General features: G+C 73.7%; 53 protein-coding genes, 1 tRNA gene and 1 riboswitch (2 of these 55 only partly in view). Of the genes, 15 read left to right on the top strand and 39 right to left on the bottom strand.

Annotated elements, in window-relative coordinates:
* A protein-coding gene (locus ACZ7RU_RS26735) for an MBL fold metallo-hydrolase (RefSeq protein ID WP_470343502.1) crosses the window boundary here: on the bottom strand, window positions 1-114 show its 5' end (the start). It extends 633 nt beyond the left edge of the window; 114 of the gene's 747 nt are visible here — the first part of the coding sequence; it begins with the start codon at window positions 112-114; its stop codon lies off the left edge, out of view.
* A gap of 244 nt (window positions 115-358) precedes the next feature.
* Window positions 359-550: a MarR family transcriptional regulator gene (locus tag ACZ7RU_RS26730; RefSeq protein WP_470343501.1), complete on the bottom strand. Its 192-nt coding sequence runs from the start codon at window positions 548-550 to the stop codon at window positions 359-361.
* Between the two features lie 231 nt (window positions 551-781).
* On the opposite strand from ACZ7RU_RS26730, the gene ACZ7RU_RS26725 reads away from it, so the two are divergent.
* Window positions 782-1,237 carry a type II toxin-antitoxin system PemK/MazF family toxin gene (locus tag ACZ7RU_RS26725; RefSeq protein ID WP_470343500.1) on the top strand — a complete coding sequence of 152 codons (456 nt, stop codon included), beginning with the start codon at window positions 782-784 and terminating at the stop codon, window positions 1,235-1,237.
* Window positions 1,238-1,278: 41 nt separating this feature from the next.
* On the opposite strand, the gene ACZ7RU_RS26720 is transcribed toward ACZ7RU_RS26725, so the two are convergent.
* The 7 genes from ACZ7RU_RS26720 to clpS form a co-directional block, all read right to left on the bottom strand.
* Entirely contained in the window at window positions 1,279-2,247 is a 969-nt protein-coding gene (locus ACZ7RU_RS26720; protein ID WP_470343499.1) for a PLP-dependent cysteine synthase family protein, read from the bottom strand.
* A gap of 76 nt (window positions 2,248-2,323) precedes the next feature.
* Window positions 2,324-2,602 (bottom strand): MoaD/ThiS family protein, encoded by a 279-nt coding sequence (locus tag ACZ7RU_RS26715; protein ID WP_030242903.1) that lies wholly within the window; start codon window positions 2,600-2,602, stop codon window positions 2,324-2,326.
* Window positions 2,603-2,716: 114 nt separating this feature from the next.
* Entirely contained in the window at window positions 2,717-2,836 is a 120-nt protein-coding gene (locus ACZ7RU_RS26710) for a putative leader peptide (RefSeq protein ID WP_310593142.1), read from the bottom strand.
* A gap of 139 nt (window positions 2,837-2,975) precedes the next feature.
* Complete coding sequence (locus tag ACZ7RU_RS26705; RefSeq protein ID WP_470343498.1) at window positions 2,976-3,407, bottom strand: M67 family metallopeptidase; 432 nt, start codon at window positions 3,405-3,407, stop codon at window positions 2,976-2,978.
* Between the two features lie 55 nt (window positions 3,408-3,462).
* The gene (locus ACZ7RU_RS26700) at window positions 3,463-4,893 is read right to left on the bottom strand and encodes an amino acid permease (RefSeq protein WP_470343637.1); all 1,431 of its coding nucleotides are present in this window, start codon (window positions 4,891-4,893) and stop codon (window positions 3,463-3,465) included.
* Window positions 4,894-5,116: 223 nt separating this feature from the next.
* Window positions 5,117-5,689: a DUF2017 domain-containing protein gene (locus tag ACZ7RU_RS26695; RefSeq protein WP_470343497.1), complete on the bottom strand. Its 573-nt coding sequence runs from the start codon at window positions 5,687-5,689 to the stop codon at window positions 5,117-5,119.
* A 110-nt stretch (window positions 5,690-5,799) separates the two neighbouring features.
* Window positions 5,800-6,093 carry an ATP-dependent Clp protease adapter ClpS gene (gene clpS / locus ACZ7RU_RS26690; RefSeq protein ID WP_470343496.1) on the bottom strand — a complete coding sequence of 98 codons (294 nt, stop codon included), beginning with the start codon at window positions 6,091-6,093 and terminating at the stop codon, window positions 5,800-5,802.
* A gap of 139 nt (window positions 6,094-6,232) precedes the next feature.
* Here clpS and ACZ7RU_RS26685 point away from each other — a divergent pair, with 139 nt between their 5' ends.
* Both ACZ7RU_RS26685 and ACZ7RU_RS26680 read left to right on the top strand, forming a co-directional pair.
* A complete protein-coding gene (locus ACZ7RU_RS26685; protein ID WP_470343495.1) occupies window positions 6,233-7,567 on the top strand; it encodes a nicotinate phosphoribosyltransferase in 1,335 nt (444 codons plus the stop codon).
* A 268-nt stretch (window positions 7,568-7,835) separates the two neighbouring features.
* Window positions 7,836-8,426 carry an isochorismatase family protein gene (locus ACZ7RU_RS26680; RefSeq protein WP_470343494.1) on the top strand — a complete coding sequence of 197 codons (591 nt, stop codon included), beginning with the start codon at window positions 7,836-7,838 and terminating at the stop codon, window positions 8,424-8,426.
* A 79-nt stretch (window positions 8,427-8,505) separates the two neighbouring features.
* On the opposite strand, the gene ACZ7RU_RS26675 is transcribed toward ACZ7RU_RS26680, so the two are convergent.
* Window positions 8,506-9,525: a hypothetical protein gene (locus tag ACZ7RU_RS26675; RefSeq protein ID WP_470343493.1), complete on the bottom strand. Its 1,020-nt coding sequence runs from the start codon at window positions 9,523-9,525 to the stop codon at window positions 8,506-8,508.
* 256 nt (window positions 9,526-9,781) lie between these two features.
* Here ACZ7RU_RS26675 and ACZ7RU_RS26670 point away from each other — a divergent pair, with 256 nt between their 5' ends.
* Window positions 9,782-10,393 carry a hypothetical protein gene (locus ACZ7RU_RS26670; protein WP_470343492.1) on the top strand — a complete coding sequence of 204 codons (612 nt, stop codon included), beginning with the start codon at window positions 9,782-9,784 and terminating at the stop codon, window positions 10,391-10,393.
* Between the two features lie 607 nt (window positions 10,394-11,000).
* Window positions 11,001-11,441, top strand: coding sequence for a SigE family RNA polymerase sigma factor (locus tag ACZ7RU_RS26665; RefSeq protein WP_470343491.1), 441 nt, complete (start codon window positions 11,001-11,003; stop codon window positions 11,439-11,441).
* 60 nt (window positions 11,442-11,501) lie between these two features.
* Here the strand turns inward: ACZ7RU_RS26665 and ACZ7RU_RS26660 are convergent, their stop codons facing one another.
* Window positions 11,502-12,080 (bottom strand): DinB family protein, encoded by a 579-nt coding sequence (locus ACZ7RU_RS26660; protein ID WP_470343490.1) that lies wholly within the window; start codon window positions 12,078-12,080, stop codon window positions 11,502-11,504.
* Between the two features lie 226 nt (window positions 12,081-12,306).
* On the opposite strand from ACZ7RU_RS26660, the gene ACZ7RU_RS26655 reads away from it, so the two are divergent.
* On the top strand, window positions 12,307-12,906 hold the full coding sequence (locus ACZ7RU_RS26655) for a GNAT family N-acetyltransferase (RefSeq protein ID WP_470343489.1): 600 nt from the start codon (window positions 12,307-12,309) through the stop codon (window positions 12,904-12,906).
* On the opposite strand, the gene mycP is transcribed toward ACZ7RU_RS26655, so the two are convergent.
* The 4 genes from mycP to ACZ7RU_RS26635 form a co-directional block, all read right to left on the bottom strand.
* Window positions 12,900-14,171, bottom strand: a complete 1,272-nt coding sequence (gene mycP, locus ACZ7RU_RS26650) for a type VII secretion-associated serine protease mycosin (RefSeq protein WP_470343488.1) — start codon at window positions 14,169-14,171, stop codon at window positions 12,900-12,902. The two genes, ACZ7RU_RS26655 and mycP, sit on opposite strands and share 7 nt — an antisense overlap.
* An 87-nt stretch (window positions 14,172-14,258) precedes the next feature.
* A complete protein-coding gene (locus ACZ7RU_RS26645) occupies window positions 14,259-15,689 on the bottom strand; it encodes a WXG100 family type VII secretion target (protein WP_470343487.1) in 1,431 nt (476 codons plus the stop codon).
* 38 nt (window positions 15,690-15,727) lie between these two features.
* Complete coding sequence (locus ACZ7RU_RS26640) at window positions 15,728-16,177, bottom strand: hypothetical protein (RefSeq protein ID WP_470343486.1); 450 nt, start codon at window positions 16,175-16,177, stop codon at window positions 15,728-15,730.
* A gap of 97 nt (window positions 16,178-16,274) precedes the next feature.
* Entirely contained in the window at window positions 16,275-16,988 is a 714-nt protein-coding gene (locus tag ACZ7RU_RS26635) for an endonuclease V (RefSeq protein ID WP_470343485.1), read from the bottom strand.
* Between the two features lie 226 nt (window positions 16,989-17,214).
* On the opposite strand from ACZ7RU_RS26635, the gene ACZ7RU_RS26630 reads away from it, so the two are divergent.
* On the top strand, window positions 17,215-17,481 hold the full coding sequence (locus ACZ7RU_RS26630) for a hypothetical protein (RefSeq protein WP_470343484.1): 267 nt from the start codon (window positions 17,215-17,217) through the stop codon (window positions 17,479-17,481).
* 36 nt (window positions 17,482-17,517) lie between these two features.
* Here the strand turns inward: ACZ7RU_RS26630 and ACZ7RU_RS26625 are convergent, their stop codons facing one another.
* A complete protein-coding gene (locus ACZ7RU_RS26625) occupies window positions 17,518-18,267 on the bottom strand; it encodes an RDD family protein (protein WP_470343483.1) in 750 nt (249 codons plus the stop codon).
* 85 nt (window positions 18,268-18,352) lie between these two features.
* Window positions 18,353-19,909 (bottom strand): RDD family protein, encoded by a 1,557-nt coding sequence (locus ACZ7RU_RS26620; protein ID WP_470343482.1) that lies wholly within the window; start codon window positions 19,907-19,909, stop codon window positions 18,353-18,355.
* A 405-nt stretch (window positions 19,910-20,314) separates the two neighbouring features.
* Here ACZ7RU_RS26620 and ACZ7RU_RS26615 point away from each other — a divergent pair, with 405 nt between their 5' ends.
* Window positions 20,315-20,731 carry an SsgA family sporulation/cell division regulator gene (locus ACZ7RU_RS26615; RefSeq protein WP_097237712.1) on the top strand — a complete coding sequence of 139 codons (417 nt, stop codon included), beginning with the start codon at window positions 20,315-20,317 and terminating at the stop codon, window positions 20,729-20,731.
* Window positions 20,732-20,895: 164 nt separating this feature from the next.
* Here ACZ7RU_RS26615 and ACZ7RU_RS26610 read toward each other — a convergent pair whose 3' ends face one another.
* From ACZ7RU_RS26610 to ACZ7RU_RS26595, 4 genes are all read right to left on the bottom strand, one after another.
* The gene (locus tag ACZ7RU_RS26610) at window positions 20,896-22,296 is read right to left on the bottom strand and encodes a glycosyltransferase 87 family protein (RefSeq protein ID WP_470343481.1); all 1,401 of its coding nucleotides are present in this window, start codon (window positions 22,294-22,296) and stop codon (window positions 20,896-20,898) included.
* A 212-nt stretch (window positions 22,297-22,508) separates the two neighbouring features.
* Window positions 22,509-24,098, bottom strand: a complete 1,590-nt coding sequence (locus ACZ7RU_RS26605; RefSeq protein WP_470343480.1) for a glycoside hydrolase family 18 protein — start codon at window positions 24,096-24,098, stop codon at window positions 22,509-22,511.
* 279 nt (window positions 24,099-24,377) lie between these two features.
* The gene (locus ACZ7RU_RS26600; RefSeq protein ID WP_470343479.1) at window positions 24,378-25,886 is read right to left on the bottom strand and encodes a sensor histidine kinase; all 1,509 of its coding nucleotides are present in this window, start codon (window positions 25,884-25,886) and stop codon (window positions 24,378-24,380) included.
* A complete protein-coding gene (locus tag ACZ7RU_RS26595) occupies window positions 25,883-26,587 on the bottom strand; it encodes a response regulator transcription factor (RefSeq protein WP_470343478.1) in 705 nt (234 codons plus the stop codon). Before ACZ7RU_RS26595 ends, ACZ7RU_RS26600 begins: the two co-directional genes overlap by 4 nt.
* Window positions 26,588-26,721: 134 nt before the next feature.
* Between ACZ7RU_RS26595 and ACZ7RU_RS26590 the strand changes: the two genes are divergently transcribed.
* Entirely contained in the window at window positions 26,722-27,276 is a 555-nt protein-coding gene (locus ACZ7RU_RS26590; RefSeq protein ID WP_470343477.1) for a hypothetical protein, read from the top strand.
* A 32-nt stretch (window positions 27,277-27,308) separates the two neighbouring features.
* On the opposite strand, the gene ACZ7RU_RS26585 is transcribed toward ACZ7RU_RS26590, so the two are convergent.
* Window positions 27,309-27,851 carry a VOC family protein gene (locus tag ACZ7RU_RS26585; RefSeq protein ID WP_470343476.1) on the bottom strand — a complete coding sequence of 181 codons (543 nt, stop codon included), beginning with the start codon at window positions 27,849-27,851 and terminating at the stop codon, window positions 27,309-27,311.
* A gap of 203 nt (window positions 27,852-28,054) precedes the next feature.
* Here ACZ7RU_RS26585 and ACZ7RU_RS26580 point away from each other — a divergent pair, with 203 nt between their 5' ends.
* Together ACZ7RU_RS26580 and ACZ7RU_RS26575 are read left to right on the top strand one after the other, a co-directional pair.
* Window positions 28,055-28,612: an Lrp/AsnC family transcriptional regulator gene (locus ACZ7RU_RS26580; RefSeq protein ID WP_470343475.1), complete on the top strand. Its 558-nt coding sequence runs from the start codon at window positions 28,055-28,057 to the stop codon at window positions 28,610-28,612.
* Between the two features lie 153 nt (window positions 28,613-28,765).
* Window positions 28,766-29,536, top strand: a complete 771-nt coding sequence (locus ACZ7RU_RS26575; protein ID WP_470343474.1) for an IclR family transcriptional regulator — start codon at window positions 28,766-28,768, stop codon at window positions 29,534-29,536.
* 46 nt (window positions 29,537-29,582) lie between these two features.
* On the opposite strand, the gene ACZ7RU_RS26570 is transcribed toward ACZ7RU_RS26575, so the two are convergent.
* The 3 genes from ACZ7RU_RS26570 to ACZ7RU_RS26560 form a co-directional block, all read right to left on the bottom strand.
* A complete protein-coding gene (locus tag ACZ7RU_RS26570) occupies window positions 29,583-30,389 on the bottom strand; it encodes a S16 family serine protease (RefSeq protein ID WP_470343473.1) in 807 nt (268 codons plus the stop codon).
* Window positions 30,390-30,427: 38 nt separating this feature from the next.
* Complete coding sequence (locus tag ACZ7RU_RS26565) at window positions 30,428-31,078, bottom strand: IclR family transcriptional regulator (protein ID WP_387756885.1); 651 nt, start codon at window positions 31,076-31,078, stop codon at window positions 30,428-30,430.
* A 413-nt stretch (window positions 31,079-31,491) separates the two neighbouring features.
* Complete coding sequence (locus tag ACZ7RU_RS26560) at window positions 31,492-33,324, bottom strand: DEAD/DEAH box helicase (protein WP_470343636.1); 1,833 nt, start codon at window positions 33,322-33,324, stop codon at window positions 31,492-31,494.
* A 311-nt stretch (window positions 33,325-33,635) separates the two neighbouring features.
* On the opposite strand from ACZ7RU_RS26560, the gene ACZ7RU_RS26555 reads away from it, so the two are divergent.
* Window positions 33,636-34,061, top strand: a complete 426-nt coding sequence (locus ACZ7RU_RS26555; protein ID WP_470343472.1) for an SsgA family sporulation/cell division regulator — start codon at window positions 33,636-33,638, stop codon at window positions 34,059-34,061.
* Window positions 34,062-34,165: 104 nt separating this feature from the next.
* Here the strand turns inward: ACZ7RU_RS26555 and ACZ7RU_RS26550 are convergent, their stop codons facing one another.
* The 3 genes from ACZ7RU_RS26550 to ACZ7RU_RS26540 are packed head-to-tail and all read right to left on the bottom strand — an operon-like array spanning window position 34,166 to window position 38,705.
* Window positions 34,166-36,775: a bifunctional lysylphosphatidylglycerol flippase/synthetase MprF gene (locus ACZ7RU_RS26550; RefSeq protein WP_470343471.1), complete on the bottom strand. Its 2,610-nt coding sequence runs from the start codon at window positions 36,773-36,775 to the stop codon at window positions 34,166-34,168.
* Complete coding sequence (locus ACZ7RU_RS26545) at window positions 36,742-38,067, bottom strand: alpha/beta hydrolase (RefSeq protein ID WP_470343470.1); 1,326 nt, start codon at window positions 38,065-38,067, stop codon at window positions 36,742-36,744. Before ACZ7RU_RS26545 ends, ACZ7RU_RS26550 begins: the two co-directional genes overlap by 34 nt.
* Window positions 38,064-38,705, bottom strand: coding sequence for a class F sortase (locus ACZ7RU_RS26540; protein ID WP_387756881.1), 642 nt, complete (start codon window positions 38,703-38,705; stop codon window positions 38,064-38,066). Before ACZ7RU_RS26540 ends, ACZ7RU_RS26545 begins: the two co-directional genes overlap by 4 nt.
* 403 nt (window positions 38,706-39,108) lie before the next feature.
* Between ACZ7RU_RS26540 and ACZ7RU_RS26535 the strand changes: the two genes are divergently transcribed.
* A complete protein-coding gene (locus tag ACZ7RU_RS26535; RefSeq protein ID WP_470343469.1) occupies window positions 39,109-40,404 on the top strand; it encodes a polysaccharide deacetylase family protein in 1,296 nt (431 codons plus the stop codon).
* 3 nt (window positions 40,405-40,407) lie between these two features.
* On the opposite strand, the gene ACZ7RU_RS26530 is transcribed toward ACZ7RU_RS26535, so the two are convergent.
* Window positions 40,408-41,847, bottom strand: coding sequence for an MFS transporter (locus tag ACZ7RU_RS26530; protein WP_470343468.1), 1,440 nt, complete (start codon window positions 41,845-41,847; stop codon window positions 40,408-40,410).
* A gap of 104 nt (window positions 41,848-41,951) precedes the next feature.
* Window positions 41,952-42,266, bottom strand: coding sequence for a DMT family transporter (locus ACZ7RU_RS26525; protein WP_470343467.1), 315 nt, complete (start codon window positions 42,264-42,266; stop codon window positions 41,952-41,954).
* A 44-nt stretch (window positions 42,267-42,310) separates the two neighbouring features.
* A riboswitch (guanidine-III (ykkC-III) riboswitch) is annotated at window positions 42,311-42,377 on the bottom strand.
* 85 nt (window positions 42,378-42,462) lie between these two features.
* On the opposite strand from ACZ7RU_RS26525, the gene ACZ7RU_RS26520 reads away from it, so the two are divergent.
* Window positions 42,463-42,534: transfer RNA gene (locus ACZ7RU_RS26520), tRNA-Cys, on the top strand.
* 85 nt (window positions 42,535-42,619) lie between these two features.
* On the opposite strand, the gene ACZ7RU_RS26515 is transcribed toward ACZ7RU_RS26520, so the two are convergent.
* The 6 genes from ACZ7RU_RS26515 to ACZ7RU_RS26490 all read right to left on the bottom strand — a co-directional run bounded on the left by ACZ7RU_RS26515 (window position 42,620) and on the right by ACZ7RU_RS26490 (window position 50,036).
* Window positions 42,620-44,947, bottom strand: coding sequence for a xanthine dehydrogenase family protein molybdopterin-binding subunit (locus ACZ7RU_RS26515; protein ID WP_470343466.1), 2,328 nt, complete (start codon window positions 44,945-44,947; stop codon window positions 42,620-42,622).
* Entirely contained in the window at window positions 44,944-46,212 is a 1,269-nt protein-coding gene (locus ACZ7RU_RS26510) for a (2Fe-2S)-binding protein (RefSeq protein WP_470343465.1), read from the bottom strand. The genes ACZ7RU_RS26515 and ACZ7RU_RS26510 overlap by 4 nt, the downstream gene beginning before the upstream one ends.
* Window positions 46,209-47,075, bottom strand: a complete 867-nt coding sequence (locus ACZ7RU_RS26505; protein WP_470343635.1) for an FAD binding domain-containing protein — start codon at window positions 47,073-47,075, stop codon at window positions 46,209-46,211. Before ACZ7RU_RS26505 ends, ACZ7RU_RS26510 begins: the two co-directional genes overlap by 4 nt.
* A gap of 311 nt (window positions 47,076-47,386) precedes the next feature.
* Window positions 47,387-48,997 (bottom strand): beta-N-acetylhexosaminidase, encoded by a 1,611-nt coding sequence (locus ACZ7RU_RS26500; RefSeq protein ID WP_470343464.1) that lies wholly within the window; start codon window positions 48,995-48,997, stop codon window positions 47,387-47,389.
* 112 nt (window positions 48,998-49,109) lie between these two features.
* Window positions 49,110-49,388 carry a DUF3039 domain-containing protein gene (locus tag ACZ7RU_RS26495; RefSeq protein WP_470343463.1) on the bottom strand — a complete coding sequence of 93 codons (279 nt, stop codon included), beginning with the start codon at window positions 49,386-49,388 and terminating at the stop codon, window positions 49,110-49,112.
* A 63-nt stretch (window positions 49,389-49,451) separates the two neighbouring features.
* Window positions 49,452-50,036, bottom strand: coding sequence for a YqgE/AlgH family protein (locus ACZ7RU_RS26490; RefSeq protein ID WP_470343462.1), 585 nt, complete (start codon window positions 50,034-50,036; stop codon window positions 49,452-49,454).
* A gap of 305 nt (window positions 50,037-50,341) precedes the next feature.
* Between ACZ7RU_RS26490 and murA the strand changes: the two genes are divergently transcribed.
* Complete coding sequence (gene murA / locus ACZ7RU_RS26485; RefSeq protein WP_470343461.1) at window positions 50,342-51,682, top strand: UDP-N-acetylglucosamine 1-carboxyvinyltransferase; 1,341 nt, start codon at window positions 50,342-50,344, stop codon at window positions 51,680-51,682.
* Between the two features lie 72 nt (window positions 51,683-51,754).
* On the opposite strand, the gene ACZ7RU_RS26480 is transcribed toward murA, so the two are convergent.
* The 3 genes from ACZ7RU_RS26480 to ACZ7RU_RS26470 all read right to left on the bottom strand — a co-directional run.
* Window positions 51,755-52,039 (bottom strand): HU family DNA-binding protein, encoded by a 285-nt coding sequence (locus ACZ7RU_RS26480; protein WP_030242980.1) that lies wholly within the window; start codon window positions 52,037-52,039, stop codon window positions 51,755-51,757.
* Between the two features lie 508 nt (window positions 52,040-52,547).
* Window positions 52,548-54,020, bottom strand: coding sequence for an NAD-dependent malic enzyme (locus ACZ7RU_RS26475; protein ID WP_470343460.1), 1,473 nt, complete (start codon window positions 54,018-54,020; stop codon window positions 52,548-52,550).
* A gap of 349 nt (window positions 54,021-54,369) precedes the next feature.
* Window positions 54,370-54,616, bottom strand: partial view of a HelD family protein gene (locus tag ACZ7RU_RS26470; protein ID WP_470343459.1) — the 3' portion only. It continues 2,057 nt past the right edge of the window; the window shows 247 of its 2,304 coding nt (coding positions 2,058-2,304); its start codon lies beyond the right edge, outside the window; it ends in the stop codon at window positions 54,370-54,372.

The following is a 54,616-nucleotide window of genomic DNA, read 5'->3' as shown; positions in this document are numbered from 1 at the left end:
TCCGTTGCCGAGGTCGAGGACGACCCGGTAGCCGTCGGCCTCGACCAGGTAGCTGGAGCAGGGCGAGTCGGCGGACGGGAAGCTCCCTGAGCACCCCACCACGGTCAGTTTCATCCGAGCCCCTCCGCCCCGAAACATCCTGGCTGCTGCTGGAAAACGGCATCGCCGTCCTCCACCGGTACCGGCGGAAAACAGCATGGAAAACGGCAGGCCGGGCCCGGTGGACCGGCCGGTGGCACCGCGTTGGTGTGTCGAGGGTAAGGGCGGAGCGGCCCTTTGCCCCCGTCCCCGTGCCGGGCTGTGGGCGGAATCACCAGAACGCCCGGGGCGGCGGCGCGGGCGGTTGACGGGCCGGGGATCAGCGGCGCCGGGGCCGGTTGCGGGCCCAGGTGCGGATGGTGAAGGGGTACCAGCGCGGGTGTCCGCTGCCGTCGACGACGTCCGGGTCGGGCAGCAGCCGGTGCCGGCGGTAGCTGCGGACGGTCTCGCGCCGGACGTTGATGTGGCGGGCGATCTCGGCGTAGGACCACAGCTCGGGGCCAGGGGTCACGGGGGCACCTCCGGGGGGACGGGGGCGGACGTTCGTGACGCAGCCTTGCCGGGGACGGCCGGGGTTCCGGGTGCGGAACGGGCCGTGTGGCGGTTCCGTGACGAACCGGGAGCAATGCGCGGACAAAGGACCGGTCGGCGCGGCCTGCGCCGGGCTGCGAGGGGCCGCGTTCACCCCCGGCGCGGCCGGCGCGGTGGTGGCGTTCACCCCCGGCCCGGTACGGTTCGCCGCATGAACGGCATGACCGCCACCTGGCTCGTCCTGGCGCTGCTGGGCGTCGCGCTGCTGGCCGCCGCCGCGGCGGCGCTGGTCCGGCGCACCCGTCCGGCCCCGCGCCCGGCCGGGCCGACCGGTCCGCGGCCGCGGACCGGGGCCGCCCCGCAGCCGCGGGAGATCTGGTGGGCGGAGGTGCCGTTCGAGGACGGGCCGGGCTCCAAGGACCGCCCGTGCCTGGTGCTGCGGGTGCACGGCCGGACCGCCACCGTCGCGAAGATCACCAGCAGGCACCGCGCCGAGCGCCCGGGGGTGCTGCCGCTGCCGCCCGGGTCGGTGGGCGACCGGCAGGGCCGGACCAGCTGGCTGGAGACGGACGAGCTGCGCGAGGTGCCGCTGTCCGCCTTCCGCCGCCGCTCCGGCACGGTGGACGGGCAGGTCTGGGCGCGGGCCCGGCGGGCGATGCAGCGCTGACGGGCGTCAGGGCGGAGCCGTCGCCACAGCGCTGAGAGGCCTCACGCCCAGAGCTGGCCTTGCAGCGCCTCGACCGCGGCCTCGGTGGACTCGGCGGTGTAGATGCCGGTGGACAGGTACTTCCAGCCGCCGTCGGCGACCACGAAGACGATGTCCGCGCGCTCCCCGGCGGCCGCCGCCTTGCGGCCGACGCCGATCGCCGCGTGCAGGATGGCGCCGGTCGAGACGCCCGCGAAGATGCCCTCGTGCCGGAGGAGTTCGCGGGTGCGGCGGACGGCGTCCGCGGAGCCGACCGAGAAGCGGGTGGTGAGCACCTCGGCGTCGTACAGCTCGGGGACGAAGCCCTCGTCCAGGTTGCGCAGCCCGTACACCAGGTCGTCGTAGCGCGGCTCGGCGGCGACGATCCTCACGCCGGGGACCTTCTCGCGCAGGTAGCGGCCGACGCCCATCAGGGTGCCGGTGGTGCCGAGGCCGGCCACGAAGTGGGTGACGGTCGGCAGGTCGGCGAGGATCTCGGGGCCGGTGCCGGTGTAGTGGGCGCCCGCGTTGTCGGGGTTGCCGTACTGGTAGAGCATCACCCAGTCGGGGTGCTCGGCGGCGATCTCCTTGGCGATCCGGACGGCGGTGTTGGAGCCGCCGGCGGCCGGGGAGGGGATGATCTCGGCGCCCCACATGCGGAGCAGCTCGCGCCGCTCCTCGCTGGTGTTCTCGGGCATCACGCAGACCATCCGGTAGCCCTTGAGCTTGGCGGCCATGGCCAGCGAGATGCCGGTGTTGCCGCTGGTGGGCTCCAGGATGGTGCAGCCGGGGGTGAGCCGGCCGGCGGCCTCGGCGCGCTCGATCATGTGCAGGGCCGGGCGGTCCTTGATCGAACCGGTGGGGTTGCGGTCCTCCAGCTTGGCCCAGAGGCTCACCAGGCCCTCGGCGTTGCCGGGGACGGCGGCGGACAGCCGCGGCAGGCGGACCAGCGGGGTGTTGCCGACGGCTTCGAGCGGGCTGTCGTAACGCAAGGGAGGCCTCCGGCCGGAGCGGTGAGGGTGGCGGGGCCGGCTCCCCCGCCGCTGTGGTGGCGGGGGAGCCGGGAGGTCAGCGGGCGCCGCCGGCCACGGCGGGCAGGATGGTGACGCTGTCGCCGTCGGCGAGGGCGGTGGAGATGCCCTCCAGGAAGCGGACGTCCTCGTCGTTCAGGTAGACGTTGACGAAACGACGCAGCTCGCCGCCCTCGACCAGGCGGGCGGCGATGCCCGGGTGGCGGGCGTCGAGGTCGGTGAAGAGTTCCCCGAGGTTGCTGCCGTTGCCCTCGACGGCCTTGGCGCCGTCGGTGTAGGTGCGGAGGATGGTCGGGATGCGGACCTCGATGGCCATGAGTGCGCTCCTGGGCGAGTCGTGAAGTGGGTGGGCCGCAGCGGACGCGGCAGGGCGGGCGCCCCGGGGCTCGGCGTCGCCGGGGCGGCGGGCCCGGGTGTGGTGAGGCGGCTCTCAGCGCGAGCGCGCGGGCGTGCCGGGACAGATCGCACCGGCGTGCCGGCACAGGTCGATGTGCAGGCGCGCCACGAGGCGGGTGCCCGGGGCCTGGGTGCTCACATCGACGGAACGCATGGACTCATCGTATAGATTCCCGGCCCCGCTTAGACATGCCCGTCTCGGGATCCGGATGTTCGCGTTCCCAGGGCTGAGACGACGGCGGCCCGGCGACCCCTCGCACGGGGTCGGCGGGCCGCGTCCGCGGGTGTGCCGGTCAGGCCGGGTAGTCCTCGACGACCTGCACGTCTTCCTCTGTGATCTCGCCGTCCACGATGCGGAACGAGCGGAACTGGTACGGGTCCTCCTCGCCGTTGCCGTCGGCGGTGGAGACCAGGACGTAGTGGGCGAACGGCTCGGAGGCGTAGCTCACGTCGGTGCGCGAGGGGTAGGCCTCGGTGGCGGTGTGCGAGTGGTAGACGATCACGGGCTCCTCGTCCCGGTCGTCCATCTCGCGGTAGAGCTTGAGCAGGTCGCCCGAGTCGAACTCGTAGAAGGTGGGCGAGCGGGCGGCGTTGAGCATCGGGACGAACCGCTCGGGACGTCCGCTGCCGGCCGGTCCGGCGACCACGCCGCAGGCCTCGTCCGGGTGGTCGGCGCGGGCGTGGGCCACGATCCGGTCGCGGAGTTCTCGGGTGATGGTCAGCATGCGGGCCAGGATAGCCACGCCCCGGCGCGAATCCGCCGGGGCGTCCGAGTGCCGGTCAGCGGGCGTCCACGTTCCCGTCGCCGGCGGGCACCGCGGCCGGGGCGGCGCCGTGGACGGCCTGCGGGGCGCGGCGCTTGAGCACCTGGTAGCCGACCACCAGCAGCAGGGCCCAGCCCGGGAAGACGAACAGCGAGATCCGGTTGTCCCGGTCCAGGCCGATCAGCACCACGACCAGGGCGAGGAAGGCGAGCGCGGCCCAGCTGACCCAGGCGCCGCCGGGCGCCTTGAAGGTGGGCGCCGGCAGGCGGCCGGCCCGCCAGGCCCGGCGGTAGCGGATCTGGGAGATCAGGATCATCGCCCAGGTCCACAGGCCGCAGACCGTGGCGACCGAGGTGATGTACTCGAACGCCCGTGCCGGGACGAGGTAGTTGAGCACCACGCCGACGCCCATCAGCAGGCTGGAGACGGTGATCGCGAAGGCCGGGGTGCGGCGGGCGTTGAGCCGGGTGAGCCGGCCCGGGGCCTGGCCGCTCAGCGCGAGGTCGCGCAGCATGCGGCCGGTGGAGTACATACCGGAGTTGCAGGAGGAGAGCGCCGCGGTGAGCACCACGAAGTTGATGATGCCGGCCGCCGCCGGGATGCCGATCTTGCCGAAGGCGGCGACGAACGGGCTGACGCCGGGCTGGAACTCGGTCCACGGCACGAGCGAGAGGATGACCACCAGGGCGCCGATGTAGAACAGCGCGATCCGCCAGGGCAGGGTGTTGATGGCGCGCGGCAGGGTCTTCTCGGGGTTCTCGCTCTCGCCCGCGGTGACGCCGACGAGTTCGACGCCCAGGTAGGCGAACATGACGATCTGAAGGGTCATCACGGTGGAGCCGATGCCCTTCGGGAAGAAGCCGCCGTCCTGCCACAGGTGGCCGATCGACGCGGTGTCACCGGCCTTGCTGAAGCCCAGGGTCAGCACTCCGACGCCGATCAGGATCATGCCGATGATGGCGGTGACCTTCACCATGGAGAACCAGAACTCGATCTCGCCGAACAGCTTCACCGAGATCAGGTTGGCCGCGTAGAGCAGGACCAGGAAGGTCAGCGCACTGAGCCACTGCGGTATGTCGGGCGCCCAGAACCGCACGTAGACGGCGGCGGCGGTGGTCTCCGCCATGCCGGTGACGACCCAGAACAGCCAGTACGTCCAGCCGGTCACGTAACCGGCGAAGGGGCCGAGGAACTCCCGGGCGTACTCGGCGAAACTGCCGGAGACCGCGCGGTAGGTGAGCAGTTCGCCGAGCGCCCGCATGATCACGAAGATCACCAGGCCGGCGACGGCGTAGGAGAGGATCAGGCTCGGGCCGGAGCGGGAGATCGCGGTGCCCGCGCCGAGGAACAGGCCGGTGCCGATCGCGCCGCCGATCGCGATCATCTGGATCTGGCGGCTGCCGAGCCCGCGCTCGTAGCCCTCCGCGTTCTGCGGGCTGTCGACCATTTCGTCGTACAACTTCTCGGCCAATGCGCACCGTCCTGGTCGGTCTCGGGGGTGGAGAAGTCGTACCACGCGAAGTTCGGATAGCGGTGTCCATCTGAGCGTTATTTGAGCATAGCCTGATATGGTTTGTCCGATTTTCACGAGAAATGCCCCGGCCAATCGTCCACATTCTGGACGAAACGGCCGGGGCCTGCCCGGAATCGGGCACGATCCTCCCCCGAGGTCAGTCCGCCATGGCCTCCAGCAGCGACTCCTGCAGGGCACCCAGCCACAGGTACGCCATCACCAGTGGCTTGCGCTCGTCGCCGTCCGGCAGGTCGTAGAGGCCGTCCTCGTCGTCCTCGGTGACCTCCAGTCGGACACCGACGGCCAGCCGCAGGTCGTTCAGCGCACCCAGCCAGCGCAGGCAGTCGGGCGGGGCCAGCTTGAGCACCCCGCCGTCGCCGAGGCCGTCCAGCGCCCGGACGACGAACAGCGCGTCGTCCCGCTTGCGGGCCCTCAGGTCCAGCTCGGTGAAGCGGCGGAACTCGCCCGACGCGACCCTGGACTCCTCGTCCCCCGGCTTCTCCGGGTCGCCGTAGGCGTCCGGGAAGAACCGGGCCAGCACCGGGTCGGCGGGCGCCTCGGTCGGGCCCTCGGCGAACAGCGCGGCCAGCGGGTCGTCGCCCTCCGCGCCCGGGCCGGGGCCGATCAGCTCCAGCAACTGCACTTCCAGCGAGCGCAGGATGGAGGCCTCCCACTCGTCCAGCGCGATCGCCGCGCCACCACCGCCGGTGCTCTCGAACAACCCAGCCATCTGTATCGGTCAGCCCGTCTTCGTCGTCGTCGGTCGTACGGCCGGAGGCCCGGCACCGGTCGCACCGGCACCGGTCGGCTCCCGGCCAGCCGGTGTCGGTCGGCCCGGCGTCAGTCGTGCTGCAGCGTCGCCCAGAGGCCGAAGCCGTGCATCGCCTGGACGTCGCGCTCCATCTCCTCGCGGGAGCCGCTGGAGACCACCGCCCGACCCTTGGTGTGGACGTCCATCATCAGCTTCCGGGCCTTGTCCTTCGGATAGCCGAAGTAGGCCTGGAAGACGTACTGGACGTAGCTCATCAGGTTGACCGGGTCGTTGTGCACGATGGTCACCCAGGGCGTGTCCGGCTCGGTCACCGGCACCCCCTCGACCTCCGGGCGCTCGATCTCCACGGGCGCGACGCTCACCCCGGTCCTCCTCGCTGCACAGTCGTCCGTAACCCCTCACGCCCCATGCTGCCATCCGGGGGACACCCGGGCGATTCCGGCCCGGCGCGCTCGACGAGAAATCGTCACTCTGACGCTAAGTGGTAGTAGCATCATCCGTATGGACGCCACTTCCGTGCGAGCGGCCGGCTCGACCGCGCTGCTCACCGACCGCTACGAGCTCACCATGCTGCAGGCCGCCCTGCGCAGCGGGGCCGCGCACCGCCGCTCCGTCTTCGAGGTGTTCACCCGCCGCCTGCCCAGTGGCCGCCGCTACGGCGTCATGGCCGGCACCGGCCGGGTGCTGGACGCCGTCGAGAACTTCCGCTTCGGCACCGCCCAGCTGGACTGGCTCGCCGACCAGGACGTGGTCGACGAGGAAACCCTGCGGTTCCTCGCCGACTACCGCTTCCGCGGCGACATCCACGGCTACCCCGAGGGCGAGGTCTACTTCCCCGGCTCGCCGCTGCTCACCGTCGAGGGCAGCTTCGCCGAGGCGGTGATCCTGGAGACGGTGATCCTCTCGATCCTCAACCACGACTCGGCCATCGCGGCCGCCGCCTCCCGGATGACCGCCGCCGCCGGAGGCCGCCCCGTGATCGAGATGGGCGCCCGACGGGCCCACGAGCAGGCCGCCGTCGCCGCCGCCCGGGCGGCCTACGTGGCCGGCTTCGCCGCCACCTCCGACCTGGAGGCCGGCTTCACCCACGGCATCCCGACCACCGGCACCGCCGCCCACGCCTTCACCCTGGTGCACGACAGCGAGCGGGACGCCTTCAAGGCGCAGATCGCCTCCATGGGCAAGGGCACCACGCTGCTGGTCGACACCTTCGACCTGCGCGAGGCCGTGCGCACCGCGGTCGAGGTGGCCGGCCCCGAACTGGGCGCCGTCCGGATCGACTCCGGCGACCTCACCCTGCTGGCCCACCGGGTCCGCCGCCAACTGGACGACCTCGGCGCCGACCGGACCAGGATCATCGTCACCTCGGACCTGGACGAGTACGCGATCGCCGCCCTGGCCGCCGCCCCGGTGGACGGCTACGGCGTCGGCACCAGCCTGGTCACCGGCAGCGGGCACCCGACCTGCGCGATGGTCTACAAGCTCGTCGCCCGGGCCGAGACCGACGGCGGGCCGATGGTGCCGGTGGCCAAGCGCGCGGCCGGCGGCAAGACCAGCACCGGCGGCCGCAAGTGGGCGGCCCGCCGGCCCGACGCCGACGGCGTGGCCGAGGCCGAGGTGGTCGGCACCGGGCCCGTCCCGGACGAACTGCGGCCGCACCTGGTGCAGGTGCCGCTGGTGCTGGGCGGCGAGACCGTCGGCCGGGAGCCGCTGAGCGCCGCCCGCGACCGGCACGTGCGCGCCCGCGCCGCGCTGCCGCTGTCGGCCACCCAGCTCTCCAAGGGCGACCCGGTGCTGCCGACCGAACTGGTCCTGCCCGCCGGGCAGACCCACTGACCGGAGCCCGGGGCCGGTCCGCCGGACCGGCCCCGGGGGCCCGTCTTCGCGCTCCCGTCGTCCGCCCCGCGGGCGCGGGTCCGAAGAAGGGTCCCGGGGCTTCCGCCCCCGCGCGCCACTCCCTAGAGTCAGCCGTAGAGTTCCCCGAGTTCCCCCGGAGCTCCCCGAGAACCCCCCGCGCCCGGCACGGCCGGGCCGCGTACTCCCGAGGGCTCCCCCCACCGGGGCGCCGCCTCCCGCGGGCCCCCGAGATCCGAGGATGCGAGCCATGCACCGGGCACTGATCGTCGTCGACGTGCAGAACGACTTCTGCGAGGGCGGCAGCCTGGCCGTCGCCGGCGGCGCCGAGGTGGCCGCCGCCATCACCGACCTGATCGCCGAGGCCACCCCCGGCTACCAGCACGTCCTCGCCACCCGTGACCACCACATCGATCCGGGCGACCACTTCTCCGCCGAGCCGGACTACGTCGACAGCTGGCCGCCGCACTGCGTGGCCGGCACCGAGGGCGTGGGCTTCCACCCCAACTTCGCGCCGGCCGTCATCTCCGGCGCGGTCGAGGCGGTCTTCGACAAGGGCGCCCACTCGGCGGCGTACAGCGGCTTCGAGGGGCTGGACGAGAACAACCGCGGTCCGGTGGAGTGGCTGAGCGAGCGGCAGGTCGACGAGGTCGACGTGGTCGGCATCGCCACCGACCACTGCGTCCGGGCGACCGCGCTGGACGCGGCCCGGGCGGGCTTCACCACCCGCGTGCTGCTGGACCTCACCGCCGGGGTCGCCCCGGAGACCACCGCCGCCGCGCTGGCGGAGCTGCGGGCGGCCGGGGTCGAGCTGGTCGGCACCCCGGTGGTCCGTTCGTAGCGGACGCCGGATCCCGGATGCCGGATCCCGGATGCCGGATGCCGGATGACGTGGGTTCGGGTGGCCGCGCGTCGGCCGCTCAGACCACCAGCAGTTGCACCACGTCCGTCCCGCCGGCCCGGTACGCCTCGCGCAGTTCGCCGCCGACCGCGTCCGGGTCGGCGGCCAACCGGGCCCCGGAGACGTACACCACGCGGATGCCCAGGTACTCCATCCGGTGCTGGCCGCCGCGCACCCAGGCGGCCTCCCCCTCGCTCACGCAGCGCAGCTCCGAGTCCACCTCCACCGCGACGCCCCGCTCCGGCCAGTAGAGGTCCGGGACGGCGATGTACGTGCCGCCGCGCATCCGCAGCTCGGGGGCGTTCAGCGGGGTCGGCAGCAGCCACTCGTCCGCCAGGCGGCCGAGCCGCTCCAGCACCAAGTCCCGCTCGTCGGCCAGGAGTTCGTCCAACGCCGCGCGCACCCGGGGCTCGCCGGTCAGCCCGGCGTCGGCCAGCTCGACCACCAACTCCCTTGCCGTGCAGCGGTTCCCGGGCCGGGCGACGGCCTCCCGCAGCACCTCGCGCACCGGCGCCGATTCACCCGCCGCCAAATCACCCGGCACCGCGGTCCACTCGACCAGCGCGTCGGCGACCGCCCGGGCCACCGGCGCACAGGCCAGGCCGTGCACCGAGCGGGCCTCCAACTCCCGTTCGGTGCGCCGGATCCGCACCTCGCCGACGTCCTTCAACCGGCGCTGGCGGGGCACCAGGACGTCCACCCCGGTCACCGCGGGCAGCCGGGGCGCGACGGCGAAGCCGTACAGCGCCAGCGCGGCCGCGCCGGTGATCACCGCGCCCTCCCGGCGGCCCTCCTCGCGGCCGTTCTGCGCGGCGTACAGCAGCGCGGCCCACATCCGCTGCTCCGGGGTGGGACCGGCGGACTGCAACAGGTAGACCCGGGGCAGCATCCGCTGCCAGGGACCGCCCCGGCGGCAGTGCTCGGTGATGATCCGGGCCGGCACGCCCCGGGCGCGCAACTGGCTCGCGGTGACGACGTTCTGCTGACGCTTCGCCAGCTCCTCCAGGGACGGCGGCGGCGTCGGAATCCGGTAGCTCATGCCGCCACCATCCCCAACCGCCCGGACCCGCGACCAGGAGCCTGACGCACTGTTACCCAACCGTCGCGAAACCGGGATCAGCTCGCACTAAAGTCCTCATACCCTCACTCATTTGGAGTAATTGACGCTCATCGGGTTGTCATATGTGATCGAAAACGATCGCCCACCTGGGCGCCTGACCCAGCGTGACCAAGGGCATACGGCGAGGGACCCCCAAGGCGTCAATCCCGCCCCGTGGATTGCCTAGGCTTACGTCATGTCACGTGACGAGACCGCCGGCCTCCGCGCGGCCCAGCTCCGCCTCGGCCGTCTGCCCGGATACGTCCGCCGCCCCGACCCCGCCCGTCGCAGCGGCGAGAAGGGCCATACGTACAAGAAGGGCTGGGAGGTCCGCTTCACCGCCCGCAGTGAGGCCGAGATAGCAGAGATCCGCGACCTCGTGGTCGCCGCCGGGTTCGCCCCGGCCAGGCCCTTCTTCAAGGGCCACCAGCTCATCCAGCCCGTCTACGGCATGGCCGCCGTACAGGCCTACCTGGCCGCTAGACAGGCCGCCGAGGAACACGCCGCCCGGGCCGCGCTCGGCCGCCGCCGACGCGACTCGGGGCGGCCCGCCGGGGGGCACCCCGGCGGCGGGCACGCTTCCGGTGGGCACACCGGCGGCGGGCACACCGGCGCGGGGCATGCCGCGGGAGCGGCGCACCGGTGCGACCGCGAGGAGGCCGCCGCCGGAGCGGCCACGGCGGCGGCCGCCGCGGCAGCCGCCGCGCAGGCGGCCCGGCGACGGGCCGTCGAGGCCTTCCCGACCCAGGTGGAGCGGGACACCGCCGCCGACCGGATCTCCCCCCGGGAGGCCCGGACGACCTCCTGAACGGGCGGCGGCCGCTCCGCCCGCCCTCCCGCCCCGGCCGGTCCCGTCCAGACCGCCGGGGCGCGGTCAACGCACCCGGCCCACCGCGCCGGCGGCGCACCCCGTCGCACACCCCTCGTGCGCGCCTCTCCCGCACGCCTTCCACGCACACCTCCCGCGCTCGGCGGCAGCCACGCGTACGGGCGTCACCGCGGTGATGCCCGTGCCCCCGTCCGTGGTGATCTTCGCAACGATCGTGAGTGCGGTTGTGCGGGTGGTTGTGCGGGCGCAGGTTCGCGCCCTGAGCGTGGACGCCAGCCTCCTCAGGGCCTACGGTGGCACATCAACTGCCTTGCAGTCACAGCCGCCCTACACCCTCTGACCAGCTTCGACACGCTCGCACCTACGATCCCCACGCCACTGCGCAGTTCTGCCCGGCCGGCCGTCGCCGGCCTCCCGCCCAGCCGTCCCGCCGCCACGCCGCACCCGGTCGCCACCGGAACCGGCCTGGCGGCGGCGGGTTCCGGGCATTCCATCGGATTGGTCACCCAGCGCACCGAGGGCCTACCGTAGAGTGAGCACAGATGATCGACCGTCAGAAATCCATCTCCCTTTCCGAGAAGCCGAGATGACCAATCGTCACGAGAGTTCCGCCGGGCCTCCCCCGGGGCCCGGCGAGCCGGCGGACGTACCACTGGAGTTCACCGCGTTCTGCGAACTCCACCGCCCCCGGTACCTCAGCTACGCGCGCGTGTGGCTGACCGAGCACAGTGCCGCGGCCACCGCCGTCCAACAGGCCTTCGCGGAAATCGCGGTGCGCTGGCGGGAGTTGATGGGCAGCTCCAACCCGACCGCGCACGCCTGGGAGATCCTGCGCGGCACCGTCGCGCACCACACCCGCCAGGTGACCCCCGACCCGGACCGGCACCCGGCCGACGACGACCTGGCGATCCTGCACTACGTCGTCGGCCTCGCCGCCCCCGAGATCGCCGACGTCATCGGCACCGACGCCGCCAGCGTGGCCGGGCGGCTGCGCCGCACCATGCTGCGCGAGGCCTCCGGCTGGTGACCCCGCGCCCCCGCCGGGCCCGAACCGGGTGCCCCCCGGGCCGGACGCCCCGAACCGGCCTCAGACCCGCTCGCCCGTCACGTCGAACAGATGGTGCACCGGGTCGTGGATCAGGTACCGGGAGAACGACTCGACCGTGAACCGCGCCCCGTCACTGCGCTTCCCGGTCCGCCCCCACTGCTCACCGGCCACCCGCTCGAAGGCCGCCGCCAGCCTCTCCGCGGCCTCCGCCAGCTCCCCGGCCACCACCCGCGGGTCCTGCTCCCCGTAGCGCTCGGCGACGGCCGTCTCGTCCTGGTCCCAGTTGGCGAACAGCGGACCGTCCTGGTCCAGCATCAGGTTCAGCCGGACGCCGAACAGCCGGAAGACGTCCCGGACGTGGCACGCGTACTCCAGATCCGACCACACCCCCGGGGCCGGCCGCCGGCGCAGCCCGTCCGCGTCCCCCGCAAGCACCGTCAGCCAGCCCTCCGCATTGGCCCGGACCATCCCGGCGACGTCCTCCCGGACCACCCGCGGGGTGTCCAACCCGCAGTCTGCGCAGGGGCGTTCCAGCACCCAGGTCCAGTCCTTGGTGTCCGGGACGATCCCGTCGTCGGCGGGGTCCACGGCGATCGGCGTGCTCTCAGGAGTGCTCATGGGCCCAGCATCCCCGCCACCGGGGGACCTCCGCCAGCGGCAACGGCGCCAGCGGCCGCCGAAATGCTGCCACCCCCCGGCGCACTCACCCGGCGCGTTCCCCCGTCACCCGCCCCCTTCACCGCGCGCACTCCAGCCCGGTGGGGGCCCGGCGCGCCCGGCGTGCCCAGCGCGCCCGGACAAAACCCGTGGCCCGAACCGAACCCGACCGTCCATCCTGAGGACCATGACCGCCGACGCCGCCGACAGCGCCGCCCTCCCCGCCCTGGCCGCCCTCGCCGCCCTCGCCGTGAAGCCCACCCTGCACGGCCCCACCGTCCGGCTCGTCCCCCTCGACGAACGCCACACCGACCCGATGTGGGAACTCTGCACCGACGAGGCGACCAACCGGCTCACCGGCACCCGCACCGCCTTCACCCGCGACCAGATCCACCAGTGGTGCGCCACCCGCCCCGAGCAGCCCGACCGCCTCGACCTCGCCGTCGAGGACCCCGCCACCGGCCGCTTCCTCGGCGAGACCGCCCTCACCGACGTCGACCCCGACAACTCCTCCGCCAACTTCCGGATCGCCCTCACCCCGGACAGCACCGGCCGCGGCATCGGCACCGAGACCACCCTCCTGGTCCTGCGCCACGCCTTCGAGACCATCCGCCTCAACCGCGTCCACCTCGAGGTCTTCGAGTACAACGAACGCGCCGCCCACTCCTACCGCAAGTCCGGCTTCACCCTCGAAGGCCGCTCCCGCCAGGCCCACCACTGGGACGACCGCTACTGGGACGTCCTCCAGATGGCCGCCCTACGCGACGAATGGCTCGCCACTCACTGATACGGCGCCCCGTACGGCGGCCGCCCGTCCCCCCGCCTCCGCCGCCCCCGCACCACGAGCGCCACGACGAGCACCACGGCACCGATCAGCAGGCCCACCAGCCCCACGCCGCCCCAGACCAGGAACGTACCGCTGCCGCCCCCGCTGTCCCCCTCCGGGACCATCGGCTCCACGGAGGGCTCGTCGGTCTCCTCATCCACCGGAGGCGGCGTGCCCTTCGCTTCCATCCGCCCGATCAGCGGGTTCTCCCGAGGCCCGTTGTCCACGGCGGGATTCGCCTCCAGAGCCTTCGCCGGCGCGACGATCCCGTAGCCGTACTGGCTGTCGGGCACCGCCGGCCCACCGGCCGGGCGCGTGGCCGACTTGATCATCCGATTGATCACCTGCCCAGCGGACAGGTTCGGGTACTTGGAACGGATGAGCGCCGCAGTCGCAGAGACATAGGCAGTGGAGTCCGACGTACCGTTCCTCCGTTCGTAGCCCGTCGAGGATTTCAGCGCGGAACGGTAGATCCCCACACCAGGCGCCGTGAGCGTGGTCTCGGCACCCGCGGTGGAACGTTCCCACACAACCCCGTTGGCGTCGACGGCTCCCACTGCTACGACGCCAGGGAAAGCAGCCGGATACTCGACGCCCAGGCCGGACCCGTTGTTGCCCGAACTGGCGACCAACACAATGTCCTTGGACACCGCGTAGTTGACCGCCTTCCGCAGCTTCGAGTCGAATCGGGAATAGCCTCCGAGGGAAATGTTGACGACCTTCGCACCGTGGTCCGCCGCGAAACGGATCGCATCCGCCAGGTCGTTCCGCAGAGGATCAGGAGTCGGCTGCGGGTCAAGGGTGGACTGAGAGTCCGGGCCGTCACCGCCAGAGCTGATCTTCACCGGCAGGATCTTCGCCTTCGGGGCAAGACCCATGATCCCTTCTTGGGGACCGTGTCCGTGCCCTGCGATCAGGCTCGCCATCCCGGTGCCATGACCGTCGTTGTCCACTCGGCCGTCCGTGTCGCCACCGGAGAAGTCACCTCCGGGTAGCACCTGTCCGGTCAAGTCCGGCTGGTCCTGATTCACCCCCGTGTCGATCACGGCGACGACCACGCCATCGCCTTGGCTCGTCGGCCAGACCTTCGTCTCCGCCTCGAACGCTTTGAGCGCCCACTGCTGGTCCCTGATCTGATCGGCCGATGCCGCCGGAGCGGCGACACCCCAGATCAGTGCTCCGGCGGCAAGGGCCGCCGTACCACGTGCCAACCGGCGGCTCGTCAAGCCTGGTCACCCCACTCAGCGCGGCATCCCGCAGGTCACCGACCTGCGGGATGCGATCAGAACCGTTGTCCGTTAACGGACCGGTTTTCATTCCACCACGTTCGGGTTCGCCGGCTTGTCCGACGCCCAGGTCTCCTCGTCCTCGACGAGGAAGTCCGGCCGTTTGCCGTCCTTCCCCCGGTCCTTCTTGCGTCCTTGTGTTCCGCTCAGCGGGACACCGGCAGCCATCCCGTTCGTGCTCACGCCCCCCGCCTCACCCCTGAGCCGGTTCCGGGCTCCCAAACCGGATCCGCCTTCCGTGAATGCCTGCTTGCCTGGTGCTCCGCCAGGCTTCGCCGGCTCTCCGGCGACCCCGCCAGGTCGCGCCAGAGATCCCCTGGACTGCCTTCCCGCAGGCCCTCCACGCCCCCCGGCGCCGATACCCGGGTAGACCTCACCGGAACCGCCGAGAGGCCGGGCGCCCCGCGGCGCGGAACCCTCGACCGGCATCACGCCGGCCGAGATCTCCCTACCGCCGGGGCCAGGCCTTCCCGAACCCACGATCGGCCCGGCCGGAGGAACGGTTGTCGGGCCGGTAGTACGAGGGACCTCTGGACCGTTGCCACCCCCGAGCGGCCCGGTGGCGGGTCCTCCGGTCTGTACGAGATCCAGTCCGGAGGTCTGTGTCCCGGCCAGCGCAGGATTCGGCACACTTCCACTCGCGGGGGCGACTGGCCTGCCGGAGATGCCCTCTCCGGAACCCCGGCTCGGAGGGACCGCCGGCTTCGACGGGGATTGCGCCGTACCGCCCTTGATCCCCGAATCCGTCGGAGCCGAACCGCTCCCCGCCACAGTCCGAGCGGTCATCGGCGGTTGGGATGACTTGCGCTGAGGAGGCGGAACGGTCGTCGTCCGCGTCGATGTTCCCGCCGCCCCCACCGAGGTACCCGACATCATCGCGGCCGCCGTCGCCGCGGCTCCACTCGGATCACCCGGGGCTCCGTCTGAGGGGTCGTCCCGAATCGGCTGCCGTGGCCTCAGGTCCAGCGGAGGCGGGGGCTTCAGGGCCGGGGTGGCGATGCGGTAGTGCATGGCGAGGGTTTGCATGATGGCGGCCGCTTCGGCCTTCTTGCGGTCGGCGAGGGGGATGTGTTCGTCCTCGTCGCCGAAGAGGGCGTCGCCGACGGTGTCCTTGACCTTGTCCCAGTTGCCGGGTTCCTCGGGCATGTCGCGCTTGGCCTTGGCCATGGCCTCGGAGGTGTTGTGGAGGATGTTGGCCGCGTCGTTGGCGTAGGCGGCGGCGTTGTTGATGCTGGCGGCCAGGGTGAGCATGCGGGTGTGGAAGGCGTCGCTGGTGGTGCCTTCCCAGGAGGTGGCGGCCTCGGTGCTGGCCTTGGTGAGGGTCAGGCGGATCTGCTTGAGGGTTTCGGCGGCCTTGCGCCAGGGGTCGCCGGCGGCCATCACCGCGCCGGGGTCGAGGGCCTGGGCCATGGTGCGGAGCTGGGCGTGGCTGTACTTGGTGAAGTCGGTGTAGACCACGGGCGGTCGGCCTCCGTTCGGGTCCGGGCGGGCGGCGGTCAGACGGTGGCGTTGCCGCGGGTGGACGGGGTGCGGTTCTGCTGGGCCGCGGCCTGGCTGCTCGCGGAGGGGTGTGCGACGGACCAGCCGTCGTCGCCGAGCTTGAGCTTCGCGGCGGTGTGGTGGTCCTGCTCCTCGTAGTTGGTGGCGGTGAGGTCGGCCTTCCGCTGGGCCTCGTCCACGGCTTCCTGGAGCTGGTTGAGGACGTCGCGCAGCGCGTCCCGCATGGTGCCGTAGCGGCCGTGGATCTCGGCGGCCTCGGCGAAGGTCCCGAAGGCGTTCTTGCCGATGCCGCTGCGGCCGTGGGCGTCGGTGCCGTCGGCGTGCTTCTGGAAGTCGGCGAGCAGCAGCCGGACTTGGCCGGCGAAGGCGCGGAGCTGTTCGACCTCGATGCGGTAGCCCTGTCCGGCTCCGCCGGTAGAACCGGTACCGGTGGTCCCTGATCCCATTTCGGCGCCTCCCCCGTGCGTCCGTCCCTGGCGGTCGGGGCCGGGCCCCGGTGTCCCATGTCTAACACACCGGGTCCGAATCCCGCCCGGGACATGGTCAGTTCGCGTTCGTCCCGGTCCGTCGGGCGTCGGCGAGGGCGCGTCGGCAGAGCGAGTCGGCGTGCCGGGTGGTTTCGGGGAGGCGGTAGTGGCGGGCGAGGTCGAGGGTGGTGCGGACGGCGGTGTCGAGGCCGGTCCGGTGGCCGATGGAGACGAAGACGGGTTTCACGCCGGCCCTGGTGCGGACGGCGCGGCCGACCTCCTCGCCGGTGGCGGGGTCGGTGAGCGGGGTCCAGGAGCCGCGGGGGGCGTCGGGTTCGTGGTGGTCGAAGGTGAAGGGGGACTTGGCGACGCCGAGGGTGCGCAGTCCGGTGAGGACGCCGAGGTGGCTGGCGAGGCCGAGGCGGCGGGGGTGGGCGAGGCCGTAGCCGTCGCAGACGACGGTGTCGGGGGTGCGGGTGAGGGCGGCCAACGCGTCGAGGACGGCGGGCAGTTCGCGGAAGGCGAGCAGTCCGGGGACGTAGGGGAAGGCGATCCGGCCGACGGCGGTGGCCTGTTCCACGACGTCGAGGGTGTCCCGGCGGAGCAGGACGGCCGCGGCGGCGACGAGGTCGTGGTCGTCGTCGTAGGCGACGTCGACGCCGGCGACCAGTTCGCCGGGGGCCGCGTGGTCGCGGCCGGGGTCGTCGTGGGCCTGGACGAGCGGGCGCAGCCGCTCCTGTTCGGCGAGCGCCTCGGCCTCGGTGGTGGGCCAGTCGGCGGGGATGGGCATGGTCGGTTCCCCCGGGTGCGGTGGTGCCTGGTGTGCGGTGGTACGCGGTCGACAGGTTGCGGTTCACCGTACCGACCGGTTCGGACGACCCCGGAGTGAGCCCGTGCGCCCCCCGTGCCCCCGGGCTCGGGGGCTAGCCTGGACGGACCCGTCTCCCCGCGGGGTAGGACCACCGGAACCGGCACCATTCCCGCCCGTTTCCCCCGACGTGCGAAGGACCTCCGCCATGCCGCGCCCCTCCGTCGCCCAGGCCTGCCTCGGCTCGTTCACCGTCGTCGCCACCACGGTGGCACTGCTGGCCGTTTCGGGCGCTTCGAGCGTCCTGGCGGTCTCGGTGCTGGTGGGGTTCGCGCTGGCACTCGGCACCGTGGTGACGGTGCTCCGGATGTCCGTGGCCGCGGCCGGCGCCGCCACAGAGCCTGCCGGCCTCGCGGACCCGGCCCCAATCCCGGCCCCGGCCCCCGCCGGACACGCGTACGCCCGGCAGCGCTGATCCGCCGCCGGGCGCGGACGCGTCCCGCTCCGCCGCTCAGACCTCCGTGGTGACCACGACGGTCTTCGCGGCCTTGTCGTGCAGGCACTGCCGGTAGGGCTTGTCGAAGACGCCGAAGAGCCCGTCGACGATCCACCAGAGCGCGGCGCAGCAGACCACGGCCGGGAGGATGAAGACGGCGGAGCGGGTCCAGGCGGCGGACGGGGTGGGCGTGTTCCCGTCGACGAGCATGGCGACTCGGATCTTCATCGCCTTCCGGCCGAGGGTCTGGCCGTCCCGGCTGAGCATCACGGCCTCGTAGACGAGGTAGAGGGCGCAGCCGAGCCAGAATGCCTCGGTGGAGCCGTTGCGCGTGCTGAGGTCGCTGAAGGGCCCCACCACGATCACGCCGATGACCTGCATCAGGACGTAGTCGATCAGCCGGGCGAGGATCCGCTTGGGCCAGGTGCCGATCGGCGGCATGCCGGGGACGGGGCCTGCGCCGGGGGTGCCGTACGCGCCGGGGCCGTAGCCGGTGCCGTAGCCGGGGGGCGGCTGGTCGTACGGGGGTTGGTCGTGCGGGTTCTCGCCGTACGGGTTCCGACCGGGGGTCGGCTCGCCGTACGGGCTGCCGCCGTAGGTGCCCTGGTAGGCGCCGGGGCCGCCGGACGGGTCGTTGGACGGGGACGGGGTCGGGCCAGACGGCTCGCTTTCCGGCGTGTCGCCGCCCGGCTGCGGGGGCTGCTTGTCGAAGGAGGGCTTGCCGCCCCCCTCCGGCTGGGGGCCCGAGGGGTCGTGGGTGCTCATGCCCCCGAGTAGAACATCGCACATTCTTGATGTACGGGATATTTTGTCCGTTTTGCTCCGGGCTCCTGTGCCCTCTGCCCCGCACTCAGCCCCGCACCACCCGGGTGCGGGCCGCCCGGTCCTGCCAGCCCCGCCGCGTCACCCGGTCGAACACCGGCCAGACCAGGCCGACCAGCAGCACGGTGCCCAGTTGCCGCACGGCCCACCGGAGCAGCGAGCGGCCGAGGCTCAGCCTGGTCCGGGCGGCCGGGGCGGCGGCGTCCACCACCCGGATCCGGGCCAGTCGCTTGCCGAAGGTCTGGCCGGTGCGGGCGACCGGCAGCACCTCGTACAGCAGGCTGACGAACAGCAGGATGCCGATCAGTACGGCGATCTTGCCCAGCACCACGTCGTCCACCAGCCAGACCTGGACCTGACGGCGGGTGAGGGCGCTGGCCATCCGGGCCTGGTCGACCTTCAGCTGGAGGTGGTCGGTCACCGAGCGGGCGAGCGGGATGCCGGCGGCGACCGCGACCACCAGCAGGACGGCGGTGTCCACCGTCCGTGCCGCCAGTCGACGGCCGAGGCCGGCCGGCCGGACGACCCGGGTGCCCCGCGCGGCCCGGGACGGCGCGGAGACGGTGGGGGTGGCGGCCGACCGGGGCTGGACGGCGGTCTCCCGGACCGTCCGGACGGTGGACGACGGGGCGGCGACGGCGGTGGCGGCGGTCGCGGCCACGGGCTTCGCGGCGACCGCCACCGCGGCCGGGACCGGGGCCGGAATCGGAACCGAGCCCGGAAGCGGGAGCGACTCCTCGCCGACCACCGGTACCGGGCCCGAGGCCAGGACGGCCGGCACCAGCGCCTCCCGCACCGCCTTCCCTCCAGCGGGAGCCCCCGCGGGAGGGAAGGCGACGGCCAGTTCCACGGCAGCCGGAGCGCGCTCCTGCTCCGCGCGCCCATCCTCCGCCTCGGGCGCCTCCGAAAGCACCCCCCAGGAGACCCAGTGCTGCGCGCCGCCCGTCTCCATCAGGCCCCGCTGCGTCCGCGGATCGGCCTGCCACCCGGACTCCCCGGCAGCCGGAGCCGGGGCTAGGGCCGGACCGGACGCCGGGACCGCCTCGGACCCCGCGCCGACGCTCCCGGGGTCCTCCACACGTTGCCCGAAGCCCGACGGCACCCCCGACGACGGCCCGCCGGGCGACTCCCCCGGCCCGTCGACCGTCCGGAACACCGGCCCGCCGATCACCTCCGCCAGTCGCGGCCCGAGTACGAAGGACGCCCCGCCCGAGGTCTGGTCGAAGTACACCGGCCCGGTGTCACCCCCGCCCGCCGGCATCCCGGCCTGAGCCCGCCCGCCCGGTTCCGGGACCAGCGCCTCCGGGACCACCGGCTCCGGGGCCGCCGCCCGCACGACCGCCGCCTCCGCCACCACCGGCGGCGGCACCGCCCGCGCCGGCACCCCGTCCCGGGCGGGCCGGCGGGTCGCGTACCGGGGCGGCGCCAGCACCTCACCGGCGGCGGGCGCGGGCCGGCTGGTGCCGGGCACCCAGGCCGAGCCGCCCCAGTACCGGACGAAGCCGGGGACGGAGGGGTCGGGATAGTAGCCGGGCTCGGGCGCGACGGCCGGGTCGCCGGCGCCGGCGAAGGGGCGGTCCGTCATGGGCGTCTTCTTTCCTGGCAGGGCCTGACGAGGACGGTGCGGGCCGACCGGGCCCGACCACCGCAGACGCGTCCACCGCGCGCACGATCCGGCGCGCGCCCGGCGCTCGGCGCGCGTGGGGGCGCCACCGATGGGCGGACAGTCGCCGGGCAGTCACAAAGGGTAGTACCTCATCGAAGCCGTGACGGGAAGTTCGCGATTCCCCGGACAGCGGGGGGTCGCTCAAGGTAGGGAACCCAGCGCACGACATTTGCTCGCGCGCCGTGCCGCCCGCCGTTCACCACCCCTCACCGGACTTCCCGAAGAAATCCCGGAAACGTGTGTAAGAGCCGCTGCGGACCGGCCTCTCAAAGGTCACAGGGGCCCGGAACCGGGCACCGCCCGAAGGCAGAGAGGAAGACGATCATGGAGCGTCCCGTCAGCGTCGTCGAGCACGAGCTGGAGCTCAACCTGGTGCTCTCGCCCGAGCACAGCGTCCCGGTCCCGGCCCGACTGTCCTACGGCAGCCACGACCCGTACGCGGTGTACATCACCTTCCACCTGGACACCGGCTCCCCGGTGACCTGGGTGTTCGCCCGCGAGCTGCTGGTCGAGGGCACCTTCCGCCCGTGCGGCCAGGGCGACGTGCGGATCTGGCCGACCCGTTCGGGCCGCCGCAGCGTGCTCTGTCTGGCGCTCAGCTCGCCCGCCGGCGACGCGCTGCTGGAGGCCCCGCTGCCGGCCGTCGCGGCCTGGCTGGAGCGGGCGCACCGGCTGGTCCCGCCGGGCAGCGAGCTGGCCGCGCTGGACATGGACGGCTCGCTCGCCGAGCTGCTCGCCTAGGCATGCGCCGCAGCGTGCACTGGCACGTACAGCAGCACGAGCACGAGCACCCTCGGGACCACGCGGACGAGCAGCGGGCCCGGCGGAAGAAGCGCAAGGAGCGCAAGGAACGAAAGGACGGGAAGGACCGGAAGCAGGGACACGGCAGCGGCGCCCCCGTCGGCTCAGCGGGCTGCGGGGGCCTGCTGACGGCCGCGGGCGGAGTCCGGACCGCCGACGTCCCGCTGCCCGGGCAGCCGGACCAGCGGCGCACCGGCCGAACGCCGTCGGGCCCTTATCCGGACGGCGGCGGCGAGCAGGAAGCAGAGTCCGACCCACGGATAGACCGAGGTCGGCAGCTGGCGCCACGGTGACATGTCGAGGACGGCCAGGCCGACCGGCTTCGCGGCCCACATCGCGAAGGACAGGAACGCGACCAGGGTGCCCCAGAAGACGGCCCGCCAGCGCAGTCGGCGGACACCGGCCGGACGGGCGTGCTCGACCGAGGCCTCGGCGGCGAGCAGGACGAGCATCGGCACGCACCAGACCCAGTGGTGGGTCCAGCTGATCGGCGAGATCAGCACGGCGGTGACGGCCGCGCAGCAGACGCCCCAGGCCTCGGCCCGGGGCAGCCAGCGGCCGCTGCGCGCGGCCCAGGCGGCGACGGCGAGGCCCGCCAGCGCGACCAGGCCGGCCCCGAGGGTGGCGACGGTGCCGGGGTCGGCGGCGTGCAGCAGGCGGGCGAAGGCGCCGCGCATCGACTGGTTGTCGACGATCCAGGTCTTGCCGACCCGGGAGGAGTCGTAGAGGTACTTGGTCCAGAAGCCCCAGGTGGCGTCGGGCAGGACCAGGGCGCCGAGCAGGAAGGTGCCGAGGAAGGTGAGGCCCGCCACGAAGGCGGCCCGGACCCGGCCGGTGATCAGCAGGTAGACCGCGAACAGGCCGGGGGTGAGCTTGATGCCGGCGGCGATGCCGATCGCCATGCCCTTGCTCCGCCGCCCGTCCGCGCGGGTGAGGTCCCAGAGGACCAGGCAGGCCAGCGCGAGGTTGATCTGGCCGTAGCGGAGCGTGGTGAAGACCGGTTCGAGCCAGACCCCGAGGCCGGTCACCAGGACCACGCCGATCGGCCGCAGCTCGCGGCGCGGCCAACCGGCCAGCTTGAAGGACAGGTGGGTCAGCAGGGCGAGCAGCCCGAGGTTGCCGAGAGTGATCGCCACCCGGAGGAAGGGGACCGGGAACCAGGTGGTCGGGACGAACAGCATCGCCGCGAACGGCGGGTAGGTCGCGGGGAGGTTCCACTCGGTGACGCGCAGCTCGTACAGGTCGGTGCCGTTGGCCACGGCGGCGCCCTCGGCCCGGTAGACGATCATGTCCACCATCGAGGTGTGGACGAAGTGGCGGACCACCGCGTACACCAGCAGGGACAGCAGCGCCACGGCGGAGGCGGCCAGCAGCGGACGGCGGGGGGCCTCGCGCAGCGCCCGGCCGGGGGCGCCGAGGGCCCGGCGCAGCCGGTCCGACAGCAGGGCGGGCGAGGGGTCGGGTGCGGTCCGCACCGGGCTGCGCTCGTCTTGCACCGCTGTCACTGTCCACTCCGTCCACGGCTCGGCCAACCAGCGACGATACCGGATGCCGTCCGGGTGGAATCGGACACGATCGACTACCCAGCGTGACAAAGTGGCCCTGACCGGCCGTGCTTCCGTGCGGACGGAGCACGGACGGCCAGGGGCGGAGTCCGGGCGGCGAGGGCCGGGACCCGATCCGGATCCGGCCGGGGCCGGACCCGGGCAGCCGGGCCTCAGCCCGTGTACGCGCCCAGGGCCCGGGTGAAGTCCAGCGGCTGCTGGACGATGCTGCTGCACGTCGCGTCGGCGTGGGCCTTGGCGCCGCCCTCGCAGGCCTTGTCCCGGGTGCCCGACCACATGGCCAGCCAGGCCAGGTGCCGGCCGGCCGCGAAGTCGGCCAGCTGCTTGGCGTCGGCCACCGTGAAGACCTCGCTGGCCACGTCGTTGACGCCGATCATCGGGGTGACCGCGACCTTCCGCCAGGCCGCCGCGTCGTCCAGCCCCAGCACGCTCTTGACCTGGGCCTGGGTGGCGGTGGCCGCGGCGATCGCGTACTTGCCCATCTGCCCCTGGGGGTCGGGGGCGACGCCGTCGCCGAAGTCCATCGCCATGATGTTGACGGCGCCGACCGCGACCCCGTTGCGCTTGGCGTCGGCGACCAGGTCGACGCCCTCCTGGGTCAGCCCGGAGGGCAGTGCGGGCAGGGTGAAGGAGACGTCCAGGGCCCTGCCCCCGGCGGCGGCGTTCCGCTGCAGCTGGGCGATGGCCTGGGCGCGCCGGGTGTTGGCGGCGGTGTTCGCGATCGCCCCGCCCTCGACGTCGAAGTCCAGCCGGGTGAGGCCGTAGGCGTCCACGACCTTCTGGTACGCGGCGGTCAGCTCGGCGGTCGAGCCGCAGGCCAGGGCGAGCTCGCTGCCGTTGGCGCCGCCGAAGGAGACCCGGACGTCGCCGCCGATCGCCCGCAGCGCGCCGATCCGGGCGGCCACCGCGTCGGCGGCGAGGTCGCTGACGCCGCCCCACTTGGGCACGCAGCCGCCGCCGGACACCACGAAGGCGAGGTTGAAGTTCTTCACCCCGGTCGCCTTGGCGGTGGCGACCAGGTCGTACGGCGGGTAGAGCGAGGTGTCCACGTACGGGGCGAAGCCGGCCCCGGCGCCGACCGGGGGAAGGGGCACACCGGTCGCCGTGGGGGTGACGGTCGGGGTGGTGGTCGGCGCCGGGGTGGTCGGCTTCGCCGTCGCGGTGACGGTCGGCGTGGCGGTCGGAACCGCGGTGGCGGTCGGTGCGGCGGTGGCCGTCGCGCTCGCGCTCGCCGTGGGCGAGGGGGCGGTGGTCGGGCGCCCCGAGGGGGTGGGCGCGGTGCCGTCTCCGGCCTTGCAGGAGACGTTGTTGACCAGACAGTTGGCGGGCTCGGTCTGTGCCGCGCCGGCGCCCTGGGCGACGAAGCCGACCACCACGCTCCGGCCGGGCTCCAGCCTCCTGTGCCAGGCCTCCGGCCTGACCGTGACGTGCTGCCCGTCGACGGTGAAGGTGGCGTTCCAGAGCGAGTCGATCCTCGCCCCGGCCGGCAGGTCGAAGCTGAGCGTCCAGTCCTCGATCGCGCTGCCGTCCGGGTTGGTGACCAGGTACTGGCCGGTGTAGCCGGCGTCCCAGGAGCTGGTGCGGCTGTAGACGGCGCCCAGCGAGGCGGCGCTGGCCGAGGAGGCGAGGAGGACCGTCCCGCCCGCGACCAGGGCGGCGGCGACCGCGGCGGCCCCGACGATCGCGCCCTTGCGGCCGCGCCTGCGGTGGCCGGCGGGGCGGCGGGTGGGCTGGGTGGTCATGGCGCGTTACCTCCGCGGATGCCTACGGTCGGCCGCCGTCCGGGCGCGGGTGCGTACGGACCTCCGGGCGGCCGGCCCGGCTCGGTCGGGTGACCGGCGCGACCGACGCTAGCGGCGGCCCGGGCGCGGAACCGGCGGCCTGAGCGAGGGGTAGAACTCCCTTAGGTCGCCGTTAAGAAAGACCCCCACCGAAGCCCCACGAAGCCCCCACCAAGCCCCTGAACCCCTCGCCCCTGACGCCCCGCCACCACCCCCGGCACGCGTCCCCCAGACCCGCCGTCACCTCTGGAACAGCGCGCCCCGGGCCCGCCGCCGTCCGCCCCGGGCGGGCTCCGCCGCCGGCGGCCGGGTGCGCAGCCGCAGCCGGGTCTCGGCGCCGCCGAGCACCGCGGAGCGGCCGAGCGCGAGGTCCCCGCCGGTGGACTCGGCGAGCTTGCGGACGATGTCCAGGCCGAGACCGGTGGAGCCCTCGCCGCCGTGCCCCTCGCCGCGTTTGAGGGCGGCGGCCGGGTCGCTGTACCCCGGTCCGGCGTCGCCGACCAGCACGATCACCGAGCTGTCGGTGGCCAGTACGTCCACCGAGAAGGCGGTGCCGACGGCGGTGTGCCGGAAGACGTTGCCGAGCAGCGCGTCGACGGCGGCCGCGAGGTCCCCGCGCTGGACGGGCACCGGTGCCGCCCGCTCGGCTCCGGCCAGCTGCCAGCGGCGCCCCTCGTCCTCGGCCAGCGCCGACCAGAAGCCGACCCGCTCCCGGATCACCTCGGCGGCGTCGCAGCCGACCGCGACGGCGGGCGCGTCCTCGGGGGCGCGGCGGGCCGAGCGGATGATCTGGTCGACCTCGCGCTCCAGTTGGGCGACCGCGTGCCGGGTGGCGTCGGCCGCGTCGCCCTCGCCGAGCGAGGCGGCGTTGAGCCGCAGCACGGTCAGCGGGGTGCGCAGCCGGTGCGACAGGTCGGCGGCCAGTTCCCGTTCGGCGGCGAGGAGTTGGACCACCCGGTCGGCCATGGTGTTGAACGCCTGGCCGGCCTCGCGCAGCTCCTCGGGGCTGCCCTCGACCTGCTTGCCCTCCACCGGGACCCGCACCGACAGGTTCCCCGCGCCGAGCGAGCGGGCGGCGCCGGCGAGGCTGCGCGCGGAGGCGACGATGCGGCCGCCCATCCGGTCGGCGACCAGCACCGAGATGGCGACCAGGCCGAGCGCCACGGCGGAGAGCACCTGCCAGGCCGTGGCGACGCCGCCGGTGAGGTCGCTCTCGGCGACGAACACCTCGACCACCGCGGTCCGCCCGGTGTCCACCGCGACCGGCTGGAGCAGGGCGTACCCGCCGGGCACCTTCACGGTGAAGGAGCGGCCCTGTCCACCGGCGGTGGCCACGTCGGCCGGGGCGGCTCGCGCCTCCCCCAGCATCGGGCCCTCCGGCTCGCCGCTCCCGCCGCCGCGGACCGCGTCGCCGCCGCCCGTCCCGGCGCCACCGGCCGCAGCGACACCCGCCCCGGCGGCACCCGCCCCGGCGGGCTGCCCGGCCGCCGGAAGGTGCACCGCCATCCGCCCCTGCCCGCCGGCGTCCGTACTGGCCAGCGCCCGGTTGACGGCGTCCTCGTCGGTGGTGATCGCCAGGGCCGGTCCGAGCGCGGCGGCCTGCCGCTCGGCGGCGGTGAAGGCCCGGTCCCGCGCGGTCTGCTGGACCATCATCCCGAGCGGGATCAGGAAGGCCAGCGCGACCATGGTGGTCCCGGCCACGGCGGCCTTGATCAGGGCCCAGCGCAGCGAGCGCCCGAACCGCCTCATGTCCGGTGCTCCGCCGAGCCCCCGACGGCCTCCAGCCGGACCCCGACGCCCCGGACGGTGTGCAGGTAGCGGGGGTTGGAGGCGGTCTCGCCGAGCTTGCGGCGCAGCCAGGAGAGGTGGACGTCGATGGTCTGGTCGCCGCCGTAGGTCTGCTGCCAGACCTCGGCGAGGATCTCCTTGCGCGGCACCACGACGCCGGGCCGGGCGGCCAGGAAGGCCAGCAGGTCGAACTCACGGCGGGTCAGGTCGAGCGGCCGTCCGTCCAGCGCGGCCTCCCGCCGCTGGAGGTCGATGGCCAGTCCGCCGACCCGCAGCACCTGGGCGACGGGGGCCGCGCCGCCGCCGAACCGGCGCAGTACCGCGGTCATCCGGGCGCTGAGGTGCTCCCCGGAGAAAGGTTTCACCAAGTAGTCGTCGGCGCCGTCGTTGAGCAGCCGGATGATCTCGGCCTCGTCGTCCCGGGCGGTGGAGATGATCACCGGCACGTTGGTCAGGCCCCGGATCATCTTGAGCGCCTCGCTGCCGTCCAGGTCGGGCAGGCCCAGGTCGAGGATCACCAGTTCACAGCCGACCTGGGCGACCTCCCGCAGTGCCTCCAGAGCCGTGCCCACGCTGCGGACCGCGTGACCGGTGTCGGTCAGGTGGCGGATGAGGGCGGAACGTACGAAGGGGTCGTCCTCGACCACGAGCACTGTTGCCATGGCCCTGCACGGTACGCCATCGCCGGTCAGTGGTCTGTACCTCGGGGGTCGGTCCGGACATTGTGCAACTGCCCTGCTGAATACCGGGGGTACCGGTCTCCATCCGTTTGGAAATACGGCAGGATGTGCGAACGATGCGGAACGGACTGGTACAACTCGGCGCCTGGGCGGCGGCCACCGGGGCGGCGGTGGCGCTGTCCTGGTTCGGCGTGCACGCGGTGCTGACCGGCGCCGCGTTCGAGCAGCCGACGGCGCTGCCGCTGCCCTCCCCGAAGGCCGACGGCACGCCGCACTCCGTGGTCGCCACCCTGGACCAGCCGCGCTCCGCCGCACAGTCCACGACCCCTTCCCCGGCGGCCTCCCAGACCGCCACCGCCGCCCCCGCCACCACCGCTTCGCACGGCCGGGCTCCCGCCACCACCGCCGCGCCGCCCACCCGCAGGCCCGCCCCCGCCGCCACCGCGACGTCCACGGTGAGGAGCTACCCGGTCCCGGGCGGCAAGGTCGCGCTGGACCTGAAGCCGGACCGGGCCACCCTGGTCTCCGCCACCCCGGACCCGGGCTGGCAGATGCAGGTGTGGACCAACGGCCAGTGGCTGCGGGTCGACTTCACCCGGGACGACGAGGCCAACTCGGTCTTCGCCTCCTGGAACGGCCACCCGCCGATCGTGGAGACCGCGATCCGCTGAGGCGGGTCCGACGATTCCCGCCGGGCGCCCCGTCAGAAGCCGTCGCGCGGCACGTACCCCGGCAGGTACGGCCCCGCGTACCCCGCCCGGTCGACCAGGGTGTGCCGGGTGCCGCCCGGCACCCCGATGGTGGCCAGCACCACCGCGCCGTAGTCGTCCCGCGCCTCGTACGGCTCGGCCAGCGACAGCGCGCCCCGGTCCACCGCGTAGTCGTAGGCGTAGTAGACGTCCGGCACGCTCACCGCGAGGTCCAGCACCCCGTCCCCGTACCGGTCCAGGTACGCGGCCAGCTCCCGGCCGCGCGGTCCGGTGGTCCGCACCGGGGAGGAGAGCACGATCCGCGTGCCCGGCGCGGTCAGCACGTACGAGAGGGTCTCCGGCTCGCCGGTCTCCGGCCCCGCGTAGGCGGTGCAGCGCAGCCCGAGCGCGGCGCAGTAGCGGCGGGCCGCCCGCTCGGCGTCGGCGACCGCGAAGACCACCGCGTCGGCACGGCCCGCCGGCAGCGGCCCCGCCTCCGCCGGGTCCGGTACGAGGCCTGCCCCGAACAGGGCGGGTTCGGCGGCGGTGTCGGTCATGACTGCCCTCCCGGTAGGCGTACGGACCATCCTGGCCGCCCCGGGCACCGGGAGTGGGGCCCTGCGCACGGGGGTGTGGCTGGAGGGTGGCGCCGGGCCGACCCGCGCGCAACTGTTCCGTTTCCTCCTGGTCAAGCTGTGCCCCGGAGCGGGAGAATCGACCGCGCCGCTGTACAGAATGCCCACCACAGGACGGTGCCGCGATGCCCCCCGCCCACGCCCCGAGCTCCCCCGGCTCGCCCGGCTCCGCCGCCCCGCACGGAACTTCCGCCGCACCGGCGGGCGGCACCAACGACACCATCGACGCCCTGGACGGCCGGCTGATCCGGCTGCTCGCGGAGGAGCCCCGGATCGGGGTGCTGGAGTGCTCGCGCCGGTTGCAGGTCGCCCGGGGCACCGTGCAGGCCCGGCTGGACCGGCTCCAGGCCAAGGGCGTGATCGGCGGCTTCGGCCCGGAGGTGGACCCGGCGGCGATCGGCTACCCGGTGACGGCCTTCGCCACCCTGGAGATCTCCCAGGGCCAGGGCGCGGACGTGCGGGCGCACCTGGCGAGCGTGCCGGAGGTGCTGGAGTTGCACACCATCACCGGGATCGGGGACATGCTGGTGCGGATCGTGGCCCGGTCCAACGCCGATCTGCAACGGGTGATCGACCGGGTGCTGGGCTTCGACGGGATCGTCCGCTCGTCCACCGCGATCGTGCTGGAGAACCCGGTGCCGTACCGGATCCTGCCGCTGGTGGACCAGGCTGCCGCCGAGTAGGAGGGTCCGGGCGGCCCGACGCGCCGATCCGGGCATAGGCATGAGGCGCCGATGGCCGCAAGATCTAAATATGAACGTTCTACCAACCCTCGCGCCGGCCCGCGGCCCGCTGACACCCGCGGCAGCCGCACCCTTGCCCGGGTCGGCCCCCGCATGACGAACGCCGTCGCGGCCGACGGTACCGCCCCCACCCTCATCGCCTCCGCCCAGCGCGCCCTGCGCCTGCTGGAGGCGGCCGCCCGCTACCCCAAGGGCGCCACCGCCAAGCAGCTCGCCCGGGACACCGACCTCGCCCTGGGCACCGCCTACCACCTGCTCCGCACCCTGGTGCACGACCACTACCTGGAACGCCGTCGCGGCGTCTACCTGACCGGCCCCGCGGTCGCCGCGCTGATCCGGTACGACGGTCCGGCCACCGGCCGGGCCCGGCTCAGGGCACTGCTGGGCATGCTCGCCGACGAACTCTCCGCCGCCGTCTACTTCACCTGGTACCGGCACGGCGAGGTGGAGCTGGTCGAGGCCGCCGGGGCCCCCGGCGCGCCGCTGATCGACCGGGCCTGCTTCCGGAAGGGCGCGCACGCCACCGCGGCCGGCAAGACGGTACTGGCCCTGATGACCGCCGAGGAGCGCCGGGACCACCTGGCCCGCTACCCGATGGTGCCGTTCACCCCGTACACCCTGCGGGACCCGGCCTGCCTGCCGCTGCTGCCGCGCCAGGGCCCGCGGCGGGTCGTCCCGATCACCCAGTTCCAGGAGTACGCGATCGACATGGCGGGTGCGGCCGTGCCGGTCGTCGCGGGCAACGGCATCGGCGCGATCTCGGTCTCCCTGCCGATGGCCCAGGCGCACCGGCTGGCCGGGGTCGCCGCCCAGCTGCACACCCGGCTGGGCGACGACTTCGCCGCGGTGGCCTTCGGGATCTGAGCCCTCCCGGACCGGGCCGACCCCGTGCGGGGGGGGGAAAGCCCGGTCAGCAGGAGGGGACGGTGCCGCCGCTCTTCAGCGCCTGGAGGGCGGCGACCGCCTCGTCGAGGGTGCCGACCGGCACCAGGCGCAGCGACTTCGGGGTGTTCACCCTGGCATCCGCGCACTCGTCCTTGGGCAGCAGGAACACCGTCGCGCCGTCCCGGGCGGCCGCCTGCGTCTTCAGGGGGACGCCGCCGACCGGGCCGACGGTGCCGTCCTTGTCGATGGTGCCGGTGCCGGCGATGGTGAGCCCGCCGGTGAGGTCGCCGCCCCTGCCGTCGCCGGCCAGCTTGTCGACGATGCCCAGCGCCAGCATCTGGCCGGCGCTCGGGCCGCCGACCTCGCCCAGGTCGACCTTGACCTTCACCTGGTCCGGCGACAGGTGGAGGTGGTTCAGCGCGGCCGCGGTGGCCGCGTCCTGGGAGTCGGCCATCTGCTGGGCGGTCGCCTCGTCGGCCTTCACCGGGTCGGTCTCCGGGTAGACCGTCTCGGTCGGGCGGACCGCCTCCCGCGGGTCGAACCAGGCCCGCACCGAGCGCCAGAAGGTGTTGCGCTGCCCGGCGTTGGTCGCCGTGATGGTGACCATCCGCAGCTCGCCCTCGGTGGTGCGCAGCGGCGCCCCGGTGATGGTCAGCACCGGCCTGTCCTGGTACGAGCCCAGGGTGTCCGCGGTCAGGCCCGGCCAGGTGATCGTGTACGGCAGCGGGACGAAGGCGGCCACGCCGAACAGCGCGGCGACCAGCACCCCGCACAGCGTGAGCGCGCGGGTCCGCGGGGAGGTGAGGGCCTTGGAGAGCTTGGTGTCGGACACAAGGGGAATCCAAACACACCCGACCCGGTGCGCGGGCGCTACCTCAGGGCGTCGGCCACCTCGGTCGCCGCCTCCACCACCCGGGGGCCGACCCGCTCGGGCACCAGGCCGTTCAGCATCACCACGCCGACGCTGCCCTCGATGCCGCTCAGTCCGACCAGCGCGGCGGCCGCCCCGCTCGCGCCGGACTGCTCCTCCGCGCGGGTGATGACGAAGCCCTGTTCGGGGCGGCGCTGGCTGGGGAAGGTGCGCGCCTCCAGGATCGCCCGGCCGGCCGCGCTCTCGGTGAGCGGGTGGCGCAGGCCGGTCCGGTAGGCGACGTGGAAGTCGGTCCAGCTGGGTTCGACCACGGCGACGGCGAGCGCCTCGTTGCCGTCCACCAGGGTCAGGTGGGCGGTGGCGCCGAGGTCCTCGGCGAGGCTGCGCAGGGCCGGGAGGGCGGCCTCGCGCAGCAGCGGGTGCACCCGGTGCGCGAGGCGCAGCACGCCGAGGCCCACCCGGGCGCGTCCGCCGATGTCCCGGCGGACCAAGCCGTGCTGTTCCAGGGTGGCCAGCAGCCGGTAGACCACGGTCCGGTTGACGGCCAGCCGGGCGGCCAGCTCGGTCACGGTGAGCCCTCGCTCGGAGTCGGCGAGGAGCTTGAGGACCCGGACGCCGCGGTCCAGGGTCTGGGAGGTCTCGGCAGTCACGACGGGCAATCCTTTCCGCGGCGCTCGCGGGGCGGGCGGCGCCGTTCCAAGACCGGTGTCGCGCGCAGGTGGGGGTGGCCGCGCTCGGACCGTACGGCGTCGTCCTTGACGCGCACGGCCCTGCGGCGCCGTCCCGCGGGGGTTGCCCGGCGGAAGAGCGTGGGGGAAAGGTAGTGAAGGAAATGACGTGGCGGAAGTGGTTGTCCAAAATTCGGGCGTGATCAACTTCAACACCGCCTCGAAACCAGGACAAACCCCCGCGATTCGCCGGTTGTGCCGGGGTGCGGACGCGCCCCCGGTCCGATGTCCGGACGCGCCGGAGCGGACGGGGTGCCCGGACCCGGCCGGGGCGCGCCGGTCCGCGGAGCGTTCCTCAGCTCGCCGAACCGCTCCTCCGCCCGCTCCCGGCTCCGCTACTTGGCCCACTCCCGGATCTTCGCGATCCGCGCCCTGAGCTGGTTCGCGGTGGCCTGCGCGGTGAGCGGCCCGCCGCACTGGCGGCGCAGCTCGTTGTGGATGGTGCCGTGCGGCTGGCTGGTGCGGTGGTGCCAGGCGGCCACCAGCGCGTTCAGCTCCTTGCGCAGCTCCCGCAGCTCCTGGTGGGTGACCACCGGCCGCTGCTCGGCCGGCAGCTCCAGCAGGTCGGCCTCCTCGGCGGGCTTGGTCTTGCTGCGCTGGATCTGCCGGTGCTGGCGCTTCTGGAGCAGCATCTGCACCTGGTCCGGCTCCAGCAGGCCCGGGATGCCGAGGTAGTCCTCCTCCTCCTCGCTCCCCGGGTGGGCCTGCATGCCGAACTCCATGGCGTTGTACAGGACCCGGTCGAAGACCGCGTCGGAGCCCAGCGCCTCGTAGGAGAACTCCTCGCCGCCCGCGCCGTCCGGCCCGTCGTTGGCCCGCTCGGCCTCGGCGAGCAGCCGGTCCTCCTCGTCGAAGAGGCCCTCGCCCTCCTTCTTCGGGCGGTCCAGCACGTGGTCGCGCTGGAGCTCCATCTCGTTGGCGAAGCCCAGCAGCAGCGGGATGGTCGGCAGGAACACCGAGGCGGTCTCGCCGCGCTTGCGGGCGCGCACGAAGCGGCCGACGGCCTGGGCGAAGAACAGCGGGGTGGAGATCGAGGTCGCGTACACCCCGACGCAGAGCCGGGGCACGTCGACGCCCTCGGACACCATGCGGACCGCGACCATCCAGCGCGAGGTGCCCTCCGCGTAGTCGGAGATCCGCTTGGACGCCTCGGCCTCGTCCGAGAGCACCAGGGTGACCTTCTCGCCGCTGATCTCGCGCAGCATCTTGGCGTAGGCGCGGGCCACGTTCTGGTCGGTGGCGATGACCAGCCCGCCGGCGTCCGGGATGGCCTTGCGGACCTCGGTGAGGCGCCGGTCGGCGGCCTGGAGGACGGCCGGGATCCACTCGCCCTGCGGGGACAGCGCGGTGCGCCAGGCCTGGGCGATCAGATCCTTGGTCATCGGCTCGCCGAGCCGGGCCTCCAGCTCGTCGCCGGACTTGGTGCGCCAGCGCATGTTGCCGCTGTAGCTGAGGAAGATCACCGGGCGGACGACGTGGTCGGCCAGCGCGTGCCCGTAGCCGTAGGTGTAGTCGGCGACGGACTTGCGGATGCCGTCGCCGCCGGCCTCGTACGCCACGAAGGGGATCGGGTTGGTGTCCGAGCGGAACGGCGTACCGGTCAGCGCCAGCCGGCGGGTGGCCGGCTCGAAGGCCTCGAAGCAGGCCTCGCCCCAGGACTTGGAGTCACCGGCGTGGTGGATCTCGTCCATGATCACGAGGGTCTTGCGGGCCTCGGTCCGGTTGCGGTGCAGCATCGGGTTCACGCCGACGCCCGCGTAGGTGACCACGATGCCGTGGTACTCCCGGGACAGCGGCCCGGAGGAGTACGCCGGGTCGAGCTTGATGCCTATCCGCGCGGCGGCCTCGGCCCACTGCTTCTTCAGGTGCTCGGTCGGCGCGACCACGGTCACCTGCTGCACCAGGTGGTTGTGCAGCAGGTACGAGGCCAGGGTGAGCGCGAAGGTGGTCTTGCCTGCCCCCGGGGTCGCGACCGCGAGGAAGTCGCGCGGCTGCGTCTCGATGTACTTGTCCAGCGCACCCTGCTGCCAGGCCCGCAGCTTGCCCGCGGTGCCCCAGGGGGCACGGCCAGGGAAGGCCGGGGAGAGGTGGTGCGAACCGGCGGGGGCGGCATGGCCGACGGACCGGGCGGGCGCCTGCGCCTCCGGCACGTCGGAGAACAGCGGCATCGAGGAGGCGGCGGCAGTACTCACGGTCTCCGAGGGGGGATCATCGCAGGTCAGAGGCGGTTTTGCGGCCTCGCCCCGCGGTCGGGAGGCAATCGGACAACCCGCCCAGCGTACCGGTCCGGCGCCGTTCGGGCCTCCAGGCGAGGCTCCGCGCCGGGCCCCTGCGGCCGGAAATCGATGTGACCCGGAACACATCGAATACCTCGTGGAACCGGGTAAGCACCACGCGTCCCGGGACTCTCACCAGGGTGAGGCCGTACCAACCCCACCTGCCCTCGCGCGGCCTCGCACCCGACCGAAGGGACCCGTCCGTGCGCACCGTCGAAGAGACCGTCCAGGCCCGCCTGATCCTTTCCACCCACCGCTCCGTCCGGCTGCGGGTGGTGCTCGGCTACCTGCCCGAGGACCCGCTGGCCGTGCGGATGGCCTTCCCCTCCGAGTTCTCGCTGGACGACCCCGCCGAGCGCCGGGACAGCGCCGACATCGTCTGGATCTTCGCGCGCCAGCTGCTCTCGGCCGGCCTCGAGCTGCCGGCCGGCGTCGGCGACGTGCACGTCCGGCCCGCGACCGGCCGGCGCACCATGGTCGAACTGCGGGCACCCGAGGGCACCGCGCTGCTCCAGTTCGACTCCGCCGACCTGCGCCGCTTCCTGTGGCGCAGCCGCCTGGTCGTCCCCGAGGGCGACGAGCACCTGCACCTGGACGCCGACCGCGCGCTCGCCCAGCTGCTCGGCTGACGGGGGCTGTGACCCGTCCGCCCGCCTCCGGGCCGTGACGTCCGTCGGCGGCAACCCGGGTCCGGGGCCCGGGAAGCCCGTACGGTCGCCCGCCCCCGGGCGGATCAGCCCGAGAGCCTGCGCATCAGCCGGACGCCCTGGGCCGCCGTCAGGTGCGGCAGGTACGCCTTGCCGATCGCCCTGGTGATGCCGGGCAGCGCGGCCGGGTCGGGGTACGCCATGTACATCGGCCGGTACTCCGGCTGGAACTTCGCCTTGAACGCCAGCAGCGAGCGGAAGCCGTACACCGGCTCCAGCACCCTGCCCATCCAGTCCAGCATCCGCTGGAGGCCGGTGGGCTCCTCGTCCTGCCCGGTGCGGGCCAGCGGCGCGCCCGACAGCGACAGGAAGCGCGCGCCCTCCTCCTTGAAGCCGAGCGCGGCCGAGGCGATCAGGAACTCGCTGACGCCGCGGAAGCCGTCCGAGCGCCGGCGCATGAAGTCCAGCGTCCAGCCGACCGGCACGCCGTCCTCGTAGACCGGCATCCAGCTGGTCAGCCCGTGCACCACCCGCTGCTCGTCCACCGCGATCAGCACCCGCACGTCCGGGTCGTCCAGCTCCTCCAGCCCGCCGAGCGTGAAGCCCATCTCCGGCAGGCCCTTCTCGGAGACCCACTCCTCGGAGATCGCCCGGATCTGCTCCCGCAGCGCGAGCGGCGCCTCGTGGTACGCCCACCACTCCGCGGAGATGCCCTGCTTGCCGGCCTTGTTGAGGGCGGTGCGGATGTCCTGCCACTTGCGGCCGGTGAAGGCCAGCTCGGGCAGCGGCACCACGGTGTCCTCGGCGACCTGCACCGAGCGCCAGCCGAGCCGCGCGGCGGCGGCCCTGGTCTCGCCGCAGACGCTGTAGAAGCAGGGCGTCCAGCCGCGCGCGTCGCAGTACCGGGCGAAGCCGGCCACCGCCCGGGCCCGGTCCTCCGGTGCGCCGAACGGGTCGCCGGTGGTCAGCGCGACGGTGCCCACCACCCGGTAGGCGACGGCCGCCCGGCCCTCCTCGTCGAACCAGTAGTGGTTGCCGTCCCAGGTGGCGATGAACGAGAGCGTCCCGCCGCCGTGCTCGGTCAGCAGCGCCCGCGCCCGGGCGGCCGCCGCCGCGTCGGTGTGCAGCACCGGGCGGCGGAAGACCGACAGCAGCACGGCCAGCGCGACCCCCCAGAACGCCAGCCCGCAGTACGTCTCCAGCAGGCGCGCCACCGGCCCGACCGCGATCGGGTAGTCCGGCAGCAGGTCGTTGTACGCGGGCGGCAGGAACTGGGCCGGCAGCCCGGCCACCAGCCGGCGGGCGGTCGCCCCCGGCTCGAACTCCCCGGCCACCAGCCGCCCGACCCCCACGTAGGTGGCCGCGGAGGCCAGCGCCGCGCCGCCGAGCACCAGGACCAGCCGGCGCATCGAGCGGCCGGACAGCCGCAGCGGGAACCGCTTGCGGGTGACCAGCAGCAGGACGGTGGTCAGCACCGGCAGCAGCAGCGCCTCGACGAAGTACTGCACCACGTCCCGGCCGACCGGCCCGGCCTCCAGGTACAGCCAGCACAGCAGCGCCGCCCAGAGCAGCTCGGTGGCCACGGTGACCAGCCAGGCGAACCGCAGCCCCCGGCGCAGCCCCTCGGCCAGCACCAGCAGCAGCGCCGGGAACAGCGCGGCCATCATCCGGCCCGGGGTGTCGAAGATCCGGACGACGGCGTGCGCCCGGGCGCAGTCGTGCGCCGACACCGCGCAGAAGTCGGCCACCTCCTCCGGGCTGAGCCGGTGCGAGAGGTACAGCTCGGAGAAGGTGTTGAACGGCCCGCTGGCGTTGTCGTACAGCGAGGCGAGCAGCGGCCCGAAGGCGGCGGCGACCAGGCAGAGCGCGACCAGCACCCGGGTCTCGGAGTGCGAGGAGCGGTGCGTGCGCAGGTGCGGGCGGCCCCGGCTGAGCAGCGCGCCCAGGCCGAGACCGGCCAGCGCGGCGGCGCACCGCTGGACGCTCTGCAGGTGGCCCACGTACAGCGTCATCACCAGCGGGACGAGCAGCACCAGCAGGTGCAGCCGGCGGCGCCAGAGCACGGTGAGCCGGTACCCGAGCACCCCGGCCAGCGCGAACACGCCGACGCCGGGGCCGACCGCGATCTGGTCAGCCACCGAGGCGGTCCACGGCTCCCCCACCGCGGAGCCGAACGCGACCAGCGCGGTGCCCAGCAGGGTGCCGACCACCTGCCCGCCGACCAGCACCGCGAGGGTGCGCGGCCGCCCGAGCCGGTGCTCGGCGGCCGGGCCGACCAGGAGCAGCAGCAGGGTGGTGAACACGTACGAGCCGCTGCCCGAGCACCAGGACATCGAGGTGACCGGCGCCCACCAGTGGCCCTCGGCCAGCGTGGACGGGCCGATCCCGGCCCGTTCCAGCAGCCGGTCGGACGGGCCGTGGCCCAGGCTGCCGGTGGCCGCGCCGAGCAGCCAGAGCCCGGCCAGCAGGGTCAGCGTCAGCGGCGCCGAGCGCAGCCGGGAGCCGAGCACCCGGGCCGCCCGCCGGAGCCGCTGCGGGCGCGGCTCCGCGGTGCGGGTGACCGGGGCCCGGCCGCGCTCGGCGCCGCGCTCGGCCGCGCGCTCCGCGTCCGGCCCGGGCCCGCGCTGCTCCCCGACGGTGGCCAGCGCGGTCCCCGCGCCGGTCACCGGGTCAGCCCGGTCTGCTGGGCGAGCCACGGGAGCTGCTCGGCGATGCCGGGGCGGAAGACGACCCAGCCGTGGCCGCCCGGCATCAGGTCGAACTTGGCCTTCATTCCGGCCGCCTGCGCGGCCTGGTAGACCTTCTCCATCTGCGGTCTGAACTCCTCGTCGGTCTCGCCGACGACCAACGCGACGTTGGTGTCCGGGAACTTCTTGCGGGCCATCACCTGGAGCGGATCGACCGCGTCGAACTTCTTCTCGTCGCCGCCGAACGCGGCCTTGACGGTCTGTTCCCGGCTGCCCAGGGTCGGTTCCTCCTGCCCGGACATGTCGAGGACGGTGCCGTACACCTCGGGAGCGTTGACGCCGAGCTGGAGCGCGCAGGTTCCACCCATCGAGGCGCCGCCGATCGCCCAGGCGTTCCGGCCGGTCGCGGCCTGGAGGTTCTGGTGGACCCAGTCGGGGACGTCCGCGGCCAGGTAGGTCTGGGTCTTGGCGATCCTGGAGTCGAGGCAGAGCGTGTTGGCCCAGGTGGAACCGAGCTGATCGGGCATCACCACGATCGGCGCGAGGCCGTTGTGCTCCGCGGCGTAGGCGTCCAGCGCCTCGTTGATCTGCGCGGAGAGCACCCAGTCCCCCGGGATGCCGGGCTGACCGGTGATCATCACGACCACCGGCAGCAGCGGCCGCGGGGTGGCCTGGTAGGCGGGCGGCAGGTAGACGTACGCGTCGCGGGCCTTGAAGCCCGACTTGGTACCGGGGATCGGCACCACCGAGACGGTGCCCTTCTCGGGCAGGTCCGCCGGGGGCTTCCAGACCTCCTCCAGCGACTTGCCCGGCGGGGCGGACACCACCTGGCCGGCCTTGGTGGCGACCAGCCCGTCGGTCTTGGTCAGCCACGGCGCCAGCATCACGCGCCCGCTGGGGAACTGGCCGAAGCCGATGTTGACCTCGGAGGACGCCATCAGCACCACCAGGCCGGTCAGGCCCAGCGCGAGCCCCCGCCGCCGCCAGGTGAGCCGGCGCATCCGGTAGCCCGCCAGGCAGAAGCCCAGCAGGGCGACGGTTATCCACCAGGTGACGTACCGGGGCGTGCCCTCCGGGAAGGGGTGCCACCAGCCGTCGACCACGGCGTCCAGCAGCCAGCTGAGCGCCGCCGCCGTCAGCAGGGCGGCGGGCAGGCGGACCCGCCACCAGCTCCGGCCGCGGCCGACGGCGAGCGCGAACAGCGCCGCCCAGCCGGCCGCGAGCACGGCGTGCGGGATCAGCCCCTCGGTGAGCGGCCAGTCGATCGGGTTCCAGCGGGTGGCAAGGGTCAGCGTGCTCATGCGGCTTTGCCCGGCGGGGTGGTGTCGGCCAGGAAGCCGTAGGCGACGACGTTGCCGTCGTAGCCGTGTTCCGCGCTGTACGAACCGCCGCAGGTGATCACCCGCAGCTGTGCGTCAGCGGCCTGGCGGTAGACCCGGTCGTCCGGGAAGTCCTTTCGGTCGTGCACTTCGATGGCGTAGAGCTGGTAGACGGCGGTGGCGCCGTCCGCCCGGGCGATCTCGATCCGATCCCCCCGACGGAGCGCGCCCAGATGATAGAAGACCGCGGGGCCGGCCTTGTTGTCGACGTGCCCCGCCAGGATCGCGGTGCCGCGCTGACCGGGGCTCGCCCCGCCGCGGTACCAGCCCGCGAGGTTGCGGTCCGCCTCCGGCGGGGTCTGGAGGCGGCCGTCGGCGTCCAGCCCGAGCGCGGTCACCGGGGCGTCCAGCCGCACCGCCGGGATGCGGATCCGGGTCGGCGCGGACGGCCCCAGCGGCGGGACCACCGAGACCGGCGCGATCCCGGCCTGGGCCTGGCCGGCCTGCGGAGCGGGCGGCAGCGACCGGCCCCCGTCGTGCAGCAGCCAGGCGCCGAGCACCAGCGCGGCTCCGGCCGCCAGGGTGCCCGGCCACGGACCCCTGCCCTGCTGGACGCCCACGGGCGCTCCCCTCTGCCGACGGAATCCCGCTTCCTGGGAGTTTCCTGGGAACAATTCAACCGGAACGGACTGTAGGGCACGTCCATACGACGGTCGTATCAACACCCGCCGATCGGCAGGGCTGATGGCCTCTTCCCTGCACGCCGTGGGCGTCCGGTCGCGGAGCGCGACGGACGCCTCCCGCATACGATCGCCGCGGGTGCACACCCGACACGACCTACCGACGGTTCAACGGACCCGATCGGTTGCGTCGTTCGAGCGATCACTCCCGACCGCGCGCTGTGCCTCTCCGACCGGCTCCTCCCCCGTGCCATGCTGACCCGGTTACGGGTTCCGTCATCCCACGCGCCCGACCGGACTCCGCACTCCCGCACGCCGCCCCCGCCCCACGAACGGAGTGACCATGGAAGCCCTCTCCCGCCGCACCCTGCTGACGGCCGGCGCCGCCACCGCCGCCGCCCTGGCGGCCGGCTGCGGCAGCAACCACGCCACCGGCGGGGAGCGGGCGCCGGGCACCGCCGTCCCGGCCACGGGCACGGCCGAGGAGCAGGCCGCTACCCCCACCCCGGCCCCGGTCCCCCAGCCGCAGGCCGTCCTGATCGGCGACGGCTCCACCTCGGACACCGGCGCGCAGCCGCACCAGCCCGTCCCCGAGAAGCTGGAGCCCGGCCGGCGTCCGCCGCAGTTCGTGGTCTTCTCCTGGGACGGCGCCGGCGAGCTCGACAACGGCCTGTTCGCCCGCTTCCGCCGGCTGGCCCAGGAGCACGACGCGAAGATGACCTTCTTCCTCAGCGGCCTCTACCTGCTGCCCGAGTCCAGGAAGGACCTCTACCGCCCGCCCCAGCACAAGGTCGGCGCCTCGGACATCGGCTACCTGAGCGACCAGCACATCCGCGCCACCCTGGAGAACGTGCACGCGGCCTGGCTGGAGGGCCACGAGATCGGGACCCACTTCAACGGCCACTTCTGCGGCTCCACCGGCGTCGGCAAGTGGTCCCCGGAGGACTGGGACAGCGAGATCCAGCAGGCGATGGACTTCGTCACGAACTGGCGCACCAACACCGGCTTCACCGACCTCCCGGCGCTGCCCTTCGACTACCGCAAGGAGCTGATCGGCAGCCGCACCCCCTGCCTGGAGGGCCAGCGCAACCTGCTGCCCACCGCGGTCAAGCGCGGCTGGCGCTACGACAGCAGCGGCAACGGCACCCAGGTGTGGCCGCAGAAGATCCAGGGCGGCGCGCTGTGGGACCTCCCGCTGCAGTCCATCCCGTTCCCCGGGCACACCTTCCAGGTGCTCTCGATGGACTACAACATCATGTACAACCAGTGCGGCCCCAACACCAAGGCCGACCCGGCGCTCCACCCCGGCTTCCAGGCCCAGGCCCGCGACGCCTACCTGATGGGCTTCGACCGCGCCTACAACGGCAACCGGGCGCCGTACGTGATCGGCAACCACTTCGAGGAGTGGAACGGCGGCATCTACATGAACGCCGTCGAGGACGCCCTCAAGGCCATCGCGGGCAAGCCGGAGGTCCGGCTGGTCTCCTTCCGGCAGCTGGTCGACTGGCTGGACGCCCAGGACCCGGCGGTGCTGCGCAAGCTCCAGACCCTCGCCCCGGGCCAGTCCCCGGCCGGCGGCTGGGAGACCTTCCTGGGCGCCCCGGCGGGGGCCGCGGCCACCGCCGCGGCCACCGGCTGACCGTCAGGTCCGGGGACGGACCCGGCCGGCCAGCAGCGCTCCCAGCAGCGACACCCCGGCCATCACCAGCAGGATCACCGCGAAGGCGCCGGGCGAACCGGCGCCTTCGGCCGATCCGTGGCCGGCCGCCGGGGCGCCGCCGCCCAGCGCCGCGAACAGCACCCCGGCCAGGCCGGTGAGCAGCACGTTGCCCAGCGCGTCGCTCATCTGCAACGCGGCCGAGTTGGCCCCGGAGTCCTCCGGCGCGGAGAGCTTCATCATCAGCACGCTGACGCTGGCGATGGACAGCCCCATCCCGACGCCGCCGATCCCCCAGGCCACCGAGGCCGCCCAGGCCGGCACCGCCGGAACCAGCACCAGCGCGGCGCCCGCGATCGCCAGCGCGGTCAGCAGGAAGCCGCCCCGGATCATCGCCGCGCGGTAGCGCTCCGCCCCCGGCCGGCCCTGTAGCCAGGAACCCAGGGCCCATGAGAGCCCGCCGCTGGTCAGCGTGAGCCCGGCCAGCGTCGGCGACAGGCCGCGCTGGGTGGTCATCATCAGCGGGATGAAGGCCTCGGCCGCGAAGAACGCCCCGGCCGCGACCCCGCGCAGCAGGATCACGGTCGGCAGCCCGCGCCCGGCCCGCAGGGTCCGCTTCGGCAGCAGCCCGAGGACGGCCGGCACCAGCAGCGCCGCCCCGGCGATCCCGGGGAGCAGGCCGGGCAGGTCGAGGCGCTGGCCCGCGTACTGCAGCAGGCCGGCGCCGAGCGCCGCCATCGCGGCCAGCAGGGTGCGCCGGCGGTCGAAGTCGGCGCCCTTGGGCAGCGGGTGCTCGCGCTCGGAGCGGGCCAGCGCCGGGCCCATCACGGCCAGCGGCAGTAGGATCAGCGCCGGTACGGCCAGGAACACCCAGCGCCAGCCCAGGTGCTGGGTGACCGCCCCGGCGACCAGCGGGCCGACGATCGAGGGCAGCACCCAGGCCGAGGAGAAGGCCGCGAACACCGACGGCCGCAGCCGCTCCGGATAGGCCCGGCCGACCACCACGTACAGCGCGACGATCACCAGCCCGCCGCCGAGGCCCTGGATCGACCGCCCGGCCACGAACACCCACATCCCGGGCGCCGTCCCGGCCACCACCAGGCCGACGCCGAAGACCGCGATGCCGGTGAACAGCGGCCGCAGCGGGCCGCGCCGGTCGCACCACTGGCCGGAGACGACCAGGGCGAACAGCGTGCTGGTGAAGTAGCCGGAGAAGGCGAAGGCGTACAGCCCGAGGCCGTCCAACTGGCGGGCCGCGGTCGGCATCGCGGTGTTGACGGCCGTCGCCTCGAAGGCGATCACCAGGACCACCGAGACGATCCCCAGCGTCAGCGCGCGGTAGCGGCCGCCGAGCACCCCGCCACCGGGGTCGTCGTCGAGGGGTATCGGTACGGAGTCGACCGTGGTGGAGGAGGCAGTGGTCATACGTAACATCGTAAGAGCCGTCCGCCTCGGTGACCCCTGACCCCGGTCGCGGATCGACTGGGTCCGCGGACGTAGGACCAGGGGGTCCGGACCGGACCCAGGGCTCAGTGCAGCACCTTGAGGCCCACCACGCCGGAGACGATCAGCAGCAGGCAGGCGATCCGGGCCATGGTCACCGCGTCCCCCAGGACGGCCATCCCGTAGACCGCGGTGCCGACCGCGCCGATGCCGACCCAGACGGCGTAGCCGGTGCCGATCGGAATGGTGCGCATCGCGTACGCCAGACCGCCCATGCTGAACAGCAGTGCGACGCCGAAGACGAGGCTGGGAACGAGCCGGGTGAAGCCCCTGGACGATTCCAGGGCGACCGCCCACACGGTCTCCAGAAAACCCGAGAGGATCAGAACGAGCCAGGCCATGACGGTGGTACCTCCGCAGTCCACAGCGGCCGGATCGCCGCTGAACTGCGCCGTCTTGTCGTCACCGGGTACGACGCGCTCGTCCGGGGTGGCGGAAATGCACGCCACCTGTCTCCGACGGTAGCACACACTGCCATACAGAATTTACAAAGGGCCATTGACCCCGCTCCCCCGGAGCGGCCACTATGAATTCACTGGCCGTGTGCCCGAGTGGCTTAGGGAACCGTCTGCAAAGCGGTACACGCGGGTTCGATTCCCGCCATGGCCTCACCGGAAAGGGAATTGCCGGTCGACTCCGAAAAGTCGGCCGGCAATTCCCTTTCGCTCTGTCCGGACGCTCCCGGGAGATCCGGTCAGGCCGTGACGGCGTCCTCCGCCCGGATCGGCAGCCGGCCGACCGGCAGGCCGGTGGCGGCGCGCACCGCCGCGGCGACGGCCGCCGGGGCGACCACCGCGGGGACGGCGCCGACCGCCTTGGCACCGAACGGGGCCACCACGTCGCGCTCCTCCAGCAGTGCGGCGATCCGCACCTCCGGGGTGTCCAGCGCGGTGGGCAGCCGGTAGCCGGTCAGCGAGGGGTTCTGCAGCACCCCGCCCTCCGTCCGCAGGTCCTCCAGCAGCGCCAGGCCCACGCCCTGGGCCACCCCCGCCTCGATCCGGTCCTCGATCTGGCGCGGGTTCAGCGCCCGGCCGACGTCCTGGGCGACCGTCATCTCGACCACCCGCACCGAGCCCAGCTCGATGTCCACGTCCACCACCGCGCGCATGGCGCAGAACGAGATGGAGACGAAGGCGTCGCCCTGCCCGGCCTCGTCCAGCGGTTCGGTGGGGTGCGGGCGGCACTGCGCGGTGGCCCACAGCTCCTTGCCCTCCAGCGCCTCGGCGACCGGCATGCCGAGCACCCCGTCGTACGAGGTGATCTTGCCGTCGGAGATCTGGAGCAGCTCCGCCGACATCCCGAAGTTCGCCGCGATCGGTTGAAGCAGCTGATGGCGGACCATCAGCGCGGCCCGCTCGACGGCGCCGCCGGAGACCCAGGTGTGCCGGCCGCGGGCGGACGGCCCGGCGATCGACTGGTCGCTGTCGGCCGGCGCGATGTAGACCTCGCTGACGCCCAGCACGGTCTGCACGATCTGCCGGGCCAGCGTGGCGAAGCCCTGCCCGGCGTCGACCGCCGCGCAGATCACCGTGGCGTGGTCGCCGCTGACCCGCACGGTCGCGGTCGAGACCTCGTCCTCGCCCTCGGCGCCCAGCATGTGCACCATGCCGACGGCGTAGCCGATGCCGCGCCGCACCGCCGCCGGGTCGCCCGCGCCGCCGGGCCCGCCGGGCAGCAGCCACTCGGCGTCCGGGTCGTCCACCGGCAGGGCCGGCAGCGGCTCGGCGGCGACGGCGTCCAGCAGCGCGCGCACCGGCGCCGGGCAGGTGACGGCCTGTCCGGTGGGCAGCGGGTCGCCGGTGGACATCGCGTTGCGGCGCCGGATCTCCACCGGGTCCACGCCGATCCGGGCCGCCAGCTGGTCCAGCTGCGACTCGTAGGCGAAGCAGGCCTGTAGGGCGCCCTCGCCGCGCATCCGGCCGGCCGGCGGGTTGTTGGTGCGCACCGCCCAGGCGTCCACGAAGACGTTCGGGCAGACGTACGGGCCGGCCGAGAAGGCCGTCGCGGCGGCCAGCGCCTCGGCGGAGACGTCCGCGTAGGCGCCGCCGTCCAGCAGGATCTGCGCCTCGACCTTCACCAGGGTGCCCTCGGCGTCCGCGTGGTGGCGGTAGCGCAGGAGCGCGGGGTGGCGCGAGGTGTGGGTGTGGAAGGACTCCTCGCGGGTGAGCGTCATCTTCACCGGGCGGCCGGTGCGCAGCGCCAGCAGGGCCAGGGTGACCTGGAACGAGATGTCCTCGCGGTCGGTGGTGGCGCCGGGCACGCCGGTGACCACCAGCCGGACCCGGTCCGGCTCCAGGCCGAGGCAGGCGGCGGTGCGGTCGCGGTCGCCGTGCGGATCGGTGGAGGACAGGTGCAGTTCGACGCCGCCGTCCGGGCGCGGTACGGCCAGCCCGGCCTCGGCGCCGAGCGGGGCCGGGTCCTGCCGGCCGACCTGGTAGAGGCCCTCGACGACGACCTCGCCGACCGCGTCCGGGTCCCCGGTGCGCAGCGGCAGGTGGCGGAACAGGTTGCCGTCCGGGTGCAGCGGCGGCGCGGTGAAGGCCTGCTCGGGGTCGGTGACGGCCTCCAGCGGCTCGTAGTCGACCGTGATCAGGCCGACCGCCAGCCGGGCGGTGTCCGGGTGGTCGGCGGCCACCGCGGCGATCGGCTCGCCGTGGTGGCGCACCACGCCGGAGGCCAGCACCGGCCGGTCGGCGACGATCGGCCCGGCCGGGGCGCCGTCGGCGGTGCCGTCCGGGCCGGGCGGCAGGTCCGCGGCGGTGACCACGGCGTGCACCCCGGGCAGTGCCAGCGCGGCCGAGGTGTCGATGCCGAGGATCCGGGCGTGCGGGTGCGGCGAGCGCAGCACGGCGCCCCACAGCAGGCCCTCGGCCCACAGGTCGGCCGCGTACGGGTAGATGCCGAGCGCCTTGGGCAGCGCGTCGCTGCGCAGCGGGGAGCTGCCCAGGCCGATCGGCTCCGGTGCGCCGCCCTCGCCGCCGTCCTGCTGGAGTGCTGCGCCGATGTCGGTAGGCGACGTCATGATGCGTGGTCGTCCTCGGGGAGCCGGATGCCGTGGGCGGGGGTGGCGCCGTACGGGGCACCGGCCGGGGCGCCGCCCTCGGCCGGGGCACCGTGCGGGTGCGGGGCGGCGTACGGGGTGCCGTGCGGCGGCGTGCCGTCGTAGGCGGCGCCGGGCAGCGGGGTTCCGTGCGCGGGGGTGGGTTCGTAGACCGGGGCGTCGTACCCGGTGTCGTAGCCGTTCTGCTGCTGGTGGCCGTCCGGGTAGGGCACGTAGGTGCCGTGCGCGGGGGTGGCCTGGTACGGCTGCTCGGGGTAGCCCTGGGGCGGGTAGTACACCTGGTCGTCGGCGGCCTGGGCGGGGACGGCGTCCCGGATCGGGGCCAGCACCGTGGTGTCGTACACGCCGCTGTCGTAGCCGTGGGGGTCGCCGTACGGCAGCCCGGCCGGGGCCTGCTCGACGCCCGGCGGCCCGGCGGCGTGCTGCTGCTCCGCGGGGTGGCCGGCCTGGTGGTGGGCCGGGTGCGCGGCCGGGTGGGGCTCGACGGGCTGCTGCGGGACGTGCTCGATCCAGGCCTCGGCGTCGGTGTAGACCGGCGGCTCGACGGCCTGCCCGGGCTCCACGGGCGGCTCGGCGGGCGGCTCGGCGGGCGGCTGCACGGCCTGCCCGGGCTCCACGGGCGCCTCCGCCGGCGGTTCGGCGGCGGCCTCGGCGGGCGCTGCGGCCTCCCCCTCGGCCTCCAGCGCGCGGGCGTCCGCGACGGTCTGGACGGCGGCCAGCACGCCCCGGTAGCCGGTGCAGCGGCAGAGGTTGCCGCACAGGGCCTGGCGGGCCTCCACGTCGGTGGGCCGGTGGTTGCGCTGGAGCAGGTCGTGCACGGCCATCGCCATGCCGGGGGTGCAGTAGCCGCACTGGACGGCGCCGGAGGCGGCCAGCGCCTGCTGGACGTCGCTCGCGCCGCCGGCGGCCGACAGGCCCTCGACGGTGTTGATCTCGCTGTCGGCGGCCAGCGCGGCCGGCACCAGGCAGCCGGCCACCAGCTGGCCGTCCACCTGCACCGAGCAGGCCCCGCACTCGCCCTGCTCGCAGCCGTCCTTGGCGCCGGCCAGGCCGAGCCGCTCGCGCAGCACGTAGAGCAGGCTCTCGCCGATCCAGGCGTCGGTGACGGGCCGTTCGAAACCGTTGACCCGCAGCGTGTACGAGGCGCACGGGCGCAGCTCGCGGCTGACCTGCGGGGAGAGGCCGAGCGGGTCGGCGTCCAGGGTCTCGATGGGGTCTGTGGTCACTTCAGCGCCCTTCCCAGTGCCCGTCGGGCCAGCACCGATACGGTACGCCGCAACCGGACGGCGGCCGCGGTCGGCCCCTCGGTCACGGCCTCCCAGGCGCCCTCGGCACCGTAGTTGTCGGGGACGCAGGCGGAGGCCGCGTACTCGCCGAAGGCGGCGGTCGCGGCCGGGTCGATCTCCCGGCCGCCGTCCCAGTCGATGCAGCCGGCCACCCAGGCCTCGGCCTCCAGCGGGCGCAGCGGGACCGGCGCGACGGCCCCGACGGCGCAGCGCACCGAGCGCCGGGCCGGGTCGAGGACGAGGGCGACGGAGGCGGTGGCGCGGGCCGGGCCGCTGCGGCCGGTGGCCTTGAGGAAGACCTGCGGGGCGTGCAGCAGCGGGACGCGCACCCAGGTGAGCAGTTCGCCCGGGCGCACCGGATCGAGCCCGGTGAGCAGGTGACTGACCGGCACCTCGCGGGTGCCCCCGGCCCGGGCCAGGGTGACGCTGGCCTCCAGCGCGGTGAGCACCGGGAGGGTGTCGCCGGCCGGCGCGGCGGTGACGATGTTCCCGCCGAGGGTGCCGACGTTGCGGACCTGCGGCGGGCCGGCGGTCCGGGCCGCGTCGGCCAGCGCGGGGATCAGCGCGGCGAAGTCGGGGCGGTCCATCCGGGCGTGGGTGAGTCCGGCGCCGAGTACGGCGGTGCCGCCGTCCTCGTAGCGCCAGCCGCGCAGTTCGGTGATCCGGCCGAGGCCGACCAGGGCGGCGGGGCGCAGTCGGCCGGCGTTGACGGCCTCCATCAGGTCGGTGGCTCCGGCCACCGGTACCGCGGCCGGGGCGGCGGCCAGCGCGTCGACGGCCTCGTCGAGGGAGGCCGGCAGCATGATCGTCCGGTTCACCTGGGTCCCACCGTGCTCCACTTGCTCATCGATCGCCTGCCGCCCGCCGGCCTTCGGCCGTGCTGTCCTGCGTCAGCAGCCCGGCCTGGCCCGTAGGGTACGGGCGATCGGGCCGGGTTGGGCAACTCTGGCACACAATGCTCGATGATCACTTCTGGGCCGGTGAACGGGGCTGCCCGATTGGGACCGATACCGGGCGGTATCTGCCCCGACCCGCTCCGGGCCAGGGCAGATGTTCATCAGTTCTTGACGTCGGATGACCGCTCAGAAGTTCCCGGTGAGTTCGACGACAGGCCCTAGCGGACCGGCGGCGGGCCCTCGATCGGTCGGCCGGCCACCCCGGGCCGGCGCTGCCACGGGTGTGGTCCGCCGGCCGGGCGGTACTCGACGCCGAGGGCGTCCAGCGCCCGCAGGTGCGTCGTCAGCCGCCGCTCGAAGCCGGCGAAGTCCCGCTCGGCCGGCTCGGCGGGCAGTTCGGACCAGGCGACCTCGGCGAAGGCGACCAATCGGGGGAAGGCCCGGTAGTCGAGGTCCCGGGCGCTGTCCATGAACTCGCTCCACAGGTTGGCCTGGGTGCCGATCACGCGCCGGGCGGCGGCCCCGTCCAGCTGCTGCGGGACCGGCTCGAACCGGTAGACGTCCTCCAGCGTGCGTACGAAGCCGACCGGGATCGGCTCGTCCGGCCCGTCCGCCTGCCGGTGGTCGAAGTAGACGTGCTGCTCGGGGCACATCACCACGTCGTGCCCGGCCTTCGCGGCGGCGATCCCGCCGCCGAAGCCGCGCCAGGAGGAGACGGCGGCGCCCGGGGCGAGCCCGCCCTCCAGGATCTCGTCCCAGCCGATCAGCCGGCGGCCGCGCTCGGCCAGCCAGCGGTCGAAGTGCCGGATGAGGTGGCTCTGCAGCTCGTCCTCGTTGGACAGGCCCAGCTCGCGGATCCGGGCCTGGGCGGCGGCGCTGTCCTTCCACTGCTCCTTGGGGCACTCGTCGCCGCCGAGGTGGATGAACTCGGACGGGAAGAGCTCCAGGACCTCCTCCAGCACGCCCTCGAAGAAGCGCAGGGTCTCCTCGGAGGCGTTGAGCACGTTGTGGCTCACCCCCCAGTCGGTCCAGACCCCGAGCGCGGCGGTGTCCACCACGTCGGTGTTGCCCAGCTCGGGGTAGGCGGCGACGGCGGCCTGGGTGTGGCCGGGCAGGTCGACCTCCGGGACGACGGTGACCCCGCGCGCGGCCGCGTAGGCGACGATCTCGCGCAGGTCGTCCTGGGTGTAGTAGCCGCCGTGCGGGCGGTCGTCGCGGCGCTGACCGGACCGGTAGCCGACCATCGAGCGCTCCCGCCAGGCGCCGCGCTCGGTCAGCCTCGGGTAGCGCTTGATCTCGACCCGCCAGCCCTGGTCGTCGGTCAGGTGCAGGTGCAGCACGTTGAGCTTGTGCGCGGCCAGCAGGTCGACGAAGCGCAGCACGTCCGACTTGGGCAGGAAGTGGCGGGCGACGTCGAGCAGCGCGCCGCGCCAGCCGAACCGGGGGGCGTCCGCGATGTCGACGCCGGGCAGCACCCAGCCCTCGCGGCGCAGCGGCGAGCGGCGGTAGGCGTCCGGCCCGAGCAGCTGCCGCAGGGTCTGCGCGCCCCACAGCGCGCCGGCCGGGCCGCCCGCGGCGAGCAGGGCGTGGCCGGGGCGCACCGTGATCCGGTACGCCTCGGCGGCGAGCGTCCCGTCCTGGACCAGTTCGATGCCCGCACCCGGCCGGCCCGGGCCGAGCGGCAGCCCGGTGGCGGCGGACAGGGTGGCCCGCAGCCAGCGCTCGGCGTCGGCCAGCGCGGGGGGTGCGGTCAGCGTGGTGGCGGCGTCGAGCGGATAGTCCTCGTCCGGGTGGCGGGCGGCACTCGAAGGTGCGGGAATGAGGTCCATTCCGACATCCTGCCCACGCCCCGGACGATTGGCATAGACCACCCGGCAAACCGGGTGCTATGCAAAACGGCGTTGCGCGGAGCGCCCCGGACTCCCGGCGGAGCGCCCCGGACTACTTGTTCTCGCCGTCGCCGCCCTGCGGCTTGCCGATGCCGTCGTAGATCTCCTTGCACATCGGGCAGACCGGGTACTTCTTCGGGTCGCGACCGGGCACCCAGACCTTGCCGCAGAGCGCCACCACGGGGGACCCGGAGAGCGCGCTCTCCATGATCTTGTCCTTCTGGACGTAGTGCGCGAAGCGCTCGTGGTCGCCGTCCCCGTTGGACACCTGCGGGACGGGCTCGACCAGGGTGCCGGTGCCGAGGCCGCGCTCGGGCTCAAGAGTGCTCATGGGTGCCAAGTCTATGGGGGCCTCCGGAAACCGGGCCAGTGTCGTGGCCCCGGGCCGGTCGGCTCAGTTCATCGTCGGGTCGTCCGGATAGGTCGCCAGCAGGGCGAGCGGCCCGCGCTGGCGGCGCAGCACCGCGCGCCACAGCCGCTCCGGCTCGGGGCTGGAGACGTCCCCGGGCTCGCAGTCCACCAGGTGCCAGGCGCCGGTCTCCAGCTCCGCCTCCAGCTGCCCCGGCGACCAGCCCGCGTACCCGGCGAAGATCCGCAGGCTGCCCAGCTCGCCGGCCATCACCTCGGGCGGCGCCTCCAGGTCCACCAGGCCGATCGCGCCGTGCACCCGGCGCCAGCCGAGCGGCTCCCCGGTGCCCGGCTCACCCGGCGCCACCGCGAGGCCGAGCGCCGAGTCCAGCGCCACCGGACCGCCCTGGAACACCACCGCCGGCTGTCCGACGAGTCTGTTCCAGCCGTCCAGCACACTGCCCACCTCGACCGGCGTCGGCCGGTTGAGGACCACGCCGAGCGCCCCCTCGGCGTCGTGGTCGAGGAGCAGCACCACCGCCCGCGCGAAGTTCGGGTCGGTGAGCAGGGGCGTCGCGACGAGCAGACGGCCGGTCTGGGACCGGCCTCCGTGCGAATGGGCCGCCGTCATGCCCACATGATCCCGCAGAACGGCACCGCTCGGACACCGCAACATGCCGAAACCCGCCACGCCGGACGAACACCCGTACGGCCGTACCGGAGGGCGGGCGCGGGCCCGGAGAGAGCACCATCACGGGAGAGGCTCACGGGAACCATCGGCACGCCCACTACCATCTACGTCTGGTGGACGCCTTTTCACGGTGCCGACTCGGTTTCGCCGGGGGCCCGAACGCGCCCGTTGACGACCGGTCCACCACCGGCTCTCTCCCGGAGCCCCTCCCCCCGACTCCTCTGGCACCCCGGATTGCGAGAACGATGACCGACGACGTCCTGCTGGTCCACGGCGGAAACCCGCTCGAAGGCGAGATCCGCGTCCGCGGAGCGAAGAACCTGGTGCCCAAGGCCATGGTCGCCGCCCTCCTCGGGCAGGGCCCCAGCAGACTGCGCAACGTCCCGGACATCCGCGACGTCAAGGTGGTCCGCGGCCTGCTGCAACTGCACGGCGTGACCGTGCGCACCGGCGACGAGGACGGCGAGCTGATCCTCGACCCCTCGCACGTCGAGAGCGCCAACGTCGCCGACATCGACGCGCACGCCGGCTCCTCGCGGATCCCGATCCTGTTCTGCGGCCCGCTGCTGCACCGCCTCGGCCACGCCTTCATCCCCGGCCTGGGCGGCTGCGACATCGGCGGCCGCCCGGTCGACTTCCACTTCGAGGTGCTGCGCCAGTTCGGCGCCACCATCGAGAAGCACCCGCAGGGCACCTACCTGGTCGCCCCGCAGCGGCTGCGCGGCACCAAGATCGAGCTGCCCTACCCCTCGGTCGGCGCGACCGAGCAGGTGCTGCTCACCGCCGTCCTCGCCGAGGGCGTCACCGAGCTGCGCAACGCGGCCATCGAGCCGGAGATCGTCGACCTGATCTGCGTGCTGCAGAAGATGGGCGCGATCATCACCCTGGGCACCGACCGGACGATCCTGATCACCGGCGTGGACGAGCTGAACGGCTACAACCACCGCGCGATCCCGGACCGGCTGGAGGCCGCCTCCTGGGCCTGCGCGGCGCTGGCCACCAAGGGCGACATCTACGTCCGCGGCGCCCGCCAGCTGGAGATGATGACCTTCCTGAACACCTTCCGGAAGGTCGGCGGCGCCTTCGAGGTGGACGACGAGGGCATCCGCTTCTGGCACCCGGGCGGCGAGCTCAAGGCGATCGCCCTGGAGACCGACGTGCACCCGGGCTTCCAGACCGACTGGCAGCAGCCGCTGGTGGTCGCGCTGACCCAGGCCGCCGGCCTGTCCATCGTCCACGAGACGGTGTACGAGTCGCGGCTGGGCTTCACCGGCGCGCTGAACCAGATGGGCGCGCACATCCAGCTCTACCGCGAGTGCCTGGGCGGCACCCCGTGCCGCTTCGGCGCCCGCAACTTCCTCCACTCCGCGGTGGTCTCCGGCCCGTCCAAGCTGATCGGCTCCGAGCTGGTCATCCCGGACCTGCGCGGCGGCTTCTCGTACCTGATCGCGGCGCTGGCGGCCGAGGGCACCTCGACCGTGCACGGCATCGACCTGATCAACCGCGGCTACGAGAACTTCATGGACAAGCTGCGCGACCTCGGCGCGCACGTCGAGCTGCCCGCCGAGCAGCTGGTCGACGCCTGACGGTCCGGCACGACGGCGAGAGGCCGGGCTCCCCAGCGGGGAGCCCGGCCTCTCGGGCGTTCAAGGGGTGGCTCAGGCAGCGCCCTTGGCGGCTTCCTTCAGCTTGGAGCCGGCGCTCACCTTGGCGCTGTAGCCCGCGGCGATCTGGATCGGCTCGCCGGTCTGCGGGTTGCGGGCGGTGCGGGCAGCGCGGTGGGTGCGCTCGAAGGTCAGGAAACCGGGGATGGTGACCTTCTCGTCGCCCTTGGCGACGACCTCGCCGACGATCTCGGCGAAAGCGGCCAGAACGGCGTCGGCGTCCTTGCGGGTCACCTCGGCGCGCTCGGACAGCGCGGCCACCAGCTCACTGCGGTTCATGTGTACTCCTGTGGTCTGTTCGCTTGCGGTGCGCGGGGGCCCATCGGTGCTCCCACCGGGGGGCACCCGGATAGGCCGCAGGTCCGCACACTGTGCTCATGCAGGCAATGCGTGGTCGCAGGCCGGGTCCGTACCCGATGCCGCGCGCCGGAGCCGTCGAAGGCCCACCTGCCCGCCTGGATACGAATCCTGCCCCGACCGGCCCCGAGAAAGCCAATCGGGCCCCGGCCGAGCCACCCGAACAACGCCCGCCCGTCGGAGGTGTGACGCTCCGTCGGCTCCGGCGGACCGGGAGCGGGCGGCGGTCGGGACGACACGCCGGAAGACCAGGGGGACGTTCCGTACTTGTCGGACACGCCTGCCCCGTGCAGAGCTACGGTACGCCCTACGACTGACAAGCCCAAACACGCCCCTCGCCCTTGTGTCGCAAGGGTTCGGGGCGGGCCTGGAGGGTATGACCACTATTCGCACATTTGAGCGACCTGCGACACGTCGCCCGATCCGGCCGTCAGAGCTTGACGGTGGGGAACGCGGCGGTGTCGAGGGTGCCGACGATGCCCGGGGTCGGACGGGACGGCGCGCGGTCGTCCTGGGGCCCCGCCAGGGCCGCCTCGCGCACCGCGGAGGCGACGGTCTTGGCGACGTCCTTGTGGAACACGCTCGGGATGATGTAGTTCGCGTTCAGCTCGTCGTCGGCCACGGTGGTCGCCAGCGCCCGGGCGGCGGCGATCATCATCTCGGTGTTGACGGTCCGGCTCTGGGCGTCCAGCAGGCCGCGGAAGACGCCCGGGAAGACCAGCACGTTGTTGATCTGGTTCGGGAAGTCGCTGCGGCCGGTGGCGACCACGGCGGCGGTCTGCCGGGCGATGGCCGGGTCGACCTCCGGGTCCGGGTTGGCCAGCGCGAAGACGATCGAGTCCTCGGCCATGGTGGCCAGGTCGTCGCCGTCCAGGACGTTCGGGGCCGAGACACCGATGAAGACGTCGGCGCCCGCCACGGCCTCCTTGAGGGTGCCGGTGCGGCCCGAGCGGTTGGTGTGCTCGGCGATCCAGCGCAGGCTGTCGTTGAGGTCCTCGCGGCCCAGGTGGACCACGCCGCGGACGTCCGCCACGGTGGCGTGCTCGACGCCGGCCGCCATCAGCAGCTTGAGGATCGCGGTGCCGGCGGCGCCGGCGCCCGACATCACCACGCGGATGTCGCCGATCCGCTTGCCGACCACCTTCAGCGCGTTGGTGAGGGCGGCCAGCACCACGATCGCGGTGCCGTGCTGGTCGTCGTGGAAGACCGGGATGTCCAGGGCCTCGCGCAGCCGGGCCTCGATCTCGAAGCAGCGCGGCGCGGAGATGTCCTCCAGGTTGATCCCGGCGAAGCCCGGGGCGATCGCCTTGACGATGGCGACGATCTCGTCGGTGTCCTGGGTGTCCAGGCAGAGCGGCCAGGCGTCGATCCCGGCGAAGCGCTTGAACAGGGCCGCCTTGCCCTCCATGACCGGCAGCGCGGCCTCCGGGCCGATGTTGCCCAGGCCCAGCACCGCCGAGCCGTCGGTGACCACGGCGACGCTGTTGCGCTTGATGGTCAGCCGGCGGGCGTCCTCGGGGTTCTCCGCGATCGCCATGCAGACCCGGGCGACGCCCGGGGTGTAGATCATGCTGAGGTCGTCACGGTTGCGGATCGGCAGCTTGGACGACATCTCGATCTTGCCGCCGAGGTGCATCAGGAAGGTGCGGTCCGAGACCTTGCCGATCGACACGCCGTCGATCGCGCGCAGCTTCTCGACGATCTCCTCGCCGTGCGCGACCGAGGAGGCCGCCACCGTGACGTCGATCCGCAGGGCCTCCAGGCCGGAGGCGGTGACGTCGAGGCCGGTCACCGACCCGCCGGAGGACTCCACGGCCGTGGTGATCGCACTGACGGCGTTGCTTTGGGCCGGAACCTCCAGCCGCACCGTGATCGAGTTGGAGACACTGGGCACCGTCGCCATCGACGCTTCCTTCTTCCGTCTGTCCCGCAGGCTCAACATTTTGTTGAAGGCATCGCCTGCGCATGCTAGGACTCGATCGTCGCACCTTCCAAGGGGAAGCCAGAAATAACGTTCATTGAGTGTGCGGACCCGACAAACCCGGCCGACGGCACCGGTCACCGCCGCTCACTCCTTGCCTCTCCCGGCCGATGCGTTACATTGGACGGGACACCGGCTCGATCCAAGCCCCCGGGCCCAACCTTCGTCCCTTCGAGGGACCACTTGCCGCGAGGCGAGCATGGCGGGTCGGTGTCGTCAACGTCTGAAGGCCCCTCACCATCCGGTGGGGGGCCTTCTTCCGTACGGACCGTCAGCCGTGCAGCAGCGCGGGCACACCGTCCGCGTCCGGCAGGTCGTCCGGGCCGGAGAGCACGGTCAGCCGCTGGGTCGCGCGGGTCAGCGCCACGTACAGCACCCGCAGGCCGGCCTCCGACTCGCCGGCGATGCCGGTCGGGTCGGCGACCACGGTCGCGTCGTACTCCAGGCCCTTGGCCTCCAGGCTGCCCAGCGTCACCACGCGCTCGCCCAGACCCTCGGCCCAGCCCGCCGCCTCGTCC

The sequence above is a fragment of the Kitasatospora sp. NPDC114501 genome (assembly GCF_055633695.1).
This window is presented reverse-complemented; position numbering and strand designations above follow the sequence as displayed.

Bases quoted from the DNA above. Each gene is read 5' to 3' on its own strand.
- ACZ7RU_RS26675 (WP_470343493.1), bottom strand. From the start codon at position 9,525: ATGAGCTACCGGATTCCGACGCCGCCGCCGTCCCTGGAGGAGCTGGCG.
- ACZ7RU_RS26480 (WP_030242980.1), bottom strand. From the start codon at position 52,039: ATGAACCGCAGTGAGCTGGTGGCCGCGCTGTCCGAGCGCGCCGAGGTG.
- ACZ7RU_RS26580 (WP_470343475.1), top strand. From the start codon at position 28,055: ATGCCCCCCGCCCACGCCCCGAGCTCCCCCGGCTCGCCCGGCTCCGCC.
- ACZ7RU_RS26515 (WP_470343466.1), bottom strand. From the start codon at position 44,947: ATGACGTCGCCTACCGACATCGGCGCAGCACTCCAGCAGGACGGCGGC.
- ACZ7RU_RS26605 (WP_470343480.1), bottom strand. From the start codon at position 24,098: ATGACCACCCAGCCCACCCGCCGCCCCGCCGGCCACCGCAGGCGCGGC.
- ACZ7RU_RS26475 (WP_470343460.1), bottom strand. From the start codon at position 54,020: ATGGCGACGGTGCCCAGTGTCTCCAACTCGATCACGGTGCGGCTGGAG.
- murA (WP_470343461.1), top strand. From the start codon at position 50,342: ATGACCGACGACGTCCTGCTGGTCCACGGCGGAAACCCGCTCGAAGGC.
- ACZ7RU_RS26490 (WP_470343462.1), bottom strand. From the start codon at position 50,036: ATGACGGCGGCCCATTCGCACGGAGGCCGGTCCCAGACCGGCCGTCTG.
- ACZ7RU_RS26685 (WP_470343495.1), top strand. From the start codon at position 6,233: ATGGACGCCACTTCCGTGCGAGCGGCCGGCTCGACCGCGCTGCTCACC.
- ACZ7RU_RS26560 (WP_470343636.1), bottom strand. From the start codon at position 33,324: ATGCCGCTGTTCTCCGACGTGCCGGAGGCGCAGGCGCCCGCCCGGTCC.
- ACZ7RU_RS26545 (WP_470343470.1), bottom strand. From the start codon at position 38,067: ATGAGCACGCTGACCCTTGCCACCCGCTGGAACCCGATCGACTGGCCG.
- ACZ7RU_RS26600 (WP_470343479.1), bottom strand. From the start codon at position 25,886: ATGAGGCGGTTCGGGCGCTCGCTGCGCTGGGCCCTGATCAAGGCCGCC.
- ACZ7RU_RS26660 (WP_470343490.1), bottom strand. From the start codon at position 12,080: ATGAGCACTCCTGAGAGCACGCCGATCGCCGTGGACCCCGCCGACGAC.
- ACZ7RU_RS26575 (WP_470343474.1), top strand. From the start codon at position 28,766: ATGACGAACGCCGTCGCGGCCGACGGTACCGCCCCCACCCTCATCGCC.
- ACZ7RU_RS26535 (WP_470343469.1), top strand. From the start codon at position 39,109: ATGGAAGCCCTCTCCCGCCGCACCCTGCTGACGGCCGGCGCCGCCACC.
- ACZ7RU_RS26670 (WP_470343492.1), top strand. From the start codon at position 9,782: ATGTCACGTGACGAGACCGCCGGCCTCCGCGCGGCCCAGCTCCGCCTC.
- ACZ7RU_RS26715 (WP_030242903.1), bottom strand. From the start codon at position 2,602: ATGGCCATCGAGGTCCGCATCCCGACCATCCTCCGCACCTACACCGAC.
- ACZ7RU_RS26695 (WP_470343497.1), bottom strand. From the start codon at position 5,689: ATGGCTGGGTTGTTCGAGAGCACCGGCGGTGGTGGCGCGGCGATCGCG.
- ACZ7RU_RS26615 (WP_097237712.1), top strand. From the start codon at position 20,315: ATGGAGCGTCCCGTCAGCGTCGTCGAGCACGAGCTGGAGCTCAACCTG.
- ACZ7RU_RS26595 (WP_470343478.1), bottom strand. From the start codon at position 26,587: ATGGCAACAGTGCTCGTGGTCGAGGACGACCCCTTCGTACGTTCCGCC.
- ACZ7RU_RS26635 (WP_470343485.1), bottom strand. From the start codon at position 16,988: ATGCCCATCCCCGCCGACTGGCCCACCACCGAGGCCGAGGCGCTCGCC.
- ACZ7RU_RS26705 (WP_470343498.1), bottom strand. From the start codon at position 3,407: ATGCTGACCATCACCCGAGAACTCCGCGACCGGATCGTGGCCCACGCC.
- ACZ7RU_RS26680 (WP_470343494.1), top strand. From the start codon at position 7,836: ATGCACCGGGCACTGATCGTCGTCGACGTGCAGAACGACTTCTGCGAG.
- ACZ7RU_RS26500 (WP_470343464.1), bottom strand. From the start codon at position 48,997: ATGGACCTCATTCCCGCACCTTCGAGTGCCGCCCGCCACCCGGACGAG.
- ACZ7RU_RS26640 (WP_470343486.1), bottom strand. From the start codon at position 16,177: ATGGGATCAGGGACCACCGGTACCGGTTCTACCGGCGGAGCCGGACAG.
- ACZ7RU_RS26585 (WP_470343476.1), bottom strand. From the start codon at position 27,851: ATGACCGACACCGCCGCCGAACCCGCCCTGTTCGGGGCAGGCCTCGTA.
- ACZ7RU_RS26620 (WP_470343482.1), bottom strand. From the start codon at position 19,909: ATGACGGACCGCCCCTTCGCCGGCGCCGGCGACCCGGCCGTCGCGCCC.
- ACZ7RU_RS26530 (WP_470343468.1), bottom strand. From the start codon at position 41,847: ATGACCACTGCCTCCTCCACCACGGTCGACTCCGTACCGATACCCCTC.
- ACZ7RU_RS26725 (WP_470343500.1), top strand. From the start codon at position 782: ATGAACGGCATGACCGCCACCTGGCTCGTCCTGGCGCTGCTGGGCGTC.
- ACZ7RU_RS26700 (WP_470343637.1), bottom strand. From the start codon at position 4,893: ATGGTCGACAGCCCGCAGAACGCGGAGGGCTACGAGCGCGGGCTCGGC.
- ACZ7RU_RS26665 (WP_470343491.1), top strand. From the start codon at position 11,001: ATGACCAATCGTCACGAGAGTTCCGCCGGGCCTCCCCCGGGGCCCGGC.
- ACZ7RU_RS26505 (WP_470343635.1), bottom strand. From the start codon at position 47,075: ATGCTGCCGGCCTCCCTCGACGAGGCCGTCGACGCGCTGGCCGCCGCC.
- ACZ7RU_RS26525 (WP_470343467.1), bottom strand. From the start codon at position 42,266: ATGGCCTGGCTCGTTCTGATCCTCTCGGGTTTTCTGGAGACCGTGTGG.
- ACZ7RU_RS26710 (WP_310593142.1), bottom strand. From the start codon at position 2,836: ATGCGTTCCGTCGATGTGAGCACCCAGGCCCCGGGCACCCGCCTCGTG.
- ACZ7RU_RS26655 (WP_470343489.1), top strand. From the start codon at position 12,307: ATGACCGCCGACGCCGCCGACAGCGCCGCCCTCCCCGCCCTGGCCGCC.
- ACZ7RU_RS26625 (WP_470343483.1), bottom strand. From the start codon at position 18,267: ATGAGCACCCACGACCCCTCGGGCCCCCAGCCGGAGGGGGGCGGCAAG.
- ACZ7RU_RS26630 (WP_470343484.1), top strand. From the start codon at position 17,215: ATGCCGCGCCCCTCCGTCGCCCAGGCCTGCCTCGGCTCGTTCACCGTC.
- ACZ7RU_RS26590 (WP_470343477.1), top strand. From the start codon at position 26,722: ATGCGGAACGGACTGGTACAACTCGGCGCCTGGGCGGCGGCCACCGGG.
- ACZ7RU_RS26495 (WP_470343463.1), bottom strand. From the start codon at position 49,388: ATGAGCACTCTTGAGCCCGAGCGCGGCCTCGGCACCGGCACCCTGGTC.